Here is a 55,749-nt window from a genome sequence, read left to right on the forward strand (position 1 = left end):
GTGTCGGCGCACAAGCTCGGTGGTCCGCCAGGCATCGGTGCGCTGCTGGTGCGTGACCTTGCGATGCTGGCAGCCTGCGGCGGCCAGGAGCAGGGCTATCGCGGCGGGACGGAAAATCTCCCGGCCATATTGGGTTTCGCGGCCGCGCTGGAGGCGCGTACCGACTGGCTCGATCGTGCGCGCATCCTGCGCGCCCGGCTCGATGCGGCGATCCGCGAGGCGGGTGGCATCGTCGTAGCCGACGGCGCCGAGCGGCTGCCGACTATCGCCAGCTACCGCATGCCGGGTGTCGCCGCGACGGCCCAGCTGATTCGCTTCGATCTTGCCGGCATCGCGGTATCGGCAGGCAGCGCCTGTTCGTCCGGAAGCCTCAAGCCGAGCCACGTCCTAGCCGCCATGGGCTGGGACGAAGCGGCGGCACGCGAAGTGGTGCGGATCAGCTTCGGATCGGATACCATCGAGTCCGATATCGACCGGGTGATCGCCGAATGGAAGGCGATCGAAACTTCGGCACATAGGAGAGCGGCATGATCTATCTCGATTATCAAGCGACGACTCCGCTGGCACCGGAGGTGCGACAGTCGATGCTGCCGTTTCTCGATGACAAGTTCGGCAACCCGCATTCCCCGCACCGCATGGGGCGCGAGGCTGCGGCATCCGTTGAGGTGGCGCGCGAGCAGATCGAGGCGCTTTGCCCGGCTGGCGGGACCATCGGCTTCACCGGCAGCGCGACCGAGGCCCTCAACTGGGCGATCAAGGGCAGCAGCGGGCCGATCGTGACGATCGCCACCGAACATGCCGCGGTGCTGGACAGCGTCCGCGCCGAGGCGCGGCGGGGGCGCGAGATTCGCATCCTGCCGGTCGGGCCGAACGGTGTCGTCGACCTGGACGATGTGCGCGCGGCGATACATCCGGGTACTGGTCTGGTCGCGGCGATGCTCGTCAACAACGAGATCGGCGTGATCCAGCCTGTTGCGGAAATCGCCGATCTGGCGCGGGAAGCGGGGGCGCTGTTCCTGTGCGACGCCGTGCAGGGCTATGGCCGCGTCGACATCCCCGACAATTGCGACATGGTCGCCATCGCCGCTCACAAGATCCACGGACCCAAGGGGATCGGCGCGTTGTGGGTCCGCGACGGCGTTCGCATCGAGCCGCTGCTGCATGGCGGCGGCCAGGAGGCGGTCGGCCGTTCGGGGACGCTGGCGCCGATGCTCTGCGCGGGGTTCGGCGCAGCCGCGGCGCTGATGCAGGATCGCCAGGAGGAGGATGCCGCGCACCTCGACCGGCTGTGGCGGATCGCGACCAGCCGGCTCGGACCCGAGTGGACGATAAACGGCTCGTTCGCGCATCGATATCACGGGAATCTCAACCTGCGCAGCGACGGCGTCGATGCGGCGCGGCTGATCTCCAACGTCCGCGAGCTCGCTTTTTCGGCGGGCTCTGCCTGCGCAAGCGGGTCCGGCCGTCCCAGCCATGTCCTCAAGGCAATCGGCCTTTCCGATGCGGAGGCGCGATCGAGCATCCGGCTCGGCTTCGGCCGTTATACGACCGAGCAGGAGATCGAGCGGGCGACCACATTATTGGTCGACGCCACCGAAAGGCAGCTTATGTGGGCGGTATGACCAGGGTCACGTTCATATCCGCCGATGGCGAGGGCCGCAGCGAAGTCGACGGCGCGCCCGGCACGCGGCTGCTCGAGGTCGCGCAGGCGGACGGCCAGCCGCTCGAAGGCACATGTGAAGGCCAGATGGCCTGCTCGACCTGCCATGTCATCATCGATGCGGCTGATTTCGCCAAGCTGCCGCGCGCGTCGGACATGGAGGAGGATCTGCTCGATCTGGCCAGCCACGTCACCCGAACGTCGCGGCTCGCCTGCCAGATCCACCTGGAAGAGGGGCTCGACCGGCTGACGGTCCGCATGCCTGGCGCGGCGCGGAACATGCAGGGGCGCTGAGGCAGGCGAGCGGCTTGCATCGGCGGCGCGCTTCCCCCATATGCGCCGCGGGAGTCGGGCGGACGATGCCGTCGCCAACCCGGTCAGGTCCGGAAGGAAGCAGCCGCAACGATTTCGTATCGGGTCGTTCCGGCTCCCACCCAGAACCAATGTAAAATTGAAACGACAACCTCAGGGTGACTGGGTAAGCTCTCGCCATGTCCGAATCTCCGCAACCCTATCGCGTTCTCGCGCGCAAATATCGGCCGCAGAATTTCGGTGAGCTGATCGGCCAGGATGCCATGGTGACGACGCTCGGGAACGCGATCCGCCGCGAGCGGCTGGCGCATGCGTTCCTGCTCACCGGCGTGCGCGGTGTCGGCAAGACCTCGACGGCCCGGCTCATCGCCAAGGCGCTAAACTGCATTGGCGCGGATGGGCAGGGTGGCCCGACCATCGACCCCTGCGGCGTCTGCGAGCCATGCATCGCGATCGCCGAGGGACGGCATATCGACGTCGTTGAGATGGATGCGGCCAGCCACACCGGCATCGACGACGTGCGCGAGATCATCGAGGCGGTGCGCTATGCCTCGGTTTCGGCGCGCTACAAGATCTACATCATCGACGAAGTCCATATGCTGTCGAAGCCGGCCTTCAACGGGTTGCTCAAGACGCTCGAGGAACCGCCCGCCCATGTGAAGTTCCTGTTCGCCACGACCGAGGTGAACAAGGTGCCGATCACGGTGTTGTCGCGCTGCCAGCGCTTCGACCTTCGGCGAATCTCCGCGGACAAGCTCGCTGCGCACTTCGCGGCGGTTGTCGAGGCGGAAGGCGTCTCGGCCGAGGCCGAGGCGCTCGCGCTCATCGCCCGCGCCGCCGAAGGCTCGGCGCGCGACGGCCTGTCGATCCTCGACCAGGCGATTGCGCATGGCTCCGGCAAGGTGGAGGCGGCGCAGGTGCGCGACATGCTTGGCCTGTCCGACAGGGGCGCGATCCGGCGGCTGTTCGGCGAGATGCTCAAGGGCGATGCAGCGGCGGTGCTCGCAGGGATTCGCAGCCAGCACGAACTGGGGGTCGAGCCGGCGGCAATGCTGCACGGCCTGCTCGAGACCTGCCACGGCGTCACTCGCGCCAAGGTCGCCGGCACCGATGATCCGGCCCTTTCGGTCGAGGAGCGCGAAGCCTATGCGGAATGGGCCGGCAAGCTCGGCTTTGCGACCTTGCACCGGCTCTGGCAGTTGCTGCTCAAGGGCCATGGCGAGGTGCAGACGGCAACCATGCCGATCGAGGCGGCTGAAATGGCGCTGCTACGCGTCGTCCACGCCAGCCAGCTTCCCGATCCGGGTGAACTCGCGCGAAAGCTCGCCGCCGGCGAGCTGACCATGGGCACCGCCCCTGCGCCACCGGTCGTGCCCGCGCCACAGGCCGCACCCGTTCAGGCGGCGCTGCCGCCGATCATGTTGCCGGCTACGCCCGAGGAATTGCACGCGCTGCTCGAACCCAAGGCTGCGCTGCTCGCGCTTCAGTTCCACGATCATGCCCGGGTGGCCAAGCTTGCCGGCACGGAATTGCTGATCGCTGAAACCGAAAAGCTGAAGCCGGAGTTCTTCACCAATCTGGTCGCCGCGCTGAAGGATCTGACCGGCGAGCGCTGGACGGTCGGCACAGTACGTGAGGGCGGAGCGCCTTCGATGCGCGACCGGGAACTTGCAGAGGAGGATGCCGCGAGGGCAGCCATTCTTGATTCCGCGCTCGTGAGGGCTGCTCGCGAGGCCTTCCCCGATGCCGAGCTGATCGGCTACAGCGCGCGCCAACCACGGAGTCTCGCATCATGAAAAGTCTCGAGGAAATGATCGCCGCCGCCCAGAATGCGGCCCAGACGATCCAGGCGCAGATGGAGGAGGCCCAGGCCGGCCTAGACAAGCTCGAAGTGGAGGGCGCGGCCGGCGGCGGGCTGGTCAAGATCCGCGCCACTGCCAAGGGCCGGATCCTCGGCGTATCGATCGATGATTCGCTGATGGTCGCGTCCGAAAAGCAGATGCTCGAAGACCTGATCGCCGCCGCCCTCAACGACTGCCGCGGCAAAGCCGACGCGGCATCCAATGCAGAGATGCAGAAGATGACCCAGGGCCTGCCGCTGCCGGCCGGATTCAAGCTGCCGTTCAGCTGAGTTCGGCGGCATCGCCGAGGGGCTTGGAGCAACGCGGAATGCCGATGCGGATCAGGGACGGCCCGTCACCTCAGGCAGCTGTCCAGTTCGTAACGCCGCACCTGGCCGAGCCTGCGCTGGATCATATTGCCATAGCGGCGGGTGAAGCCGCTTGGCGCGACCGCCTCGCGCTTCTTCGGAAGCGGCAGCACCGCGGCGATGCGCGCGGCTTCCGCACGGCTGAGCCGCGACGCATCATGATGGAAATAGCGCATCGCTCCAGCATTGGCGCCATAGGTGCCGAGGCCGGTTTCCGCGACGTTGAGATAGACTTCCATGATCCGCTGCTTCGGCCATAGCGTCTCGATCAACAGGGTGAACCAGGCCTCGAGGGCTTTGCGCAGATAGCCGCCATTCTGCCACAGAAAGGCATTTTTTGCGGTCTGCTGGCTGATCGTGGAGCCGCCCCTGATCCGCCGCTCGCCTTGCAGATTGCTTTTGAGAGCGTTCTGCATCGCCTTGAAATCGAAACCGTGATGGCTGCAAAAATTGCCGTCCTCGGCGGCGATTGCGGCGCGCGCCATGTCGGGCGCTATCTCATCCAGCGGCATCCAGTCCTTGGCGATGCCGCGTCCGTCGATCGCATTCGACAGCATCGTGACGGTGACTGGCGGCGGCACGAAGCGATAGAGTCCCACCCAGGCGATCGAACCGATGACGAAGATGAGAAGGGCGCGGAGCAGCCAGCGTGTGGCGCGGCGGGCGAAGGTCTGTCGTGTCATGGCGCCAGCAGATATCAGCGGTCGGCGCGGACGATAAGTCCCGTGCTGGTGCGGATCACGCTCAATCGCGCCGCTTCGAGACCGTTGAGCCCCGTTGACTGCAGAGCGAGCCCGGGCTTGACGGTCTTATGCGGCACCTGCTCGATCCACAGCAGCGTAGGGCAGGGATTCTGTGCAGCCGTGAGGGGTGCGCCGGGGGATAGCAGGATCGGCGTAAAGCCATGCGCGCTGCCGAGGCGCTTGTAGCCCAGCGCGAATACCGGTTCCTCGCGCTGTGCGGCGCGCGAATGGCTGCCATCGTCGAGACGCCAGCCCGATGCGGCATAGACCTTCACCGCAGGGCAGCTGTCGACGATCCGGGCGATTTTCTTCGCTCCGGCCTGCCAGCCGCCATCGATGCCTATGAGCGCCAGGCCGACGAGGCTCGACAGTACCGCCACCCCTGCCAATACCGTCATCCACAAGCGCCGATCGGCGATCCTCGCTCCCGCCGATGCCATCAGGGCAGCTGTGAGAACGGCGATGTCGGCGGTGTTGCTGGCGGTGATGAGCCGACGCTGGGCGTCGATCTGGCTGATGGCGACAAGGGCCGCGGCCAGCGCCGCGCCGGTCAGGATGGCGAAGGCGGAGTCTTCCTTGGTCCAGCCCAGCCGTCCCAGCCAGGCGCCGGCGATCGCGATGGGATTATGGAGGACCGTCCCCGCGATCAGTGCAGCCAGGATCGCGCTGGAGGATCCTTCGCCCATCTCGATCCAGTTCTGGTAGAGATCGAAGCTCTCCTTCCAGGCGGGCGCCTGCCAGGAAATCATATAGACGACCGCAGCGATCGACAGGATGAGGGCGAGCAGCAGCATACGCGCCCAGCGCCGCAGGCCGCGCGCGATCGCGGCAAGCATGGTCGCCATCGCCAGCACGCCGCCGAACAGGGCGCCGCCATAATCGAGGGTGATTGCGGCGATCGTGGCGACGATGCCGAGCACCGCAAGCGGGCCATCGCGCCGGCTGGTATAATCCTGCTGGACGAAAAGGATATGCCGGGTCAGCACGATCTGCACCGCAAAGGCGGCAAGCTGCCAGAAATCGCCGCGGTAGATGCCGAAGGCCCTGATCGTGGCGGGTGCCGAGAGCATCAGGAGCAGGAAGAGCGCGTAGAACGGCGCCTGGTCGGGCAGGCGCTTCGCGAAGCGGCGAGCGGCGTAGCCGAGCAACAGCAGCACCGGCAGGTTCGAGGCGAGCCGGGCAATGGGGACCGAGCTGAAACCGACGGTCGACAACAGGGTGGCCCAGCCATCGAACAGCGGCGGCCGTATGTCCTGAATCCAGCGTTGCTCGATAAGACGGGTCGGGCCGACGGTGGGATCGGACAGGTAGAGCGTCCAATAGTCGTCGAGAGACGGGCCGGTCAGCAATGCCGAGGAGACGAGCGCAAGCATGACGATCGCGAGCGCGATCGTCGCAATATTCCTGATCGCCCGCGTCCCCCGACGCGCTTGCCCATCCCCCATCATGTCGCGCATCGTAACAGCGCGATCCGCCGCTGTCAGTGGTGCTCGTCACAGGATAAGGAATCGCCATGTTGGTACGCATCATCGCCGGATCGGTCTTGCTTTGGCTGTCGGTGCCGGCTGCGGCGGAGCTTCGCGACTATTGTCCCGACCGGCCGGGGCTCGGTACACCAGCCTGCACGATCGACCGCGGGCATGCCTCGATCGAGATCGGCGCGGCGGACTGGACGCTCCAGCGCGATGATGCGCAGAGAAGCGATCGGCTGATATTCGGCGATGTGCTGCTCCGCTACGGCATGGACGACAGGACGGAGATCCAGCTGGGCTGGACCAGCTTCGGGCACGAAGTGGACCGGGATCGGCTGACCGGCCTGCGTGCCCGGCGCAGCGGCATTGGCGATGCAAGCATCGCCCTGCGCCGGAACCTGCACAATCCGGACGGCTCCGGCTTTTCGGCGGCGTTGATGCCTTTTGCGACCTTGCCGACGGGGCGCCAGCCGTTCGGCGCTGGCGACTGGACGGCGGGGCTGCTAGTTCCCGTATCCTATGAGCTGGACGACAGGTTCAGCCTGTCCCTGACTCCCGAGATCGATGCGGCTGCCGACGAAGACGGCGATGGCCGCCATCTCGCTTATGGCGCTGTGGCCGGCATCGCGGCGAAACTCAGCGAGACGATCGGGGCAACCGTCGAATATGAAGCCACGCGAGATCGTGATCCGGGCGGCCATGCGACCGAGCAGCTTGCCGGCCTATCGCTAGGATGGCTGCCGCGCGCCGATGTGCAGCTCGACATCGGTGCCAATGCCGGGCTGCGGCATGCCGCGGACGTCGAGCTATATTTCGGCGTGTCGCGGCGATTCTGAGCCTGGCTCGGGGGCGGGTTCCTCTTCCCCTGCGCTGCCGATCGACTCGTCGATCAGCCCGGCGCGCATCATCAGCCAGAAGAGGGCAATGCCGGGCAGCGCCGCGACGGTGGTGATCAGGTAGAAGTTCACATAGCCTATCGACTCCAGCATCACGCCGGCGGTGGTACCGGTAAGGATCCGACCGACGACGCTCGCCGCGGCGGAGATCAGCGCATATTGCGCCGCAGTGAAGCGCAGGTCGCACAACGCCGAGAAATAGGCGACGACACAAACTCCGCCGATCCCGCTAGCGATATTCTCGAAGCCTATCGCGCCCGCCATCGCCCAGTTGCTGTGTCCTACAGCCGCCAGCGCCGCGAAGCTGAGGTTCGAGACCGCCATAAGCCACAGGCTGACAAGCACCGACCGCTTCATGCCAAGACGAGAATAGAAGATGCCGCCGATGAAGATGCCGATCAGGTAAGCCCAGAAGCCGAAGCCCACATCGTATATGGCGATCTCGTCATTGGTGTAGCCGAGGCTGTCGAACAGCAGCCGGAAGGTAAGGTTCGCCAGCGTGTCCCCGATCTTGTGGAGCAGGATGAACAGCAGCACGAGGGCGGCCCCGCGCCGCCGGAAAAATTCGAGCAGCGGCCCGACGATCGAAGCCAGGACCTCGCTGCGCGTCCGCCGCATCACCGGCTCGCGATGGCGCTTGGGTTCGCCCATGATCAGCGCCGCGATCATCGCCGGCAGCGCGAAGGCGGCACAGGCCATATAGGCGATGTTCCAGCCGGCGCGGTCGGCCAGCACCAAGGCCAGCGCGCCCGCCGCGGTCGAACCGATCCGCCAGCCATATTGCGACATGCCCGCGCCAACGCCGAGCTGGCGTGCTTCGAGCAGCTCGATCCGATAGGCGTCGATGATGATGTCGAAGGTCGCACCCGCCGCACCCACCAAGATCGCGGCGACCACGGTCTGCGACAGGCTGGCCCTGGGATCGACCAGGCCGAGATTCCATACCGCGGCGATCACCAGCGCGCCGATCACCAGCATCCACGAGACGCGCTGCCCCAGCCGGCCGATGACGGGAAGCCGCACGCCATCGACGATCCAGGCCCAGAGGAATTTGAGGTTGTAGACGAGGAAGGCGAGGGTGAAGGCGGTCACCACCTTCTTGTCGATCCCATCCTGCGCGAGCCGCGTCGTCAGCGTCGCGCCGATCATCGCATAGGGGAAGCCCGAGCTGATGCCGAGGAACAGCGCGGCGAGCGGTGCCGGCTCGGTATAGGGCCTGATGGCCGCGATGATGCTCTTTTCCCCAACGGCACCGCCGTCATCCGCTGCTGCACTGTTCATGGGTCGAGCATAGCGTGGCGTTCCCAAGAGAAAAGAGGTGGCGTCTTATCGCCAGATGCACGCGCCACATAAGCGGTGCAGAGCTCGGTCCGGATGTCCGGCTGCAAAAAAGGGCCAGTGCCCGCGCAGACCTGTTGCTGGCTCTTCAAGACGAAGCTCGGCGTCATCCGCTTTACGATCTTGCTGATCGGAATTTCGCAATCGCAGTCATCCGGACTGCAGAAGTCTTTCGGGTCGAGAATGACGGGATCAGGGTGATCCCGGGTTGCTACAAAGATGGCATCATGGGTCTTCCAACAGTTCCTGCTTCCAAAATAAAGGCCTGGGGTGATTTTCTCTAATTGGACCGGCGTAGGGAAATCTCGCTCGTGTAGGTCCATCAGCACGCTTTCATTGGTGTCATTCGGTGCGATCACCGGCATATCATCGCAGCCAGTCAGCAAGAACGGCAGTAGCAGAAGGGCGCGCAGCTTTCTCATTTATGGCTGGCCTTTTCGCGATGTTTCCATTCGCTGAAATCATCGGCCTCCTGTTCATAAGGATTTCGCTCACCTGTCAGACGCTGTCGAACGAGATAGCGAATATAATCTGCAACGAAGGTCGGGTGATAATATTGATAACTATGGCCACTTTCATGCTCCGCCGTGGTCGCGGAAGTATCCTTCTCGTCATAGCGTTTGTTGAGATCGCCCGCCTGACTTCCCGGCCCATGGAGAACAGCATTGCCAAGCGTAAATGCGCGGTTCTTCTCGCCGAGATAGCCGCTTTCAAATTGAATGCCGTTGTCCTGTACCGAAACGCCAGCGCGCTTGTCGCCCATTGCCTTCGCCAGCAAGACATTGCCGCCTCCAACCAGACTGCCGGCTACCGTAAAGGGAGAGGCGTAAACCTTCCCCATAGCATCGGTGAAGCGAGAGCGCAGGCTTCATCGAGGTGACGCGGTTGGCACGATCCGTCCAGTCGGAACGGGGGTCTCTCGGTTCCGTCTTCAGAAGGGAAGGCCCTGCTGCCGGTCTGCGGGATTGACCAAAAAGCGCGTGCAGCATGCGATCGACCGCTGGATCGGGATGTGATCGGGGTGGACTGTCAAATCGCGGGAAGGAATATTTTCCGAGCACCTGTCGATTTCGTGGTGGTGCGGATTTTTGATCGGCCATGCTCAACTTTTCCCTTCTCGAACATCGTGGGGAATTGTTGGTCCGCTAACCGGAAACATGATCCATGGCAAGAACAAAAGCGGAACATTACAGCAATCGCTTCGCCGACCTCTTCACCCGTACAGCGTCAGAACCTTCGGCACGCGCTTGGGCTTGTCGCCGTCGAGATGGGCCGCCACCGCCTCAATCGCGAGCTTGAGGTCTTTCTGCGTATAAGGCTTGGCGATGCAGCCGATCGCGATCTCGCGCGCGTCGATCGGGCAGGTTGCGGTGACGAACAGCAGCGGGATGCCGGCTGCCCGCGCCGTCAGCGCCACGTCGCGGCCGTCGCTGTCGTTGAGTTTCACGTCGCACAGCACCAGGTCGATGCCGCCCTCGGCGATGAGCGCCTGTGCGGCCGGCGCGTTGTCGATGGTCGCGACAACGGTATAACCATGGGTCGTCAGGAAATGTTCGTTGTCGAAAGCGACCAGCGGCTCGTCCTCGACGATCAGCAGCTTTTCGATCCTGCGCTCTCCTCGCCCGAACAGCATCACCTCTCCCCCATCCGCGCGGCCGGCACTTGACCGCGCCCCGCTTTGGCCCGACCACGATCGATATCTTGTTCGGAGACGCCCGTGGCCAAGCGCCTCACCCTCTACATATTGTTCGCGATGATCGCCGGTATCGCGGTGGGCATTACGCTCAACGCGATGATCGCCGATCCCGCTACCCTGACAAACGTCACGGGCTATATTTCGATCCTTACCGATGTGTTCCTGCGACTGATCAAGATGATCATTGCCCCGCTCGTATTCGCCACGCTGGTTTCGGGCATAGCGCATATGGGCGACACGGCCGCTCTCGGCCGCGTTGGCGCTCGCTCGATCGGCTGGTTCCTGGGCGCGAGCCTGTTGTCGCTGACGCTCGGGCTGATCATGGTCAACCTGCTGCAACCGGGCCTCGGCGCCGATCTGGTGCTGCCGCCGGCAAACGCCAGCGCCGGGCTCGCCCAGACCGATTTTTCGCTCAAGGATTTCGTCACCCATCTGGTGCCCAAAAGCTTCTTCGAGGCGATGGCGAACAATGAAATCCTGCAGATCGTGGTCTTCTCAGTCTTTACGGGCGTCGCCATCACCGCGATCGGCGAACGCGGTGCGCCGCTGCTGCGCGGGATCGAGGCGCTGGCGCAGGTGATGCTCCAGATCACCGACTATGTGATGCGCTTCGCCCCCTTCGCGGTGTTCGCGGCGGTCACCACCGCGCTCGCCGAACAGGGCCCGATGATCCTGATCAGCTTCGGTAAGTTCATGGGCAGCTTCTACCTGGCCATGATCACGCTGTGGATCATCCTGCTGGGCCTGTGCTTCCTGTTCGTCGGCGGGCGATCGAAGCTGCTGATCCGCTATATCCGCGAACCGATCCTGCTCGCTTTCAGCACGGCCTCGTCGGAGGCTGCGTTCCCGCGCACGCTGGAGGCGCTCGACCGCTTCGGCGTGCCGCGGCGGATTGCCAGCTTCGTGCTGCCGCTCGGCTATTCGTTCAATCTCGACGGGTCGATGATCTACTGCACCTTCGCGACGATGTTCATCGCCCAGGCTTATGGCATCGAACTCACGATCGGGCACCAGATCACCATGCTGCTGATCCTGATGGTGACGTCGAAAGGCATGGCCGGCGTGCCGCGCGCCAGCCTTGTGGTGATCGCCTCGACGCTCGCCTTCTTCAACATTCCCGAGGGCGGGTTGCTGCTGATCCTGGCGGTCGATCACTTCCTCGACATGGGCCGCTCGGCCACCAACGTCGTGGGTAATGCGGTCGCCAGCGTTATCGTGGCGAAATGGGAAGGCGGACTCGACATGGTGGAGCCCGCCGAGATCGAACCGCCCCACGCACCCTGAACGGTGTGCTTTCAGATATCCTGCGTCAACCGGCCATATAGTTCGGGCCGCCTGTCGCGGAAGAAGCCGAAGGCTGCGCGATGCCGCTTGGCGAGATCGATGTCGAGCGTCGCCACCAACGCGCCGGTCTCCTCGCGGCCATATTCGGCAAGCAGGTCCCCGCGTTCGTCGCAGATGAAGCTGTGGCCGTAAAAGGTCTGTCCGTTCTCGGTGCCGATCCGGTTCGCGGCGACGATGGGCACGACGTTGGACACGGCATGGCCGATCATCGCGCGGCGCCACAGCCGGCTGGTATCGAGATCGGGATCATGCGGTTCGTTGCCGATCGCGGTCGGGTAGAACAGGACCTCGGCGCCCATCAGCATCATCGCGCGTGCGGTTTCCGGATACCATTGGTCCCAGCAGATGCCGATACCCAGCGTCGTGCCCTGCGCCGGCCACACCTTGAAGCCGCTATTGCCGGGGCGGAAATAGAATTTCTCCTCATAGCCCGGGCCATCGGGGATATGGCTCTTGCGATAGACACCCATGATCCGGCCATCAGGATCGATCATCGCCAGGCTGTTATAATGGTGCGGCCCATCGGCTTCGAAAAAGCTCGTCGGGATATGGATCTTCAGTTCCGCCGCCAGCGCCTGCATCGCGATGACCGACTTGTGCCCGGTGGTGGGCCGGGCGCGGGCGAACAGCCCTTCGTCCTCGACCTGGCAGAAATAATGGCCTTCGAACAGTTCGGGCGGCAGCACGACCTTCGCGCCGCGTTTCGCGGCATCGCGGACGAGCTTCGATACCTCGGCGATGTTCGCATCGATGTCGTCGCTCAAGGCGAGCTGCAGCGCGGCGACGGTGATCTCGGTCATCTCATTTCCTTACAAGCGGACGCCGAAGCGCGCCGCGATGACGACGGTCAGCAGATAGAGAAGCATCGTCAGGACGCAACCAGCGGCCAGCGAAAGCCAGAACGAACTGCCATGGCGGAGCATCCATGGCATCAGGAGGAACATCGGCATCGACGGCACTATGTACCAGAAAGTCGCCTTCGCCTGCTCGGCCAAGCGGGACGCGTCATGCGTGTCATGCCAAAGCCATATCATCGCGAACACCGAGATCAGGGGCAGCGAGGCTATCAGCGCGCCCGCTGCGGGATTCCGGCGGGCGACAAGCGCGACCGACGCTATGATCAGCCCCGACAGCGCTGCGCGGATCAGGAGGGTGGTCATGCCGCGGGGATTTGCTGGCTGATGCAATGGAAGCTGCCGCCGCCGGTCAGGATATGATCGGCGCGGAAGCCCACGACGCTGCGCGTCGGAAACAGCCCGGCGATGGCTTCGACCGCGGCATCGTCATTGGCGGCGCCATAGAGCGGCACGACGACCGTCGCATTGCCGATGTAGAAGTTCATGTAGGACGCCGGGATGATCTCGCCGTCGCGCTCGACCGCGCCAGGCGAGGGGATCGCGATCACCCGCAGTCCGAACGCCTCGGCGCGGGTCTTTGCATCGACATAGACGGCGGCATTGGGATCGTCGGCGCCGGCCGGCACGGGAATCGCGACGACGCCCTCGGCGACGAAGCGCGCAAGATTGTCGATATGGCCATCGGTATGGTCATTGGCGAGCCCGTCTCCCAGCCATAGCAGCCGGTCGACGCCGAGCCCTTCTGCAAGCCGCGTCTCGATCGCGGCCTTGTCGAGGCCGGGGTTGCGGTTCGGGTTGAGCAGGCACTGCTCGGTCGTCACGCCCAGGCCGCTGCCGTCGATATCGATCGCGCCACCTTCGAAGATCCAGTCGCCGCGGCGAAGTGCGTGGCCCGATCGCGCTGCGAGCCGGGCGCCGATGCTCTCGTCGCCGGCCAGCTGATATTTGCCCCCCCACCAGTTGAAGCCGAAATCGGTCGCGGCGCGTCCGCGCGGCCCGGTAACGATGATCGGCGCGGTATCGCGCAACCAGATATCGCCGAAAGGCTCGATGATCACATCGGCCGCTTCCCCGACCAGTTCTCGGGCGCGATCGGCCGACGCCGCGTCCGCGGCCACCAGGATGACCCGCTCGCCCCGCCCGCCGGCATGGACGGCGCGGGCAAACTCGATCACCTCGCCCCGCGCAGGCTCGAGATCGTCCTCCCAAAGTTCGGGATGGCTGGGGAAGCCGATCCAGACGGCTTCGTGCGGGGTCCATTCGGCGGGTTGGCGATAGTCGGTCATGCGCGCCAGATAGCTACCGCGCATGACGGATCAAAGGACGATTTGTCGCGAAGCCGCGATATCGCTGGCTGCCGGGGCGAAAACCGGCCTTTGCCGGGCGCCTCAAGGGTCGATGACCAATTCCCGTACTCCGAAAGTTCGGCTACGCCGTGGTCATGACGATGGATCTCCAGCAGGCGCTTGCGTCGCGTTCCGCGCAGTGGCTCGTGACCGGGGCGGCTGGTTTCATTGGGTCTCACCTCGTAGAAACCTTGCTCGGGGCCGGGCAGAAGGTGCGTGCGCTCGATAATTTCGCGACAGGGCATCGCAGCAACCTCCGAGATGTCCAAGACCGGGTCGGCGCAGCGGCATGGACCGATTTCGACTTCATCGAAGGCGACATTCGCGATCGCGCAACTTGCGCGCGCGCTGTCGACGGCGTCGATCATGTCCTCCACCAGGCGGCTCTCGGCTCGGTTCCGCGTTCGCTGGCGGATCCGCTGACCACGCACGACGTCAACGCCACCGGCTTCGTCAACATGCTCGATGCCGCGCGGCTCGGCGGGGTGAAGCGCTTCGTCTATGCCTCGTCGAGTTCGGTCTATGGCGACGAGCCGAACCTTCCCAAGGTGGAGGATCGGCTCGGGCGGGTGCTGTCACCCTATGCGCTGACCAAGCTCAACAACGAACTCCACGCCCAGGTCTATCGGCGGGCTTATGGATTCGGCTCGGTGGGCCTGCGCTATTTCAACGTCTTCGGGCCGCGGCAGGATCCGAATGGCGCCTATGCCGCAGTTATTCCCCGCTGGACCGCCGCGATGATCGCGGGCGACGATGTCGTCATCAACGGCGACGGGGAGACGAGCCGCGATTTCTGCTATGTCGCCAATGCGGTCCAGGCCAATGTGCGAAGCGCATTGTTCGGACCGGTCGGCGAAGCGGCGCTCCTGAACGTCGCGGTCGGAGAGCGGACCAGCCTCAACCAGTTGTTCGGATATTTGCGCGATGGGCTGGCCGAGCGCGGCGTGGGCTATGATCGCGCGCCGGTCCATGCGGCATTTCGGGCCGGCGATGTCCGGCATTCGCTGGCCGATACGAGTGCCGCCCGGGAAATGATCGGCTACCAGCCCAGCCATGGCATCGCCGAAGGTTTAGCCGAGGCATTGCCTTGGTATATGCAGACCGCCACAGTGGGCGCGCCATAGCCGGGCTTGGCGAGCGGGGGACGAAGGCTTGTGAGTAGCGAAGAGCGCGTAAAGGGCGGCAGCCGCGTTGCGGTAATTGGTCTGGGCTATGTCGGCCTGCCGTTGGCGGTGGCGCTGGCTCGCCATTTTTCCGCCGTCGGCATCGACATCGACGATGGTCGGGTCGGCGAATTGCGCAGCGGGCATGATCGCACCAATGAGTTGACCGGCGAACAGCTGGCGGCATCGTCGCTCGAACTGTCGACCGATATCGAGGCAGCGGCGGATGCGGACGTGTTCATCGTCACCGTGCCGACGCCGGTCGACCATGCCAACCGGCCCGATCTCGGCCCGGTGATGTCGGCGACGCGCAGCCTGTCGAAGGTATTGAAGCCGGGCAGGGGCACGATCATCGTCTATGAGAGTACCGTCTATCCAGGCGTGACCGAGGATCTGTGCGGTCCGGAGATCGAGAAGCTGGCGGGGCTCAAGCGCGGTGTCGACTTCTTCCTCGGCTACAGCCCCGAGCGGATCAATCCCGGCGACCGCGAGCATACCGTCGATCGCATCACCAAGGTGGTCGCGGGCGAAAATCCGGAGGTGCTCGACAAGCTCTGCGCAATCTATGGGGCCGTGACCACCGGCGGCACCTTCCGCGCAGCGTCGATCAAGGTCGCCGAGGCGGCCAAGGTGATCGAGAATGCGCAGCGCGACATCAACATCGCCTTCGTCAACGAGATCACCCAGATCTTCGGCAAGATCGACATCTCGATCTGGGATGTGCTCGCCGCGGCCGGCACCAAGTGGAATTTCCTGCGCTTCGTGCCGGGGCTGGTCGGCGGGCACTGCATTGGCGTCGATCCTTATTATCTGAGCTATCTGGCGCAGCAGCTCGGCCATTATCCGCGTGTCATCCTTGCGGGCCGCGGCATCAACGACGGCATGGGCGCCTGGATAGCCGATCAGATCCACGAACGGATCGGCAACGGCTCACGGGTGCTAATGCTGGGCCTGACCTTCAAGGAGAATGTGCCCGACCTGCGCAACTCGCGGGTGATCGACGTGGTGCGCCGGTTGGAATGGCTGCGCCACGAGGTCGTGATCCACGACCCACTCGCCGATCCCGCCGAGGCCGAGCATGAATATGGCGTGACGCTCGCCGGCGATGCGCTTGATGGCCGCTACGATGTGGTTGTCGGGGCGGTATCGCACGCTGCCTATGCCGGCCTGCCGGCGGCGACGCTGGCCGGTCTCGTGAACGACGGCGGGCTGGTTGCGGATCTCAAGGGGATGTGGAGCGGCCTCGACCTTCCCGAGCCCGTGCGGCGCTGGTCGCTCTGATCTTGGCCCGCCGCGCCGAGCTTGGCCTGGCTCTGCTGTTCGGGCTCGCCGCCTTCCTGCTTGTTGTCGGCCCGGCGCCGCTCGATCCCACCAATATCGCCTGGCTGTCCGAGAGCGATGCTGCGACCAACTATCTGGGCTGGGCATTTTATCGGGCAGCCCCGTGGAGTTGGCCACCCGCCGCGAACCCGGCCTATGGGCTCGATATCGCTGGCAGCGTGATGATGGCGGATGCCAACCCGCTGCTGGCGATGCCGTTCAAGCTGCTATCGTCGCTGCTGCCGACGCCGTTCCAATATTTCGGATTGTGGCTGCTTGCCTGCTTTCTGCTTCAGGCGACGTTCGGGCACGCCATTGCCGCGCGGTTCAGCGGATATGTCGAACAAAGGCTTGCGGTTACTGCGCTTTTCCTGTTCGCTCCATGCTTCCTGATCCGCATCGCCACGCCGGCCATGTTTCATATGACATTGTGCGGGCAATGGCAGATACTGGCAGCATTGTGGCTTTATCTGTCGCCTGATTTACCGCGCCGCGCGGTGAAGTGGACAACGCTTCTCACCTTGTCGGTGCTGACCCATCCCTATCTGCTGGCGGCTGTGGCGCTGATCTGGCTGGCCGATCTTTTCCGCCTCTTGCTCGCGCGAGCCCGGCCAACGAGCAGGGGCCTGATTGAAAGCGCGATGGCGTTGTTCGCTATGGTCGCCGCCGCGAAATTGTCCGGAGTCTTCTGGCTGGCGCGGCCGGCGAACGCCGTTGCGCAGACAGCGACCGGGCGGCTCGGCCTGAGGAGCTATGGGGAATGGGGCTTCGGCTATTACAAGGCCAATCTTCTCTCGCCGTTCGATCCCGAGAACTGGTCGTGGTTGCTGCCCGATTTGCCCTCCAATCCCGGCGAAATCGAAGGCTTTGCCTTTCTGGGCCTCGGCGTGCTGCTGCTGCTCGCCACGGCCATCCCCCTTGCGCGGCAGGCATGGCTCGAATCACGGAATGCCCGCGAGCATGTGCCGCTGGTTCTTGTCCTTGCTGGACTGATGCTGTTCGCGGTGACGCCGAATGTCGCGGTCGGCACGCACGTCTTGCATGTGCCGTGGCCGGCACCGCTGCTTGGCATCGGCAATCTGTTCCGCAGCAGCGGGCGTTTTGTCTGGCCGCTGGTTTATTGTGCCATGGCGGTCATCTGCTGGACAGTTGCGCGAGGCTTGGGCCGGCGGGCTGGTTCGGCGCTGCTCCTTGTCGCGGCGCTGCTTCAGATCGCCGATAGCAGCGCCGGCTGGCGCGCTTACGCCACGACCTTCGCGCGTCATGGCCGACATTGGCCCAATGCTCTCACCTCTTCATTCTGGCGCGCTGCAGGCCATCGCTACACATCGGTGAGGCTGATCGTCCCGCGCAACCGCTTTCCGGACTATCGCGAGGTTGATAACTGGGCGCTTGCGAACGGCATGACGACAGACCTTGTTTACCTGGCGCGCTATGACGCCGCGGCGCTGGAAGCGGTTACGCGCCAGCGAGTATCCGAATTGCGCCATGGCAGGCTCTCGCCCGACACTCTGTGGATCACCGACGGTGTCGCTGCCGATGCCCTTGCGCGGATGCCACGGCGGATCGGTGACCGGATAGGCATCATCGACGGCATCCCGATCTTTGCACCTGCATTCGGGGACGAAGCCAGCCTTCAGGACTGAGGCGCGCGCCCTGGGCGATGCCGTCCTCATGTTCTCGCTAAAGGCCCGATCACGTCGCGACAGTAACGACCGGCTACCGCAATTTCGCGGAGCGGGCGCCGCTGGTATTGTTGCAGGATTACGGACTACCCCGTGCGAGCGCTGGCCTCGTGATGTCCAGCGGCTATCCTTTGCCGAAGAGGGGCCGGACAGGCGGAGAGGATATAGTCCACTCGGCCTCTCCCCGATTTTTTGAGGGCGCGCGCTCGGCGGCGGCTGGCGGCCGACACAGGGAGGAATAGCAAATGGCACAGTTCACTGGTGGCACGGTAACCGCGGTGCGCCTCGATCAACTGGCCGTCGGGGACCTTCTCGACGCCGATGTGCTCTCCAGTTCGAGCACGTCGCTGAGGCTCGATATGGGCGATGGCGAAATCGACACATTCACGGGTGTCGGCTTCACCTTTGGTAGCGGCGGAGAACCCACAGGCGGGACGATCACCGGCATCAACGTCTCGGTGAACGGCAGCGCGACCCTGGACATAACCGGCCTCTCCACGAGCGCTACGCAGTTCTATTCATTCTTGCCGAACAACGACAATGCGGGGGTATTGAACCTTGTCCTGTCGGGTAACGACAACATGAATGGCTCGTCTTTCGACGATCTGTTGGTGGGGCTCGGCGGCCACGACAATCTGTACGGCCTGGCAGGATCGGACACGCTATCCGGCGGAGCAGGCAACGACCATCTTTACGGGCAATCGGCCAATGGCGGCAACGACGGCGCCGACAAGATTTCCGGGGACGACGGAAGCGATTATCTGCAAGGCAATGCCGGTAACGATACGCTGGACGGAGGAGAGGGCTCCGACAGGATCAATGGCGGCGCCAATGAGGATGCGATTGTCGGCGGCGGCGGCAACGATACCGTCAACGGCAATCTCGGCAATGATGTTATCGACGGAGGGCTCGGCAACGATTCTCTGCGCGGCGGTCGAGGTAACGACTCGATCGTCGGCGGTGAGGGAAACGATGTGATCAGCGGCGACCTCGGCGTTGATAATCTCACCGGGGGCGCCGGCGTGGACTATTTCATCTTCGGCGGGAACTCTGCCAAATTCGAGAGCGCGTCAGCCGATGTCATCAGCGACTTCCAGGATGGTGCCGATCGACTGCACGTCGGGTATAACCCGGTGGCCATCCTGACCGGATCGGTGCAATCCTCTTTCACCGCTGCGGCCGCCGCGGCACAGCAACTTTTCAACGGGCACGCTGGCGATGGCGAAGTGGCCGCGTTGGCGGTCGGGAACGATACCTTCCTTTTCTATTCGAGTACGGGCAACGGCACGGCAGATTCGGCGATCCAGATCGCCAACCTGGCGCCGGGCGCGGTGACGGCCTCCGATTTCATATAGATCAGGATCGCATGCACGGCCATCTAGTCTCGAATAGACCGGATAGCGATCCCGAAGCTATCTATCTTTAAAATAAATACGGGCGAATAGTGACATAATATAAGGAAGTGTACGATGAGTATTCTTCATATCCGTCAATGGGGACATCATCAATTTTGCGTCATACGAAGTGCGGTCGATCCGTACATGAATACGGGCGCATCCAGATGGACGGGTACTGTCGCACTCCTCATCGTGGTCACGGTGATTTGGGAAATTGCGACGACCCAGGGCTAGCCTGCCTGCGTTCTTGTGATTTAGTTCGGCAACGGTCACGCTTGGAAACTTAGAGTTACACACAGTGCACATGTGAAAACAATCTGAATGGCGCCTACTGCTGGCTCTCTACACCAGCGTCAGGCTCGATCCATGCGGAAGACAATGCAGCCCGTCATCCTGATCGGCCCTGTAGGCCGGTGCGCAAGATCCGTTCCGAGCCTTGCGGCCGGCGCTTGACGTGAAGCGGCCGATCCGCTGGCTGCCCTCCCTCAATGCCCGGGCGGAGGCATTCGCCATCATCGGTGGCATCGCCGCTGTAAATGCTCTGGCCGGCAAGCTGGCGACCGCGTTGCACGGCCAAAGCCTGGCAAGCGCACTGCTCTCGCTAGGCGGGGTGAGTGCGATCATCTGGTTCGCCCTGATCGTCATGCTTGTGATTGCCGGCAAGACCGACAAGGTCGAAGCGCTGGCGCCGCTGGACCGACCGGTGCTCGCGTCGATGGCGATCCTAGCCGCCATTCCGTTCAATTTCGGCGGCGCCATCGCTGTGCTTCTCGGCGGAGCCTACCTCCTCGCCACATCGGCGAGCGCATCGGCGACCCGGCGCGTCGCGGTCGTCATGGTCGCGCTCACGGGGCCGCTGATCTGGGGGCGTCTGCTGCTGGCTTTTTTTGGGCCGATGTTGCTCGGATGGGATGCCCATCTCGCTGCCGCCATCGCAGGCTCGAGCGTACAGGGTAATGTCGTCGACCTGTTCGGCGGCGCCGGTCGCTTATATGTCGCTCTCGGCTGCTCGTCGCTGCACAATATGTCGCTGTCCATATTGCTGTTCGTGGTGGTCACTCAGATGCTGCAGCTGAGGCTTAGCCCGGCACTCCTCTCGGTCTGTGTCGCGTCGGCAGCCGCCATGGCGATCGTGAACATCCTGAGACTGGCGACGATCGCGCGCTTTCCCAGCCACTTCGAATATTTCCATGTGGGGCAGGGCGGGGCTCTGTTCGGCCTGGCGAGCTTCGCGGCGGCAATCGCAGTGACAGGAGTAGGCGTTGTCGCTGTCACGCGCCATCATTAGCCCGGCGGCGATCATGGCGTTGCTGATCGCCACGGTCGCTCCGAAGCTGTGGCTCCAGCAGCGATCGACCCATGTCGACGAGTACCATCTCAGCCGTGACATCGCGGCGACCCTTCGAGCGAGGGGCTTCTCGATCGATATGGAGAGCTTTGCTCCTGGCCCGGCCGTTGCCGCTACGCTGGGCCCATGCCGCCTGTTGATCCGTAACGGCGATCGCGCGCGTGAGTTGGGAACCTTGTTCGAGATGGAAGGTGCCGCCGTCGGTCCCCTGACGATCGGTTATCGGGGAGTCTGGAAGCCTGGCCCTGCCGCTGCCCGGGCGATCGTGGAACGCTTCACGCAAGACAGCGCCGCTCGTCTGGGCTTCTTCTTCGCGCGGCCCGCAGTGCTCGCTGTAGCGCAGAGCCGGCGTTGTCCTGAATTGCGCCACCTGCTGGACTCGATAAGCGCGCATTCCGCGCCGGCTACGCAATAGATCGGAAGTGAGGCTGTCGCCCGGCTGCCTTCGAACGCTGCGGCACAAGTATTACTCCCCATGCGGATGCCCGCCCCTGGAGCGGATGATGTATCCAGGTCACGGCATTGCCCTGCCATGCGGCTGAAAAGCTCCGGCCGCATCGTGCTGACAGGCCGCGCGTTCCCCCCTTTGACCCGCGCGGCCTGTCACACATCCGTCGGGCAGCGGCGCCATGCTCTCGCAGGGGCGACGGTAGGATCGCCAACCGTCGTTGAGCCGATCCCATCCCATCCAAATCGCAGAAGTGAATGGATGAGATGCGAAGCCGCGCCCAAAGCGCAACTGCACCTTACCCCTGGAGATTTCCGCCAGACCGCAAAATATGACCTTTATGGAGGGGCTGTGCGGCAATCCAGGTGGATAGAACTGCCAAATAGATGAATGTTATTTTGTAATTGATGATAGCAAGTAAACTGGAAAGATTGGGGTTGGATCGGTTGTATCGAGTGCAGAATGGTGAGTCGATCAACCCAGAATCGTTAACTAACATAGATTAGGCGTAAAGATATTGGTGGATAGAATGGCGCGTGCTAGATGGCGGTGAGGTTCAGTGTAAGCTTAGCTGTCTAAATCGGGGTATTCCTTTTGGGTCGATACACAGCCGCAGCAGGGATGCGACTAGGCTCGGACGTGCCGGTCAGACGTGAGGGTTCATCGACCTTCCCGGATTCGCTTCCTGGGCAGATCTTCGTATCTGTCTTGAGCAATTCGGAAATGAGACGGGCCAGCCTGGCTCAGATGCTCGGCGCCCACGGTTTCTCGGTCGAGACTGATGCGCTGACGCAAGGAGCGCCACGCGTTGCGCGGAGCGGCAGGGCGGAACATGTCATCCTGATCGATAGTCTTGCTGATGCGTTCGGCCTCGCCTCCGTCGCGGACATTCGTATGCGCGAACCCGACGCGAGGATAGCTCTGTTGAGCGACCACTGTGAGCCGGCCGAGCTGCAGAACGCCTTCGCCGCCGGCGTGGACGCCGTGATCCTGTGGAGCGTCAAGCCCGGCGCGCTGGTCTTGATGATCCCGCTGCTCGCCGGCGGTGAGAAATTCATACCTTCGCCACTGGTAGGGTCGCTGGCAGCGATGCTGGGAACGCGCGGTGGTCAGTCGATGGTGGCCAGCCATGCCGGACTTTCGACGCAGCAACTCGATATCTTGCGGTGCCTGGCTGACGGTGCCTCCAACAAGGTGATTGCGAACCGTCTCAGCATCGGGGTCGCGACGGTGCGCGTTCAGGTGCGGACGATCCTGCGCAAGCTGAACATCCTCAACCGCACGCAGGCGGCGATCTGGGCAACCAGGAACGTCGCGATAGCCGGCTTGGCGACCAGCCTTCTCAGCTGACCAAGAGCGGCGGAGCTATAGCGATTTCCAGTCAGGTGAAATCATCTTGCAACTGGGAACTCCCGATAAAATAGCAACATGGGGCGGCCGACCCGGCGCAATCGGGTTGGCAGCCGCTCTAGGAGTCGAGGGCGGCCACGCGCAGCCTGGGCACCGCCGGCTTGCGATCGAATGCCTCCGCCGAAGCTCGTCCGATGCCGGTGTAGCTCATGCCGGCGCGGCGGACTTCATGATCCGGATAGATATTCCGCAGGTCGACGAGGACAGGGTCGTTCATCAAGGACGCGATGCGTCGCAGGTCGAGTGCACGGAACTCGTCCCATTCGGTGACGATGACTATGGCGTCCGCGTCCTCGGCGGCGGCATAGGGATCGGACAGGAACGCCACGTCTTTCATGAGCGGCCGTGCCTGTTCCGCGCCCTCAGGATCATAGGCTTGCACTATCGCCCCGGCATCCTGAAGCGCCTGAATGAGCGCGATCGACGGAGCATCGCGCATATCGTCGGTATTGGGCTTGAAGGTGAGGCCGAGGATCCCGACCAGCTTGCCGCGCACGTCGCCGCCCATGGCGCGAATGACCTTGCGTCCCATCGCCCGCTTGCGGACGTCGTTCACCTTCACCACCGATTCCACGATCCGGAGCGGGGACCCGAAATCCTCCGACGTCTTCAGCAGCGCCAGCGTATCCTTCGGAAAGCAGGATCCGCCATAGCCGGGGCCGGCGTGCAGGAATTTGGTGCCGATGCGGTTGTCCAGCCCGATGCCACGCGCCACGTCCTGTACGTCTGCACCGACGGCCTCGCTGAGATCCGCCATCTCGTTGATGAAGGTGATCTTGGTGGCGAGGAAGGCATTTGCTGCATATTTGATCAGTTCGGCAGTTCTCCTGCCGGTGAACATCAGCGGCGACTGATTGATGTGCAGTGGCCGATAGAGTTCCTGCATGACCTGGCGAGCTTCGGGGTCGTCGGTTCCCACGACGATCCTGTCCGGGCGCTTGAAGTCCTCTATTGCGGCGCCTTCCCGCAGGAACTCGGGATTGGATACCACCCAGGCCGCTGCCGAAGGCGCTTCTTGCCGAATGATGCGTTCGACGTCATCGCCTGTTCCCACAGGCACGGTCGACTTGGTGACGACCACCGTCCGGCCGACCAGAGCGCGCGCGATTTCGGTGGCGGCGGCGAAGACATAGCTCAGGTCGGCATGGCCGTCCCCCCGACGGGATGGCGTCCCGACCGCGATGAACACTGCATCCGCCTGAGCTACCGCCGGCGCGATGTCCGTCGAGAAGGAAAGCCTGCCCGCCTCGACATTGCTGGCGACGAGCGTCGCGAGACCGGGTTCGTAGATGGGCATGACACCGTTTTTCAGGGCTTCGATCTTGTCGATCGCCTTGTCGACGCAGACGACGATATGGCCGAAGTCCGCCAGGCAGGCGCCAGAAACGAGGCCGACATAACCAGTTCCGATCATCGCGATGCGCATAAGATAACCCCTTGGCTGATCAGGTGGTTCAGATTTGATGATATTCGCGGAACCACGACACGAACTTCGGCGCGCCTTGAGCGAGCGTAGTGGCGGGCCTGAACCCCAGGTCGCGCTCGATCGCGCTGATGTCGGAGAAAGTGTTCTTCATGTCGCCGGCCTGCATCGGCCGCATTTCGCGAATGGCGGGGCGTTCGCAACATTGCTCCAGCACGTCGATGAAATGGCCCAGGCGTTCCGGTCTGCTGTTGCCAATATTGTAGATTGCGTGCGGCGTGCGGCTGCCGCCGGCCTTCTCGAGCCCGTCATCCGCTGGCGGATGATCGAGCGCAGCGATCACGCCGCTGACGATATCGTCGATGAAGGTGAAGTCGCGACCCATGTCGCCATTGTTGAAAACCGAGATGGGTCTCCCGCGCAGGATGGCGTCGGTGAACAGCCAGGGCGCCATGTCGGGGCGGCCCCAGGGTCCATAGACGGTGAAGAAGCGCAGCCCGGTTTGCGGCAGCCTGTAGAGGTGCGCGTAGGTTTCACTCATCAGTTCGTCGGCGCGCTTGGTCGCTGCGTAGAGCGAGAGCGGCTGGTTGACCTGGTCCTGGACACGGAAGGGAAGGGTCGCGTTGCCGCCATAGACCGACGACGACGAGGCGTAGACGAGCTGGCGGGTTTTGCGGCTGCGGGCCAGTTCGAGGATGTTGAGGTGGCCCATCAGGTTGCTCTGTGCATAGGCGCGAGGGTTTTCTAAGGAGAAGCGGACGCCGGCCTGCGCGCCCAGGTGGACGATCCGGTCGAAGTCCTCGCCTGCCAGCGCTTCGTCGAGCGCGGTATGATCGGCAAAGTCGCAGGCCGAGAAGCTGAAGTCTCCACCCGCAACCTCTATGTTGCAAAGCCGATCATGCTTGAGGCCCACGGAATAATAATCGTTGAGATTATCGATGCCGATGACGCGTTCGCCACGTTCCACCAGGCGGATCGCGCAGTGCATGCCGATGAACCCCGCAGCACCTGTCACTAACACCGCCATCGATTACCCCATTTGTGCGAACGCTCGATCAGTGCGCAGCTGCGATGCTTGGGGAGTCCGATGTCTTCCAGCACCGCAAGGCGGATCGGTCGGTTGATGCTGTAGCGCAGAAACAGCGGATATCAGCCTGCCCATCGGCGCAGGTGCACAGCCGAGGAGGAGTAGTGCTTCTGCGGTACGGGCCCTGTCGGAGGCATCTGTTGGCTCGCGCCAGGCATTCGCCGCCCTTTACGATGCGGCAGGGCGGCACAAGACGCTGATCAATATGTTTAACTTATGATGTTCTGTCGCCCATCCGGCCGCAGCAAACCGGTCGCGCCGGCTCAAAGTCCTAGCGTAGGTTAGGCCGATCCTTCCCAGAGATAACCGCCGCCCGCTGCAGGCGGCACTACCACGGGAAGGGGCAGGGCATGGCACTGTACACAGGTACTACAAGCAACGATTCCATTATCGGATCCATCGGCGTCGACACGATCAGCGGCTTGGCGGGCAATGATGTGGTGCGCGCCGGTGGCGGCAATGATTACATCAATGGCGGCGAAGGCAATGACAGCCTGTTTGGCGAAGCGGGCAATGATTTCATAAAGGGCAGCGTCGGAGCCGATCTGGTCGATGGCGGCGACGGCAACGATTCCCTGGATGGGGCGCTGGGAATGGACCACCTTGTCGGCGGCCTGGGGAACGACGTGCTTTCGGGGGGTGACGATGCGGATCTGCTGGAAGGCGGCAGCGGTTACGATCAGATCCTGGGGGATGCGGGTAACGATACGCTTAGCGGCGGCGGGGACCGCGATTATCTCGACGGTGGCTATGGCAATGACCTCATCTATGCGGGGGACGGAGACGACGGCTTCTTCAACGAGATCAATCCGGCAACCGGGAAGCTCACAACCCAGGCGGTCGGCGGCGGCGCGGGCAATGACACGATCTTCGGTGAAGCGGGCAATGATAGCCTGAAAGGACAGGCTGGCGATGACCATGTCCATGGTGGCCTCGGCGCAGACCGGGTGGACGGCGGCGATGGCAACAACCTGATGACGGGCGGAGAAGGCAACGACACCCTCTCGTCCGAATATGGCATGGACACCCTTTCCGGCGATGCTGGCAATGATAACCTCCAGGCCGGTGCCGGCGATGACCGGCTCGATGCCGGCGACGGCAACGACTCGGCGAACGGTGAGGCGGGCAACGACATCATATATGGCGGCGCCGGTACCGACCTGTTGCTCGGCGGGGCGGGCGACGACCAGATTCACGGCGACGGCGGCTTCGACAAAATATTCGGTGAACTCGGTAGCGACCGGCTCTGGGGCGGCAGCGACGCCGACTGGTTCGTGTTCAAGGGGGCGGGGGCTCTCGATGGCGGCGACCATATCGAGGACTTCGAGAACGGCCTGGATCATATCGTCCTCGAGAAGCTCGGTGTCGGGAGCTACCGGGCCGGCGGCGGTGCAGGCACCGTCTACGCCCACGACCTGGCGAGCGGAGCAGTAGGGCTCGACGTCGTCACATCGACCGGCATCAAGATGAGCATCGTCGTCGAGGATCCCGCCGGCACCCTGAATGCCGCGAGCTTCTCGGCTGCGGATTTCATCTTTGCCTGAGCCGGGCGGCGTAACACCTGCCATAGCGTAGCTCGTGGGCAAGGCGCAAAGCACGCCTTTCGAGCGGCCGCGATGCCTCCTCCGAGGCCGAATGATCTCGGAAGAGTGGTGTTTTGCCGAAAAACTGCGCGATATGGTGCTCCCTCGACCGCTCCGAAAGGACGGGTTGGGGGAGCATCTCCATCGTGGCAACGAATGCCGAGCAGAGCGTATCGACGAGGACCATGGTCACCGACGGCCCGGCGAGGCCGGAGGCGCGGACCGGCTCGGCCGAGTTCAACGTCGCTGCCCACGGGCTGCGCGGCGTAGCGTCGGTGCTGGTCCTCGCGGCCCATATCGCCGGCGGCACCGCCCGCCATATCTATGCCGGCAATGCGAACTATGTCTCGCTGGTCGAGCATCCCTGGTATCTCGGCACATTCGGCGTCGAGATTTTCTTCGTGATCAGCGGGTTCGTGATCCTGCCGAGCGTCATGAAATATAGTCTGGGCGAATTCGCGCTGCGCCGGTTCGTGCGCATCTATCCGCTGTTCTTCATATTCTCGCTCTTCTTCGTGGCGCTCAACGCCGTGACGAACGCCTATCCGAATCTCAACGACCTGCGCACGGTCATCGCCGGCCTGCTGTTCGTGAACCTTTTCACGGGCACGGAGCAGCTGACGCCCAATGCATGGAGCCTCAGCTTCGAGATATGCTTCTACGCGCTTACCGCGCTTGTGGTGACATTTGGAGTCAAGCGCCGCACTGCCGTAGCCGGCGCCCTGTCCGTCGGCGCTGCTCTGGCGTTCCTCATCGCCTTCCCGATCACCTGCTATTTCATCATCGGGCTGGCCCTGCGGCTCAGCTTCAGGCCCCATCGACAGGCGACGGCGGTCTCCCGGGTCGCCGAGGCGGCAAGCCTCGCACTGGTCATCTGGTTCGCCAGCCGCGCCCATTTCGACTATACGACATGGTCGCAGTTTCAGGACCCGGTGGTGCTGCCGATCCTCGTTTCGCTCAGCACCTATTTCTACCTTGCCTTGCAGCAAGGCAGCCTTACGGCCGGGGCGCTGGACAGGCCGGTCTTCCGCTATATCGGAACCGTGAGCTACAGCCTCTATCTGGTGCACCCCTTCGCCTATTTCGTGCTTCGCGCGATGTTCGTGCGCTACGGCCTGTTCACCGACAACATTGCGCTCTCGATGGCATTGTTCGCGATCGCGGTGTTCGCGGCGTCCTTCCTGCTGACCCATTTCGCACATGCGCTGTTCGAGCGCTGGCCCTATCAGCGGGTGTTCCATCAGGCGGTCTATCGGGAAAAATCGACCTCATCCGCCGCGGCGGCGGCACGCTGATGCCCTCGAACATGCCCATGGCCTGGCCAGACACCGTCGGCGACGAGCCGATGCCACATGCCGTGATCGCTGCGATCTTCCTGTCCAGCTATCTGACATGGCGTCCCTCCCACGACATCATGTTCACCCTCAGCGACGCGCTGTTCCTGTTGGGGTTCGTGCGGCTGGCCTACCGCGACGGCATCCCTCTCGAGCCGTTCCGATTCCTGACCACCATCTGGATGTGCGGCTTCGTGATGTTGGTCTCCGGCCTGCTGATCGGTTCGATCGATGGGCCGGCGCCGTCGCGGTGGCTGATCGTCTCGTGCCAATATCTCTTCGCCTGGGTTGTCCTGCCCATGATCCTTCTGCGGCGATCGCCCGAGCAGAATGTCGCGATGATCAAGGCGATGATATGGGGCGTCTTTGCCGTCAACCTGTTCGGCGCGCTGGTCTATTTCACCTACACCGGAACCTTCGAGGACGCGCAGAACCTGTTCGGGCAGGATTTCCTGTCCGGCGGCCGGCGTCTGGGCGGGTTCACCGGCGATGCCAACTGGAACGGGGCGGTGCTCGCGATGACGGTTCCTTTCGTCATCTTCCTGCGCGCCAAGGGCTATGTCGGGAATGTTGCAACAATGCTGTGGCTCGCGGTCCTCCTCCTGGGAGTGATGCTCAGCGCCTCGTTCACCGCCTTCGTCAGCTGCGTTGCAGCTCTCGCGATTTTCATGGCGGTCGGCAACATCTGGCCAAGTCCGCGATCGGTCGCCGTGGCCGGGGCGAGCGCCCTGTTGGGCTTGGGAGTGTTTGTCGACCTCGGCCTCAGCCTTCCCGCAACCTTCGTCGCCCGCGTGGGCAGGGCCATTGGTAGGGGCGACATATCCGAAGCCGGCACCTATGAAGGCAGGATGCAGCTGATGCGCGAAGCCTGGGGCCTCGTCGAGCAGCATATGCTGGTAGGCGTCGGCGCGGATCAATATCGGGTCATCAGCGCGCTCGGCGCTCCGGTACACAACATGTACCTGCTGCTCTGGGTCGAGGGCGGGCTGATCTCCCTGGTCGGATGGATGGTGCTGCTGGCGGTGCTGCTCGCCGCGGCCGTCAACGCCTATCCGCGCGACCGGCTCGCGACGGCACTGGCCCTGTCGGTGACGTGCAATTTCATCATCGCGTCGATGGCGAGCCCGCACATGTACGCGCGGCTATGGGCAGTTCCGGTCCTGCTTGCCGTCGCCGTCTCGCTGGAATTGACGGTGTTCCCCGCGCGGGCACGGCGGCGGGCGTCCACCCGGCCTGTCGGGCAATTCGGGCGAACCCGTGTCGAGAGCTGATCTTGCGGTAGTTCATGCCGTCGAACCCGCGCTGATGGTCGGCAAGCCATCGCACATCGCGCTGGTGGTCGCGGGCCTCGGCGCCGGCGGCGCCGAACGGGTGATCAGCCTGCTCACCAGCGACTGGGCCGCGAGAGGTCGAATCATAACGATCGTCGCCTTCGATTCTCCTGATGCTCCGATATTTCACCGTCTTCATCCGGCCGTGCGGGTCGTGCGGCTCGGCATTTCCGCAGGGGGATGCAAGCGGCTGAAGGGACTGCGGGCGGTGGTCAGGCGGTATCGGGCGTTGAAGGAAACGCTCGGCGCGCTGAAGCCGGATGCCACCATATCCTTCCTGACGAAGATCAACGTGCTGACCTTGCTCGCTAGCCTGGGCACCGACCGCCGCGTCGTGGTGTCGGAGCGCAATAATCCTCGTCTGCAGCACGCCAGCCGATTATGGACGATCCTTCTCGCACGGCTCCATTGGCGCGCCGATGCGATCGTCATGCAGACTCGTAAAAGCTGCGAGTGCATCGGCACCAAAGCCCGATGCCGGGCTCGCGTGATTCCGAATCCCATCGAGATCGCCCCGGTTATCGGCCCTGTGCGCTCATCCTTCGTCCTGTCGGCGACTGGCCGGCTGACGTGGCAGAAGGGCTTCGATATGCTGATCGACGCCTTCGCGGCGATTGCCGATCGGCATCCACAATGGACGCTGGCGATCTGGGGGGAAGGCGAGTCCCGAGATGCGCTCGAACGGCAGATCAGCGACTATGGTCTCTCCGAGCGGGTCCAGCTTCGCGGCAACAGCCGATCGCCCGGGCACTGGGTGGGACAATCGGACGCCTTCGTGATGTCGTCGCGATATGAAGGCTTCGGCAACGCCTTGGGCGAAGCCATGGCGGCGGGCCTGCCGGTGGTGTCGTTCGATTGCGACTATGGGCCGTCGGAGATGATCCATCACGAGCATGACGGCCTGCTGGTTCCTCCGGATGATGTCGGCGGCCTGGCCGCGGCGTTGGATCGACTATTGAGCGATGCGGATCTTCGCGCCCGCCTGGGAAAGGCGGCATTGGCGACCGGTACGCGGTTCAAGCCGAGTGCCATCATTGGCCAGTGGGATCGGATGTTGACGGATCTCGGGGTGGCGTGAACGCCATCAGCCTGCTGGATTCTGGCGGAGTATGACCCGGTCCCTGCTGGCTCAGCGCTGCGCGATCAGCGCCGTGCTGCGGGCATCGAGGAATTCGTCGAGATTGGTCCAGCCATCGCCGTTCCTGTCGCCCCAGGCATCGAACCGATGCGGATTGAGTCCGTGGGCGTTTTCCCAGTCATCGGCCATGCCGTCTCCATCCGCATCGGGATAAGGTACGCCCGGATCGAGTTCGGGCAACTGGCCGGCGGCTTTGACAATATGTCCGGTGCGAGCGACGACATCGGCGATGATGCGGCGGTCCAGGCTGTCGCGGGGCATCGCACCGGACCCGGCGAGGACTGTGGCATAGGCTTGTTGCGCGCTGCTGGGCTTGACCGTCAGCGGGCAGGGCGGGTTCGATATACGAACCGAGGCGATCCGCTGATTTTCCTTGGCGAGCCCGTCGAAGAGATTCCCCTCCTCGTAGAGCTGCGCAGCACCCTTCGAGCCGACCGACTGGGAGACGAGGCCATGGGCCTGGCCCGCCACTGTGTCCGGGCCGGCACGGAAGTAGTTTCCGACGATGGTGACCGGGGTGCCGCCATAGCTTTCCCATATCTCCGCAAACTCGAACATGCCATTGTACAGGACGTTGTTGACGACCTCCACGCACGAACCGGGCGGGAAGTTGATGTCGGGATTGCGGTCGCCATTATGCGCGCAAAGGTTGCGAATGAAACTGAGCTTCTGGGGACCGACCGGATCGCTGGCCAGCAAGGCGCATTTGTCATGCCGAGGAATGCCCTCGGCGAAGATCGAGTTGGATATCGTCACCTCGTCATTCGCGGCATAGCCGCCGATATTCTCATCGAGCGACCAGGAGGTGCTGACATGATCGATCATTACGCGGCGGCTTCCCTCGATGATGATCGCGCTGTTCGCTTCGCGCTTCTCGCCGCGAAGATCGGGCCGGACCCGGATATGCTGCACGATGACATCGTGCGTGCTCTTTATCACCAGCGGCGTGTATCCGTCGCGTCCGCCGCCATGGGTGAGGATGATGCCGCCGCCTGGCGCGGTCTGACCGGCGATCGTGATGTAAGGGTTGTGGATGATGGGGCGTTCGGTGGTGAAGCGAATCACCCCGGCAACCCTGAAAACGCAGATCCTGGGCCCCGTCATGTCGATGCAGGCGCGCAGCGAACCGGGCCCGGAATCGTCGAGCGTCGTGACCGCGACGACGCGGCCTCCTCGCCCGCCAACGCTGATCCGGCCATAGCCTTCGGCTCCCGGAAAAGAATCCTTCAGGGGCGTCGTGACGACGGCGAAGGGAGGGGACGCCGGCGTCGCCGGACCGCACGCGACCAGCACAGCGCCCATCATCGCGACAGCAACGGAAATGAAGGATTTCAATGGTGCTCTCTCAATAGACCATGTGCAGGCCGAGTGTAGTACGCCAGCGGGCAAATCGCTCGTCTGGATCGTCTGCCGATCGCCGCGAGTGGGTCGTGCCCAGCGACAAGGCGAAGTGGCGGTCCAGCAGGTAGCGTAGTTCCAGCTCGCCGCTCTTATAGCGTTGGTCCTGGCCGATCGAACCGCGATAGTGGACGTCGCGCAGGCCTGCCGAGGCGTGCAGCAGCAGATTGTGGCGAACCTCCTGCTCGACCGTCAGCGTGAAGCGCGTATCCACCCGACCGACCGCACCGGCGCGAATGGTGGCGACATCGCCGCGGAAGCCGTCGATGGACACCGACGTTCGCCGCTGAGGACGCCAGACGAGGCGCGCATTGGCGCCGACGCCATGAAACGAACGCAGCACCGGCGACTTTGGATTGGACTTGAAGACCCCGATGCCGGCATCGCCCTGCAACTTGTCGGCAAGGTCGAACGATACGCCGGTCAATATGCCGGTAGTGGTGGCGTCGCGGTTGACGCCGCTGCGGTCGACGCGAAGCCGCGCATCGCGGTGATTCACATAGGACTCGGCAAATACCGAAATGCGGTGGGTCACCTTGACAAGGCCACGCGCTGCGACCCGATAGGTCAGCAGGTCGCGATCGGCGTCCCGCAGGGGCAGATAATCGATCTTGGTCGCCTGCAGGTCGACGGCCGCACCGAACCTGCCGCCCTGTACGCGGTAGCCGATCTCTCCGGACGTGATGTTCGTCAATGCCGGCGGCCGGGAGCGATCCGTCGTGGCCTCCGGATCGCTGCGGCGTTCGAAGCCACGGTCGAACCTGAGGCTGGCTGACAGAGTTTGTCGCCGGGTCAGGTTCGTCTTCGAGGCGACGCTGCCGCCGAACAGGTTCACATTTTCCCGGCTGTTGTCGATGTAGCGGATGATGTCGCCATGGGCATCGGCGGTGAGATCAAGCGCGGCTCCCTGTCGCTGGATCTCGACCCGCGGGCTGATCGATACGATCTTGTCGTCGACCTTGGCCCTCCGCGTCGCGTAGATGTTGTCGTCATAGGTCGCGTACAGGTCGAGGGTCGGCCGGACAACGACGGATCCGATGATGATCGTTCTCGGTTCATAGCCGGAGCGTGGCAGGCTGGCGACAGACGGGTCGCGGTCCGCGCTGGCGGCGACGGAAGGTATGCCAACACCGAGCACGCTCGCGAGCAGCAGGTGCCGCATCGCGCGCGTGGAGCGCCGCTGGCAAGGCGTGGCCTGATCCGCCAATTAGAACCAGCCTTCCTTGACGATGATCGCATCCCCCGGGAGGATCGGCGTGTCCTGGGTGGCGACACCCCGCCGCGCGGTGCGGGTAACGGTTGCCTGCTTGGTATCCGCACGGAAAGTATAGCCGCCCGCGATCGACACCGCGGTCATCAGCGACATGCCGGGGACATAAGGATATTGGCCCGGACGTTGTACTTCACCGGCGATGAAGAAGGGCCTGTAGGTCTGGACCTGGGCGGTGACCCGCGGATCGATCACCAGATTGCGTGCGAGGACCTTGTCCGCGATCAGCGCTTCAGCCTCGCGCAGGGTTTTCCCGGCGACCGGCACGGCACCGATGATCGGCAACGCGATCGCGCCGGTGTCGTCGACCGCGTAGCTGTTCGCCATCGCGTCGAGCCCGAAGACGCTGACCCGCAATTCGTCGCCCGGACCTAGCCGATAGGCCTCGGGCGCCGCGAGCTCCAGCCTCGGAAGCCCTCCGTCGGAACTCGAACAGCTCGCAAGGAGGAGCGATGTCGCCAGGCTGGCGATCAATTTCGTGCGTCGGGTCATCTTCTAACTCCCTCACGAAGACATGTTGGGTGCATCATCATCCGTGGACCTGCTCGCTGGTCGGCGACGCGCAGGGCCAGTTTGCGAGATTCCGGCCCAATAACCGGCCGAGTTCGCGAACATCCTCGCGATAATAGTCCTCGAGCATCGATCGCAGTTCGCTCGTCAGCGCCGGATAGCGGACCGGGCGGGCGACCGCTGCCCGAATGCGCGACAGCATGGGATTGGACCGCAGCGGATCCAGCAGCGGCCGGGCCGGGCGCAGCAGGCGCCGGATCGACAGGGGCAGCATCGGGGCGTGACTGTCGTTGCGGCGATCTTCCATGGCGGGTGGCGAGATGTGGGGCTCGACGCCGATATGCTCGCACGTCTCGGTGATCACCGCGTCGGGCGTCGCCACGACATCGTCGTAGAGGAATATCTTGACCCGTTCGATCGGGATATGTGTCAACAACCTATGGATGTGGCGCGCATAAAGCCCCCCTTCGAGGAAGCGCGCCTGGGTCGTGCGCCTGCTGTCGAGGTAATGGCGCGGATCCTCGCCGACCAGTCCGCGGCGATACCACATGCAATAGTCCGAATAGGCCCGCTCCACCGGGTCGCGCAGCTGGATGATCAGCGGTACGCCGGGAAGGGCCGCTGCGATCCGCGCTGCGGCATCGGGATGGGCGAGATAGTCGGCGGATTTCTCACCAACTATCCGATCGGCAGGCGCCTCAGCGAACAGCGAGCGATACCAGTCGAGGCCCCGATCATATTCGGCGCTGAAGAAGTGCGGCTCGGCATTGGGCAGCCACAGGCGCGGATGATGCCGAAGCTGATGGGAAATCCACGTCGTCGCGGCCTTGACCGCCCCGATGACGAGGAAGGAGGGGAGGCGGTCTGCGGCCATGCTCAAAGACTCGCCTCATCCAGGACCGAGCGCAGCACCCGCCCCATGGCGGTGCAGCTGGCTTCGCTCAGTGTCGGGTCGACCGGGAGCATGATGCTGGTCTTGCCGAGTTCATGCGCCACCGGCAGCGATTGCGACGGGCCGAGGCCGGCCGCCGTGAACGCCCGCTCGCGGTAGATTTCGGGGCAGATGCCCGTCTGGCAGGGTATGCCGCTCGTCCAGGCTTCTTCGACGATGCGATTGCGGTGCCAGCCGGAACGCAGCTCTTCCGGCCGGACGAACGCGTAGAATTTGTAATAGGCGTGCCCGATCCCGCTGGTCGGCTCTACAAGGCGAAGTCCGCGGCAGCCCCTGAGTTCCTCGATCAGTGCCGCCGCGTTGCGCCGGCGGATCGCTATCCACCCGTCCAGCTTCGTCAGCTGCACCAAGCCGATCGCGGCCTGCACCTCGGTGAGGCGGTAATTGCTGCCGAAGCCGGTGTGCAGCCAGCGGAAGCCCCGCGCGGCATTGGGGGTGTGGGTGGTGGTCCGATCTTTGCCATGGTCCTTGATCGACCAGGCGCGCAGCGCCACCGCCTCGTCGCGGAAGACCATCATGCCACCTTCGCCGCCGGTCGACATGATCTTGTCGGTGCAGAAGGAAAATGCGGCTGCATCGCCAAAACCGCCGACCGGCCGGCCATGGAGGGTTGCGCCATGCGCTTGCGCGCAATCCTCGATCAGCTTGATGCCATAATGATTGGCCAGCACGGCGATCTCGGCAACGTCGGAAGGGTATCCGCCCAGATGCACGACGATGATCGCCCGCGTGCGCGGGGTGAGCCGGGCGGCTACGAGATTGGCGTTGAGGCCCTGCGTCACGGGATCGATGTCGGCGAATATCGGCTTGGCGCCGCACGCCACGACGCAACTCGCCGAAGCCACGAAACTGCGCGCGGGAACGATGACTTCGTCGCCGGGACCGACCCCCAATGCGCGCAGCGCGACCTCCAGCGCCAAGGTCCCGTTCGCGATGGCGACACCGTGGGGAAGGCCGCACATCGCAGCGAACTGCTGCTCCAGCCGCGCGCAGCGTTCACCATGGTGGAGCGAATTCACCCGACCGGTGCGCAGGACCTCGGTGACGGCGGCAATCTCGTCTTCGGCGTAAACCGGCCAATGCGACACGATCCGGGGTGCCTCTTCGGTGGCGTGGAGCAAATCTTGCGGCATGCGCATGATGGGAGAAGTCCTCATTGCTATCCTTACACCTGCTGGGAGTCGGTGGTCTCGCCAGGCCATGATCGCGTCGCGGCGACGTTCATGCTCAGCTTGTGGGTGACGCAGGGAGCGTCGGCGCGGGCGGGATCGAGCAGCCGGAAAAGCAGCGCCCTGGCCTTGTCCTCATTGTGGTTGCGAACCGCTTCGGCGAGGTCGTTGATGCCCCGCCGCAGCGTGTGCATGGCAACCGGCGTCGGCGCCGCCTCGAACACCCCGGGAAGCTTCGACGGCAGGCGCTCCTCGCGCTCGTCGAACAGCTCCTCGTAAAGCTTTTCACCGGGCCGCAGTCCAACGATGTCGATGGGTACGTCGCGGTCGGGTTCCAGTCCCGACAGGCGGATCATGCGGCGGGCGATGTCGATGATCTTCACCGGTTCGCCCATGTCGAGGACGACGATCCGCCCGCGCTGGACGTCATGCTCCATCGCACAGGCCGTGCTGTGCAGGATCAACTGCACCGCTTCGTGGACCGTCATGAAATAACGGGTGATGTCGACATGGGTGACGGTGAGCGGCACGCGCCGTTTGAGCTGACGCTGGAACAGCGGGATCAGCGATCCGCTCGAACCGAGCACATTGCCGAACCGAACCGTCATGAACCGCGGTGCCGAAGGCGAGCCGGCGCCCTCGAGGTCCAAGGCCTGGCAATAAAGTTCGCCAAGGCGCTTGGTGGCGCCCATCACCCCGACCGGATTGACCGCCTTGTCCGTAGACACCTGCACCATGGCTCGCGCGCCGTAGCGGTGGGCCGCATCGGCGACGTTGCGGGTGCCGAGCACATTGGTCTGGATGCCCGAGCAGATGTTGGTTTCCACCAGCGGCACATGCTTGAGGGCGGCGGCATGGAACACGAACTCGGGCCGGTGCCGCGCAAACGCCGCCATGACATGCTGCCGCTGCCGGATCGAGCACAGCGTGGCCACACAGCGCACGTTCGGGAAATGCTCCCGAAGTTCGAGCTCGATCGAATAAAGGTTGAACTCGCCCGCATCGATCAGGATCAGTTCGGCCGGGCCGATCGCGGCGATCTGCCGCACCAGTTCCTGGCCGATGGTGCCGCCGGCACCGGTCACCAGCACCCGGCTGCCGACCAGCAGCCGGGACACCACGGCTTCGTCGAGCGCCGCCTGCGGCCGATCCAGCAGGTCGGCGAGGTTGACCACCTCAAGGTCGAGCGACTTGCCGATCGCGGTGGGCGGCGGCGCCCGCAGCACGGACAGGCCGAGCGTTTCCGCGGCCGTCACCAGTTTCAACTTGCTCGAACCCTGGAGCGGCTTCGGCCCTTCCGCGATGATCAGGCAGGTTGGCCGCTGGTTCTGCGCGGCAAGCTTGCCGACGACATGCTCGATCGCCTCGATGCCGCCCAGGATGGGCACGCGGCGCAGCTTCATCGCGATATCCTGGTTGCCCGCGTCGAGTATTCCAACCGCAACATGCTCGCGGTCGGGGGCCGACTCCAGCTGTCGCAGGACGATCTCGACATGCTCAGGCAGTCCCGCAATCAGGGTACGTGCCGGCTTTTTCGGTGCATGGACGTCTTCGCGCGCGCCGAGCGAGAAGCCGTAGTCGCGCAACCGCTCGCTGAAGATCCTGCGCCAGAGTCTGCCGCCGGCCAGGATCGGCATCAGCACGAGCCATTGGATGATCGGTACCGAAGAGGGCAGCCAGCCCGCCCTTGACGTAATCACCAGCGCAAACACCGGGATGATGATCGAGATCGTGGCGGCCTCGGCGAGCGCGACAAGATCGTTCAGCGATCCGAGCCGCCACATCCGGTCATAAACGCCGCACAGATGGAAGACGACCAGTCCGCTAACCAGGAAGACTGGTAGGTTGATCGTCATTCCGTGCAGCATGGCCGGTGGGATGTGGCCATTCATCCGCAGCATGAACGCCACGCCAAGCGCCGCGCAGATCGCGCTCGCATCGTATAGCATGAAGGTTAGCTTGCGCCATTTCCTGCGCTGTACTGCGGGAACAACCATGGTCGTCATCGGAGTCTTCCCCCGTTTGATGTGGCGACGAACTGTCTCGCTATCTCCGATGCGGACGCGAACTAGGCACCCCTTGCCTGTTCGCTAACGATAGCCCTGCAGCGCGGGGCGGGAAGGCGAGCATCGGGAGGAATCGCGGAGGGGTAGCGCGGCTTCCATTGGGAGGGGCGGTAGCTGCGTGGAGGATATTTTCAGCTCAAATGGAGTGCTCCCCAACCCTGCCAATTGGCACGGGGGATCGTTGGGATAGTCACCAGAATCGATCTGAATAGCGCGGCGCTTTTGGCTAGTCTCGCACTCGTCAGATGCATCGGCGGGGGATTGCTGATCATGCGCAATCGAACACGACAACTATAAGATGAAAGTTCTCCATATCATCACTGGCCTCAATGTGGGGGGTGCCGAGACTATGCTTGCCCGCCTGCTTGAGCATCGCGTTCAGTCGCCCGACATCCTTCCAGAGGTCATCTCCTTGATGGCGCCAGGACAGGTCGGCCGACGGATCGCTCTCACGGGAACGCCGATCCACAGCCTTGGCATGCGCGGTGGCGTGCCGACGCTCGCCGCGGCCATGCGCCTTGTGAAGTTCACCGAAAGTATAGCGCCGGACCTGATCATCGGCTGGATGCATCACGGCCAGATCGCCGCCACCTTGGCTGCAACGGTATCGAAGGTGCCGATGCTGTGGAACGTCCGGCACTCTCTCAGCGGCTATCGCGAAGAAAAGCCGATGACCCGCGCACTGCTGAGACTGGGCGCCTGGTTGTCGCGCAGGCCTGCCGCGATCATCTACAATTCGCGCGTTGCATCACGGCAATATACCGCGTTCGGATATTGCGCGCGTCGCGCCATGGTAATCCCGAACGGCTTCGACAGGAGCGGTTTCGCAGCCCGGGCCGAAGGCAGGGCAGCCCTTCGCTTGCGGTTGCGGGTGCCGGGGGATGCGCTTGTGATCGGCACCGTCGCGCGCAACCACCCCATGAAGGACGTGCCCAATCTTCTCGCCGCCTTCGCCGAAGTCCGGCGGGTGCGCAACGACGCTCACCTGCTGGTGGTGGGGGATGCGATGGACCAGCCATCGCCGGCTGCGGAGCGGATCCTGGCGACGCTGCCGCCGGCGAGCTGGACGCTTGCGGAGCACCGCAGCGACGTATCCGCCTGGCTCGCCGGCCTCGATATCCTGGCGCTGCCCTCGGCATGGGGAGAAGGCTTTCCGAACATCGTGGGTGAAGCGATGGCTTGCGGCGTCCCCTGCGTGGGCACCGACGTCGGCGATACGGGCTGGGTAATCGGCTCGACCGGTGTCGTCGTTCCGCCATGCGATGCCCCAGCTCTGGCCGCCGCACTGATCGAACTGGCGGAGCTGGGCGAGGACGGGCGGCGCGCACTCGGTCGGGCTGCGCAGGATCGGGTCGACCGCCATTTCGCGCTGCCGGCCGTCGTCGGGGATTACACCGCCCTATTCCGGAAGTATGCCCGGCCATCCTGGCCTGCGCCGGCGGTGCGCGGTCCGGCCGCAGGAGCCGATGTCCCATGAAGATCATCGTGGTGGCGAGCCTCGCTTTCTCGCTTGTCAATTTCCGAGGCCGCCTGCTCAAGGATATGGTCGCCAACGGTCACGAGGTATTGGCCTGCGCCCCGGACGACGATCGTGTGGTTGCGGCGCAGTTGGCCGCAATGGGTATAGGCTTTCGGGTGATGCCGATGGCGCGTGCCGGCCTGAATCCCCTCGCGGACATCCGGACGCTGGCCTGGCTCGTCAGCTTGTTCCGCAAACAGCGTCCCGATCTTGTGCTGGCCTACACACAGAAGCCAATCGTCTATGCTGGCATCGCCAGCCGGATTGCCGGTGGCATCCGTTACTTCGCGATGTGCAGCGGTCTGGGCCACGCCTTTGCGGATAACGGCGCGCGCTGGCTGCGCTGGCTGGTCGCCGCATTGTACCGGGTGGCGCTCAAGCGCGCCGAGGGCGTTTTTGTTTTCAATGCCGACGATCGCGGCGAGATGCTGCGGCACCAGATGATCCGGCCCGACATGCTGGTCGTACAGGTGCCCGGGACGGGCGTGGATCTCCAATATTATACCGCGGTGCCGATACAGCCTGGCCCGCCGCGCTTCCTGATGATCAGCCGCCTGCTGAGCAGCAAGGGCCTGTCCGAATATGTCGAAGCCGCACGGCGCATCCGCAAGCGGCACCCGCATGTGCGTTTCCGGTTGCTGGGTCCGCTGGACCCCAATCCCGCCGGGATCGGGATGGCACAGATCGAGGCGTGGGCGGCGGAAGGCGTGATCGAATATCTCGGCGAGGTGCGGGATGTGCGGCCGAGCCTTGCCGCGGCGAGCGTCTTTGTCCTGCCGAGCTGGTATCGCGAGGGGCTGCCTCGCTCGATCCTCGAGGCCATGGCGATGGGACGCCCGGTCATCACCACCGACATGCCCGGCTGCCGCGAGCCCATCGACGAGGGTTCCAATGGCCTGCTGGTCGCGCCGCGCAATGTCGAATTGCTGGAGGCCGCGATGATGCGGTTCGTGCGGCAGCCTGGCCTTGCCGCCACAATGGGCGCCAGCGCACGGCGCACCGCAATCGGCCGCTTCTCCGTGCAGCGTGTCAACGAGATATTGCTGTCGACAATGCAGTTGTTCGCGCCGGTCGGTGCTGTGCCGCTGCCGCCAAAGTTGAGCGGCCGCGCGCCGCACCTGGCCGCATGACTGTCGCCCGCCTCCGCGATATCGCTGTCGCCGCCTTCGGCCTGTGCTTCCTGGCGCCGCTGTTGGGGATCGTCGCAGCGTCGATCATGGCATTGGACGGGCGTCCGTTATTCTTCCTGCAGGTCCGCGGCGGACTGCACGGCCGCAATTTCGTGCTGTTCAAATTCCGGACGATGGACGCAGCGCGCGACGATGCGGGAGCGTTGCTGCCCGACGAGCAACGCATCACCAGGAGCGGGCGTTTCCTGCGTGCGACGAGGCTCGACGAACTGCCCCAGCTTTGGAACGTCCTCGTTGGGGACATGAGCCTCGTCGGGCCGCGGCCGCTGCTGGCGGCCACGGTTGCCGAGGCGGCGCGGACAGGATCGCCGAGGAACTCCGTGCGACCGGGCCTGACCGGATGGGCGCAGGTCAATGGCAACACATTGCTGAGCGACCAGGACAAGATCGCGCTCGATGACTGGTATGTTGCCAACAGATCGGCCGCGCTGGACCTTCTGATCCTAGGGCGGACATTGGCGGTCGTCTTCTTCGGCGAGCGTCTGAACTCTATAGCAATAGGAAAAGCGCATGCGCGCAGTGATCATCGGGGCGGTTGAGAGCAGCCGCATAGCGGCGGAGTGCCTGCACAAGGCTCCGGGTTGGGATGTTGCGGGAATCGTTTCGCTGCCGCCCGAATTGGCAAGCCGCCATTCCGATTTTGTCGATCTTGCTCCTACTGCCGAACGCGCCGGATGCCCGCTCATCTGTGTCGAGAATGCCAATTCCGACGACGCGATTTCACGGATTGCGGCACTGGCGCCCGATTATCTCTTCGTCATCGGTTGGTCGCAGCTGTGCGGCGAGCGGCTTATGGAGATGACCCCTGGACAGGTGATCGGGTTCCATCCGGCACCGCTTCCTCGTTTGCGTGGCCGTGGCGTGATCCCGTGGACGATCCTCCTCGACGAGCCGATCACCGCGAGCACGATCTTCATGATCGATGGCGGCACCGATAGCGGGCCGATCCTCGCGCAACGCTTCTTCCATGTCGCACCAGACGAGACCGCCGCCACGCTCTACGCCAAGCATATGACGGCGCTCACCGAGATACTCCCGGGCCTCCTTGCGGACCTGGTCGAGGGCACCGCCGCCCCTGCGCCGCAGGATCCGCGCCTTGCCACCTGGGCGGCGCGTCGCCGGCCGGAAGACGGCGAGATAGACTGGAGCGGCAGCGCCGAAGCGGCCTGGCGGCAGGTTCGCGCCTGCGGCGATCCCTACCCAGGCGCGCGAGCGACATATCGCGATGAACCCATCGTCATCAAACGCGCGCGGATCGTCAGCCTGGCCGGGCATCGCGCCGGCTTGGTGGGGCAGATCGTGGAGCGAGGGAGCGAGGGCTTCACCGTACGATGTGGTGACGGGAGGGGCCTGTTGGTTCATGACTGGCAATGGAGCCGGCCGGGGCCGCCGCCGCTGCATTCGAAGCTCGCCGTGCGCGCGGGGGGCTGCGGATGTCGCTGATATCGCGCATATCGCGTGCGCTGGTGCTGGCGCCGCATCCGGATGACGAGATCCTCGGCTGCGGTGGAACCATTTCCAGGATCGCAAGCGGGGAGGGCAGCGTGACGGTCGCGGTCGTCACGCGCGGCCAGCCGCCGCACTTCGACAGCGCACAGGCCGACCATGTGCGCCTCGAAGCGGAGCGGGCGCATAGCCTGCTGGGCGTTTCGAGCACTCGCTTCCTCGATCTTCCCGCCGCGGCCCTCGACCAGATGCCGCTGGCGGATCTCAACCGTGCGATCGGCGAAGTCGTGTCCGACGTTCGCCCCGACACGCTCTTCGTTCCTTTCGTGGGCGATCTGCACTTCGACCACCGGCTGGTGTTCGAGGCAGCCATGGTTGCGGCAAGGCCGCGGGGCAACGACTATCCGGTGCGCATCCTTGCCTATGAAACGGTGTCGGAAACCAACTGGTCGGCGCCGATGCTGTCGCAGTCGTTTCAGCCGAACGTCTTCATCGACATCTCGGATCACCTTGAGGCGAAGCTCGATGCCTTCGCCTGCTTCGCGTCGCAGCTACGCCCCTTTCCCGACGAGCGTTCGCTCGAGACGCTGCGGGCGTTGGGCCTCGTGCGGGGTTCCACCGTCACGCGCTCGGCAGCGGAGGCCTTCATGCTCATCAGAGAGGTCAGTTGATATGGGCATCCCGGTAACATCAGATATTTTCGTAGGAGCCGGCATTCCTCGCAAACCACGGATCGGCCGAGGCAAGCGGCCCAAGCTGCGCATGTTGCTGAGCTCCGCCGGGCGCCGAGTGGGATTGCTGCGCGCGTTCCGGTCGTCCGCAGGCGCGCTTGGGATCGATCTCGAGGTGTTCGCCTGCGACCTGCAGCCGGAGTGGAGTTCTGCCTGCATGGAGGCGGATTATGCCTTCGCGGTGCCCCCGGCGGAAGGCGAGGGCTTCATAAGGACGGTGCTTGGCTTTTGCGAGCGGCATGCCATCGGGCTCGTCGTGCCGACCATCGACACCGAACTTCTGTGTTTCGCGAAGGCGCGCGACAGTTTCGCGATGATCGGTACGCAGGTCGCGGTCGGGAGCTCCAGTCTGGTGGAAATGGCCCGCGACAAATTGGCGACCGCGATATTCCTCGCTGAAAACGATATCCCGTCACCGAAAACGCAGAGCATCGAGGACTTCCTTTCGACCGATGGACCCTGCACCTGGCCGATGATCGCCAAGCCGCGCCATGGCAGCTCCAGTCGCGGCATCCACATCGTCCATGATCGGCGCGCGGTTGAGAATATGGAGTGCGATGAACCCTATATCGTCCAGGAAATGCTGCATGGCCGCGAGTTCACCGTGAATCTCTTCTTCGACGAATTTGGTGAGCTGCGGTGCACCGTACCGCATCAGCGGCTGAAGGTTCGTGCCGGGGAAGTCGAGAAGGGCGTGACCACGCGCGAACCGGCGTTGTCCGAGCTGGCGAGGAAGCTTGCCAGGGCGCTCGAAGCCCGGCCCTTTGGCGCGCTGTGCTTCCAGGCAATCATGAGCGACGACGGAAGGGCATCGATGTTCGAGATCAATGCGCGCTTCGGCGGCGGCTATCCGCTGGCCCACCGGGCCGGTGCGACCTTCACCCGCTGGCTGATCGAGCAACGGCTCAACTTGCCTCGTACGATGAGCGATGATTGGCAGGCCGACGTGGTAATGCTTCGGTTCGACGACGCAGTATTCGTCTGATGCGTTCAGGCCGAAGATCGGACGGCTATGACGCCGTGATGGTCTTCGACCTCGACGATACCATGTACCTGGAGCGCGACTATGTGGAGAGCGGCCTCCGCGCGGTCGGCTCATGGGCCGAGCAGCAGCTTGGGATTGCGGGCCTCTCAAACCGCATGCTTCGGTTGTTCAGGGCTGGATCCCGCGGGCACATCTTCGACGAAGCGCTGGCGGAGGCAGGCGAACTTCATGCGCCCGAACTGATTTCGCGCATGCTCAGCGTCTATCGCCAGCATCGTCCCAAAATAGCACTCGCGGCCGATGTGTCCCGGTTTTTGGCACGCCGTCCTCCGCGAACCGCGTTCGCCATCATCACCGACGGTTTTCTGGATGCGCAGAAGCGCAAGCTCCGGGCACTGGGCCTCACGACTGGTCAGGTAGATCTTGCGGTCTGCACCGATCGTTGGGGGCGGTCACATTGGAAACCGTCACCGCGGGCATTCGAACATGTTCAATCATTTTTTGGAATGCCGGCTGAATCCTGCACCTATGTAGCTGACAATGAAGAAAAAGACTTCGTTGCTCCCATTTGGTTAGGTTGGCGTACCGTTCACATCAAGCGTTCAGAGCGCTTGGCACAGAAACGACCGCTCCCTGCGCCGAAAGTTTGTCGTGAGATCGAAACGTTCGATCAGCTTTGAAAAAATCGACCAATAATTAACCTATCATAGTGCTGCTTCAGTTGTACGGACTAGCCTGTTTAGAACTAACATAGGTTGTTTGGTCTATGGTCCATAACACTGTTTATATTACCTATTTTGGATATGGCGCGAACAAAATGAGCTATCCGATATCGACGTTGCCGTAACCTTGGTTCGTGTTACACATACAAGTGGTCAGATGCTTTCGTAAGAAATCTGATGCGTGATCGAGGTGGCCTGCACTGCCTCATCCATAAGAGCCGATAAATACTCGGACGTTCCGAATATCTACAGTCGCTGACTGGAGAGGGAGGAAACTGAGACCTGTCACTAATATCACGGACTTCAACTCAACAATGGGGGTCTTCTGTGTACAAACAGCTTCACATCGCTATCGTTAGCCAGAACGAGATAGAGCGCGAAGGTCTTCGCCGTATCTTGATCGAACAATCCTTCGAGATCATCGGTGTCCATCGCGATCACCATAGCCTCGACCTGGAGCCGTTCATGATGCGGCCCGATATCGTCCCGATCGTGATCGTCGACGCGGTGACGGAGGAGGAAAGCCTCGAAACCTGCCGCTTCCTCAACGCGAACTGGCCGGACTGCAAGATCGTCATCTTTGCAGCCAATTGTCAGAGCCAGAGAGTGGCAGACGCCTTCCAGGTTGGTATCGACGGCTATGTCGGCAAGCACACGTCCTGCGAGAGCTTGGGCGAGATGCTCAAGCTCGTCGCCCTCGGGGAGAAGATGATCCCCTCGCAGGTGCTCTTTGACCTTGCGCTGCTCAAGTCAGAAAACATGTCCGGCGAGATGAGGGTTTCGCTCGGTGAAGCCAATCTTTCGGATCGCGAGCTCGAGATATTGCAGGGGCTCATTCGCGGTGAACCGAACAAGGTCATATCGCGGCGGCTGACGATCACCGAAGCGACGGTCAAGGTTCACGTAAAGTCCATCCTCCGCAAGGTCGGGGTGATGAACCGGACCCAGGCTGCGATCTGGGGAATGAGCAGAGGTCTTGTGAACGTCCCCGAGGCCATTCCATCGACATCCATGCCGGTGGTCAGCGCAGCGCTCCTCAATGGCAGCTCCTGCCTTCACCAATAGCCCGGGCCGAACATTGTCGAGCGGCCGGCAGACCGCTTCAGTAGCGAGGGTACGCACATGCCGAATGCACATGCGCTGAGCATTCCGGAGCAGGGACGCATCAACCCGGATCTCACGATATCCGCCATCCACCGCCAGCCCGGAACGCGAACCGGCTATATCGGCCTGGCAGATGCGCTCCGCGTCATTCGCCGCCGGATCGGCGTGATTCTGCTGGTGGTCGCGCTCGCCTTTGTTGCTGCGCTGCTGTTCCTGGCGACGACGCCGCCGACATTCAAGGCGACCACGACCGTGATGGTCTTGCCCGCCGACCAGGGCCTGTCGTCCTCGGTGCCCAACATGGTGCCGACGGCCACCGACGACGCAGCGATCCAGACAAAGGTCGAACTGCTGCAGTCCCGCGCGCTGATGAAGCAGACCGCCCAATCCCTCCGGCTAGCGGACGACAAGGAGTTTTCTCCACCGGTGCAGGACCGGTCGTGGACCGATAGCCTCTTCGCATTTCTCACGCCCGATGCTCCCGCACCGCGTGATTCGAGCGACCTGGCGGAAATGGCCGAGCGCGCCCGCAGCGAGGCGATCACCGACCGCCTGATCGACCATATCAGCGTTGCGCGCATCGCACGCTCGAATGTCATCGCCATCACGGCCTCGTCGATGGATCCGGCGAAGGCCGCACTGATCGCCAATCGCCTGGTGGAAACCTACATACATAATCAGATCGACGAGGCGAACGACAGCCAGCGCCGGCAGATAAAGGCGCTCTCCAAGCGTGTTGCGGAGGTCCGCTCCTATCTGGAGCGCGCCGAACTCGCGGCTGCAGCCTATCGGCGCCAGCACGGCCTGTTGAGTTCTCAGCCCGAAGGCACGGCCAGTAACGAGGTCAGCCAATTGTCCGGGCTGCGCGTCCAGGCGATGTCGGACAGCGCGAACGACGGGCGCAGGGCAGCGGCCGTCCTGCCGGGTGGCGCGCCGGTCGCGACATCTCCCCTGCTGACTGATCTGTTGCAACAGGAAACGATGTTGTCGCGAAAGGTCGCCGAACTGACGACCTTCTATGGCCCCGGCTATCCGCAACTGATCCAGGCCGGGGCCGAACTGACGGCACTGCGATCCAGGATAAGGCAGGAGAGCACGCGGATCCAGGCTGAGCTTCGCGCACAGGCGGCCGCCAGCCAGGCCAGGACCGCGGCCGTTGCAGCCGCGATATCCGGTCTCAGAAACAGGTCGTTCGGCGATGGGCAGGCGGCCGTGCCGCTGAGGGCACTCGAGCGAAATGTCGGCGCCGTGAACGCGCAATATTCGGCGCTGTTGAACGAACTGAATGCCAAACTCGGCGCCCCGGCCGACAATAATCCGGACATATCGCGCGTTTCGCGCGCTCCCATGCCCGACGCGCCGGCCTATCCGATGCCCAAGCGCGTGCTGGCCATTGCCCTTCTCGCTGCGCTCGCCATCGGCATTCTGCTGGCCTTCATCATCGATACGATGGACACCAAGTTGCGCACCGGCGAACAGGTGCGCCGCCTGCTGGGCATCCCGACCCTGGCGATGGTGCCTGAGCTGAACGCCGAGGAGGGCAAGGTTCACGCCGCCGTGGCCGGTCGGCCGCGTTCTCGCTTCGCGGAAGCGATGCGCAACCTGCTGATCGAGCTAGAAGTCCGCATTCCGGCCAATCGCGGCCGCGTGGTCGTGATCACCTCGCCGCTCGAAGGGGAAGGCAAGAATACCGTGGCGGTAAGCCTGGCCGCAGCCGCAGCCGTGCTGGGCCGGCGTGCGGTTGTCGTCGATTTCGATCTTCGCCGGCCCGATCCGGCGATGAACGAGGGCAACAGCGAGGGGAAGAGCGCCGGCGTCGTTGCCTTCCTCGCAAAGCGCGCGTTGGTCGACGACCTTGTCACGGTTGAAGAGGAGGGTCATTTCGCGGTGATCGGCGTCGGCGAGACCGCGCGCGACCCCGGGGCGCTGATCGGGTCGCCACAGCTGCCCCAGTTGATTTCCGAACTGCGCGACAGATTCGAGCTGGTGATCCTCAACGGCCCGCCCATCCTGCCGGTACGCGACGCCAAGACGCTCGCGGATCAGGCGGATGCGACGCTGCTGGTGTTGCGCTGGGGCCGGACAAGCCCCGAGGCGGCGATGGCGGCGATGGAGATATTCGGTGGGCAAATTGCCGGCGCGGTCATCAACCGAGTCGATTATGAGGCGCATGCCGGCCGTCGCTACGGCGATGCCATCCATCATGTCTCGCTCTCGACCGCCTATTATGAGGCGGAACCGGAGCGCGCCGGGTCGCGCTTCAGAGCTCGTCGCTGGGCTCGCAGCCTGGCCGGCCGGGTATCCGAGTCCCTGCACCTTACCTAGGCGGCGCTGATCCGGCACCGGCTGGCGCATTGTGAGACCATAGGGCTGATGCATGTGATTTCGTCCGAATCATATGCTGCTATGTCCTTCATCAGCAAGGGATTGTGTGCGCCGCGTCAGGTTGGCGAAGGCGGTGATTGATCGAACCGGATCGGCGTCCGCGCGTCGTATGTCCGCATCTGCCGCCCTCGGCGAAGTTCGCTCGCTGGTGGGTACGATAAGGACATTCCTGCGTGACGGAATGGCTGGCGCGCCGGCGACATCAATGCATGCGATCCAGGCGAGATGAATGTTTTTGACAGCGATTCCAGGGTGAAAATCTAACATGACCGATTCAGACTATAATCTGCGCCGCGCCGAAGCGGAGTTGGCGCTGGCGCAATCCGCCACGCATTTCGCAGCCGTCAAAGCGCATTATGTCCTCGCCTGTCTTTATCTCGATCGTGCCTATGGCGAATGCATCGCCAAGGCGCCTTCACCACTCGATGTGGCTTTCAGGACGAGCGGTTGCGCGCAGGGCGCGTGAGCGACGCAAGGGACATGCTTACGGCGGCGGCCGGTCGACGAGCATGCGGCGTTCGACCCATTGACGGAGGCATCCGCCCAAAAATGACCATCGGGGCGTCAGCATCAGCGCCCGGACGAGCGCCAGCAACCAATAGAGTGGCGACAGGCTAACTGGTCGGCAGTTCGAACATTCAGGACAATCCAGTCATCGGCCTTTGATCCTGAATATCGAAGGGCCGCGCCATCTCTGACGCGGCCCTTCCATTGTCAGCCTCATCCGGCCAGCGGGCATTCCGTTCGGCCGTGGCGGACCTCGCACACGGGTCCGTGACCCATGCGCCGTCAGGCCGAATTTACTCCTGAGGAGCAGATCGAACCCGCAAGGCGAGCCGCGTAAGGCGTTGGACAATGAGACATTCGATCACCTCCTTTCATCTGTTGAAGATGCAGCCGATATGGTGAGTGCTGCAGGTAAGTGAAAGGATATGTGCGATATTTTTATATTGCTCGCCGCCGGATGTGTACGGCGAAAAGCCCGCCAATCCTGGGATCGACGGGCTCCTCATGCCGAGCCGGCAGGTGCCTCCTTCAGGCTCGGCGCAATGACAGTGCCGGCTAGCGGACTGTGCCGCGCCGCACGAGATTGACGATCGCGAGCAAAACGATCGCGCCCAGCAGCGAGATGATGAGGGTGGAGGCGGTGATCGCACCGCTGGTAATCGGCGGGACACCGAGTAGCGGCGACAGCAAGAATGCGGCCAGGAAAGATCCGATGATCCCGACCACGACATTAAGCACGATGCCCTGTTGAGCATCGGTGCGCATTATCATGCTGGCAATCCAGCCAATAACACCCCCGACTACAAGAAGAATAAGGAGACCCATCGATCTACTCCTCGGTACGGAGCCGGAAGTGGCTCGGTCAATATAACGTCGCTTGATCTTTACCGTTCCCCCGCTATCCCTCGATCTGTCTCATGGCCGTCACGACAGCATTGCTCCCTGGCGGGTAAAAGCGCCATGGTCCGGCGGAGGCGCGTCATCGCCCGGTGATAAATCGACCGTTACGGACATAAAATCGTCTGGTAATATGCTACCAATCTGCGCTATCCGCTTCGAATTCTAGGGTATTTGGTCGAGCAAAGATAAGATCAAGCCGTTTCGACAGCAGGAAAGGTTGAGCATGCGACATGTTTTCAAGATAATCACGGCGGCCGGCTTGGCCGCGCTCGGCGCTGCAGGCGCGTCCGCGCAGGATTTGAGCACAGGTTCCGCGAGCTGGACCGGTTTCTACATTGGCGGGCAGCTCGGTTATAGCTGGCAACCGCGCGACGGCGACGAAGCGATCAGCTTCGATCGTAATCGCGACGGCAATTTCGGCGATGCTTTCCCCAACTTCTCGCCCGGTTTCTGCGGCGGTGCACCGACCACCCGGTCGCCTGCCACCGGCTGCACGAAGGACAATGACGCGACGATCTGGAAGGTCCATCTCGGCTACGATCTCCAGTTCGGCGAAACCAGCGGACCTGTCGTCGGCGCTGTCGTGGAAGCCGGCCGAGCCTATCTCTACGATAGCGTGACCGCATTCAGCACCACGCCAGCGGCCTATCGTTTCAAGGCAAAGCTCAAGGAAAATGCTTCGATCCGCGGCCGCGCCGGCTATGCGCTCAGCACCGGCACGCTGGTCTACGGCACCGGTGGCGTCACTTATGGCAAGATCGAGAACAGCTTCACGACCACCAATGCCGTCAACACTTTCACGCCTAACGATCCGACCAAGAACGCCTATGGCTATACCTATGGCGGCGGCATCGAACAGAAGGTCGGGCCGTTCTCGATCGGCGCCCTTTATCTGTTCACGGCGCTTAAGAACAACGACTATCGAATCGCTGTGACGGGCGGCCCGGTCGGCGGACCTTTCACGGTGGTGAGCGGTACCGGCACCGATTTCCGCCGCGGCTTCTCGAAGTTCGCCTATCATTCGGTCGTCACGACCGTCAGCTATCGCTTCTGATCAACCGGCAAACTGCGTGGCCGCCCGGCCACGCAGTTTGCTGATCGCTCGCGGTCACACCGCGGTGCTGGAAACTCTGGCGTGGCTGCCTTCTTCGTCGGCGCGAATCTTGCCGCCGAACAGCATCTTCAGCTTGCCGCTGAGGGACATATCCGATTCCCATAGCTCGGCCTCGTCGATGTCGAATCGCGCCAGCGCCAGGTTGGGATCAGATTTCCCGCCGGGAAACCATGCCCCGGCCTGATTCGACCAGAGCTTCTCGATCATGGCAGGATCGTTGTCGACGGTGATCCGGCCGGACAGGCACGCGAAGAAGTCCTGACCCTTGGACACGAACTGCGCCATCGCCGGTCCACCGGGAGCGATGCGATTGTCCCTGCCGACAAAGAAGTAAATCCGGTCGAGCTGATCCTTGTCGAGCTGCACGGTCAGCGGTTCTGCATGGGTGCGCGGTTCCGAAAGACCGACCATCATGAACGGGCCGTGGCTCAGTTTGGCCCAAAGATGTTCCTTGAGTTTGGTCGCGTCCGACATCTTCAGTCTCCTTATTGGAAATCCCAGAACGAAGTAGTTCGCAAAGGTTTCCGTGCACACCACGGGTCGCCAGTCGCCGCGACAAGAGAGCCGCGAGGTGCGAAACACAAGGAGCAGGGCGGCATGACCGACCTGCTCCTCATTGGTCCGGGTGAGAGGCGTCAGATGCGGTTGATCGCGCCCTTTACTTCGCCCTTCGCCTTTTGAAGATCGCCCTTGCCTTCCTGGGCGTCGCCATCGGCGCGAATATCGGGGCGATCGAGTGCGTCGCCGACCGCGCGCTTGGCCTTGCCGCCGGCTTCATTGGCAAAGCCTTTTGTCTTGTCGAGCATTTCGCCCATTGGGAATCTCCTTGACTACAGGAACGCCGCCACAACGTATTGGGAAGGATAGATGTTCCTATGGTATTGATTTATATTGATTTGTTCCCGAAACGAGCGGGGTCATGCGAGCGCGGCCTGGTGGAAGAACAGCGCCTGACTAATCGCCGTCTTGATGGTGGAGCGCTGGAAGGGCTTGGTGATGAGGAAGGCGGGCTCGGGGCGCTCTCCCGTGAGCAGCCGTTCTGGAAAAGCCGTTATGAAGATCACCGGGACGGAAAAATCCGCTAGGATCTCCTGCACGGCGTCGACGCCGGAACTGTCGTCGGCAAGCTGGATATCGGCGAGGACCAAGCCGGGCCGGTGAGCGCGCGCACTCGCCACCGCTTCGTCGTGCGTGACGGCGATCCTGGATATGCCATGGCCCAGATCGCGCACGATGCTTTCGATGTCCATCGCGATGATCGGCTCGTCCTCGATGATCAGGACATTGGTGCGCGCCTGTCGTTCGATCTCGGCAAGCGCCTCGTCGGCAAGCGCTTCGACTTCAGCCCGGTCGCACCGCATCAGATAACCGGCATCCTCCGGCGTGAAACCCTCCATTGCAGTGAGCAGCAGCGCCTGGCGCGTCCGTGGGGTGATCCTGCCAAGTCGCGCTTCGACGACCCCGGCCGCCTCCCACTGGCCGATCAGGACACGATAAATCGCCAGCCGGGGATCGACGTCACGAGGAAAGTCGCCGGGCGCAGCAACGATGCCCTCCAGGGCGGCACGGACAAAGCGGTCGCCCTCCTGCTGTGAACCGGTGAGCGCCCGAGCATAGCGTCGCAGGAAGGGCAGATGGGGGGCAAGTTCACGGCCAAGCGGCATTCTCGATACTCCTACGAATTCGAATGAAGGATCGCGGCGCCGCTGCCTTGGCTACACCGGCGCCATCCGATCGGGTCGACAGACTTAGTCGCCGCTGCTGGGTTCCGGTGACTTGCCGCTCGACTTGGCGGTGCTGCCAGCCGCGGTCGCCGCACCGCTATTGGTGGCAACCGGGGCGTCAGGACGGGGCTTGCGGATCGCTCGCTTGACGTCACCAACGGCACTTGGAGCCGTGTCGGCGGCCGCATCACTTCGCGACGCTGCACCGACTTCGGCGCGGACCGAACCGGCTGCGCTGGTGGCCGCAGCCGGACTGGCGACTCGAACATCTCCGCCGGAAGACGCGTTCACTCCTCCGGCGACCTGAGCGGATGCCGAGGCCGCTGTCAGGCCGAGCGCGATCGTCGCGATCACTTTACATATCCTGTTCAATCCTACCTCCGCTTCGGTTGGCCTTCGTCCGTCCCGGACCCGGTGACTTATGGCGCCCTCGATCGAGCTGTGCGGCTTACGCGGCGACTGAGTCGGGTTCGCGCGGATAGACACCGGCAAGAACCAAGTCGAAATGGTCACGCACGCGATGGTTGCAGTCGCAGGCGATTGCTTCCAGCCTGTCGGCGTCGAGGATCACGATCCGCCGACGGCGCGATCCGAGTATGCCCATCATGCCCAAGTGGCGCAGCGAGCGGTTGATGAAGCTGCGGCCGACGCCGAGCATCTCACCGAGTTGCTCCTGCGTGATGATGATCTCGTTGCAGTCGATCCGGTCGCGGGTGGCGATTAGCCAGCGGGCAAGGCGCTGTGCGATAGTGTGCGAGGCGTTGCAGGCGGCCGATTGAAACAGCTGGGCCACGAGGCAATCTGAATAGCGGGCAACCCAGTCGGCTATGCTGGGCGATTGAGCCTTGGCCTGGTTCAGCGCACTGAGTGGCAGCCGCAGGAACTTGCCTGGGAACTGGACATGAGCTCGCGCATAGGCAGGGTAGTTCCCTGTGGAGATGATCCCGCCAACGGCACCCTCGCGGCCAACTAGCGCGGCATCGACCATATGATTGGCATCGGCGGCGACCACGAACGAGGCGGCGGCTGCCTCCAGCGGAAACCAAGCATAGCGAACTTCGCTGCCTGCCTCCTGTAATATCTTTCCAGTAGGAAATTCGAGGGCCGTGAGCGAGGGCAGCAGCAGCATCAGGTCGTCGGGTTTAAGCGCGGCAAGCAAGCGATTTTGTAAGGCAGTGTGCGTGTCGATCATACTCAACTCCAACAGCTGAGTTGCAAACGTTGCACCCCCGTACATGTTCACGAAGATACAGAGGAAAAAAGAAAAAAATTATGGCGAGACGAGAAAATCGAGATCTTGTCGTGGATTAGTGGCGAGGGCTTGATTTCGGTTGCAGCTTGTGCGGCGGCGGGCTCAGGCCGCCTCGTCGGCGCGAACCAATGCGACCGCGCGCAGGATTGGGGTGCGATCGAACGGCTTTGATGAACTTCGCCGATATGGATAGCATCGCCGATCTGTTCGGGATTGGCGGTGACCAACAAGATCTTGGCGCCGTGGCGATTGATGTCCACGAGCGCCAGCATGCGCCTCGCCGCATTATGTCATTCCGGTGACACTTGTTTTCAGCCAGCCGGCTACGGCCTCGATCCGGGCGAGGCGGCGCAGGTCGCTATGGGTGACCAGCCAGAAGCTGCGGCGGATCTCGATCAGATCGGCAAGCAGCGGTGTAAGCGAAGGGTCGCGGTCGCCGATGAAGGCTGGCAAGATGCCGATGCCGGCGGCGCTGGCGATCAGCCTGTGCTGCACGTTGATGCTGGTGCTGCGCGCGACCGCCGACAGGCCGGCGCCGACCTCGCTGAGATAATCGAGTTCGGGGGCATAGATGAACTCGGGAACATAACCGACCAGCGGGTGCTGCCTCAGGTCCTCGATCCGCTTCGGTTTGCTGGTCGCGGCCAGATAGTCGGCGGCGCCATATAGCCGCAGGCTGTAATTGCCGAGCTTGGCTGCGGCGAGCCGGCCCGTGCGCGGGCGTGCGAGCATGACCGCCATATCCGCCTCGCGTTTGGACGGGTTGAGGAAGCCCGACGCGGTGACGAGATCGAGCCGGATATCGGGGTGATCACGCTGGAAGGCGGGAAGGGCGGGGGCCAGCACCCAGGTCGCGAAGCCTTCAGCCACGCTCAGCCGCACCTGACCTGACAGGCTGGACGAGTCGCCTGTCACGTCGCCGATCGCTGCCAGCGTTGCGCTTTCCATCTCCTCGGCATGGGCGAACAGCGCTTCGCCACGCTCGGTCAGTCGCCGCTCCCCCCCGATCGTCTCGAACAGGCTGGCGTTCAGGCTGGTCTGTAGCCGCGCTATCCGCCGGCTCAGCGTCGTCACGTCTATTCCCAGTGCCCGCGCGGCCGGCGCCGCCTTTCGCATGCGTGCCAGCACCAGGAAAATCCGCAGGTCGTCCCAATCGAACATTCTCGATCCATACTGTAAAAATGCACACTTAACATGCAAATATACCGCCTTGCATGCGGGAACTCACAGGTTCATTGAGCCGGAAAATTGGCATCCGCGGCGTTCGGTGACGGTTGCCGAAGCATTTTCACAGGAGTGGATCGATGGCCCAAGCTAATCTGACATTGGTTGATGCCGATCCGGCTGCCGCTGAGATTGCGGAACTGGTCGGCCGGGCGCGCGCAGCCCAGGCGCAGATCGAGGATTATACGCAGGAGCAGGTCGACAAGTTGATCACCGCGATGGTGTGGGCGGTCGCGAAGCCAGGCGTGGCCGAGAAGGTCGCCCAATTCACGGTCGATGAAACCCAGCTCGGCAATTATGAGGGCAAGTTTCTCAAGATCTTCCGCAAGACCCGCGCGACCCTGTACGACATCATCAACGACAAGTCGGTTGGCATCCTGGAAGAGGATCCGGTTCGCAACATCGTCAAGATCGCGAAGCCGGTCGGCGTGATCGGTGCGCTTGCGCCGACGACCAACCCCGAAGCGACGCCGGTCATCAAGGCGATCTCCGCGGTCAAGGGGCGTAACGCGATCATCGTCGCGCCGCATCCGCGCGCCAAGCTCACCAACAAGATGATCTGCGACCTGATGCGGGAGGCGATCGTCAAGATGGGCGCCCCTGCAGATCTCGTGATCAGCATCGATACGCCATCGCTCGAAAAGACCAATGAACTGATGAAGCAGTGCGACCGCATCCTCGCGACCGGCGGTGCGGCGATGGTCACGGCGGCCTATTCCAGCGGCACGCCGGCGCTTGGCGTGGGTGCGGGTAACGCGGTGGTGACTGTCGACGACACCGCCGATCTGGACGATGCCGCTGAAAAGATCCGGATCTCCAAGACTCTTGACCTCGCGGCGAGCTGCTCCTCGGACAACAGTGTGATCCTCGTGGATGCGATCTATGACAAGATGCTCGCCAAGCTGCAGGAGAAAGGCGGCTACATCCTGAACGATGCCGCCAAGGCCAAGCTGCAGGCCGCGATCTGGGTCGATGGACATATTAACGCGAAAGTCGTCGCACAAACTCCTAAGTTCATTGCCGACTACGCCGGTTTCGAAA

55 protein-coding genes and 1 other RNA gene (2 of these 56 only partly in view) are annotated in these 55,749 nt (G+C 63.3%); 31 read left to right on the forward strand and 25 right to left on the reverse strand.

What is annotated here, in order from left to right:
- The 6 genes from AC1DQK_RS11995 to AC1DQK_RS12020 all read left to right on the forward strand — a co-directional run.
- Positions 1-531, forward strand: partial view of a cysteine desulfurase family protein gene (locus AC1DQK_RS11995; RefSeq protein WP_477870703.1) — the 3' portion only. It extends 528 nt beyond the left edge of the window; only the last 531 of its 1,059 coding nucleotides appear in the window; its start codon lies beyond the left edge, outside the window; its stop codon occupies positions 529-531.
- Positions 528-1,622 (forward strand): cysteine desulfurase family protein, encoded by a 1,095-nt coding sequence (locus AC1DQK_RS12000; RefSeq protein WP_477870705.1) that lies wholly within the window; start codon positions 528-530, stop codon positions 1,620-1,622. The genes AC1DQK_RS11995 and AC1DQK_RS12000 overlap by 4 nt, the downstream gene beginning before the upstream one ends.
- The gene (locus tag AC1DQK_RS12005; RefSeq protein WP_477870707.1) at positions 1,619-1,954 is read left to right on the forward strand and encodes a 2Fe-2S iron-sulfur cluster-binding protein; all 336 of its coding nucleotides are present in this window, start codon (positions 1,619-1,621) and stop codon (positions 1,952-1,954) included. The genes AC1DQK_RS12000 and AC1DQK_RS12005 overlap by 4 nt, the downstream gene beginning before the upstream one ends.
- A 46-nt stretch (positions 1,955-2,000) precedes the next feature.
- Positions 2,001-2,098, forward strand: an RNA gene (gene ffs, locus AC1DQK_RS12010) — signal recognition particle sRNA small type.
- A 53-nt stretch (positions 2,099-2,151) separates the two neighbouring features.
- Positions 2,152-3,768 carry a DNA polymerase III subunit gamma/tau gene (locus AC1DQK_RS12015; protein ID WP_477870709.1) on the forward strand — a complete coding sequence of 539 codons (1,617 nt, stop codon included), beginning with the start codon at positions 2,152-2,154 and terminating at the stop codon, positions 3,766-3,768.
- Positions 3,765-4,103, forward strand: coding sequence for a YbaB/EbfC family nucleoid-associated protein (locus AC1DQK_RS12020; protein WP_477870711.1), 339 nt, complete (start codon positions 3,765-3,767; stop codon positions 4,101-4,103). Before AC1DQK_RS12015 ends, AC1DQK_RS12020 begins: the two co-directional genes overlap by 4 nt.
- Positions 4,104-4,168: 65 nt before the next feature.
- On the opposite strand, the gene mtgA is transcribed toward AC1DQK_RS12020, so the two are convergent.
- Together mtgA and AC1DQK_RS12030 are read right to left on the reverse strand one after the other, a co-directional pair.
- Positions 4,169-4,864, reverse strand: coding sequence for a monofunctional biosynthetic peptidoglycan transglycosylase (gene mtgA / locus AC1DQK_RS12025; protein ID WP_477870713.1), 696 nt, complete (start codon positions 4,862-4,864; stop codon positions 4,169-4,171).
- 14 nt (positions 4,865-4,878) lie between these two features.
- Positions 4,879-6,381 carry a hypothetical protein gene (locus AC1DQK_RS12030; RefSeq protein ID WP_477870715.1) on the reverse strand — a complete coding sequence of 501 codons (1,503 nt, stop codon included), beginning with the start codon at positions 6,379-6,381 and terminating at the stop codon, positions 4,879-4,881.
- A gap of 56 nt (positions 6,382-6,437) precedes the next feature.
- On the opposite strand from AC1DQK_RS12030, the gene AC1DQK_RS12035 reads away from it, so the two are divergent.
- Complete coding sequence (locus AC1DQK_RS12035; protein WP_477870717.1) at positions 6,438-7,232, forward strand: transporter; 795 nt, start codon at positions 6,438-6,440, stop codon at positions 7,230-7,232.
- On the opposite strand, the gene AC1DQK_RS12040 is transcribed toward AC1DQK_RS12035, so the two are convergent.
- From AC1DQK_RS12040 to AC1DQK_RS12055, 4 genes are all read right to left on the reverse strand, one after another.
- Positions 7,203-8,573 carry an AmpG family muropeptide MFS transporter gene (locus tag AC1DQK_RS12040; RefSeq protein WP_477870719.1) on the reverse strand — a complete coding sequence of 457 codons (1,371 nt, stop codon included), beginning with the start codon at positions 8,571-8,573 and terminating at the stop codon, positions 7,203-7,205. The two genes, AC1DQK_RS12035 and AC1DQK_RS12040, sit on opposite strands and share 30 nt — an antisense overlap.
- Positions 8,570-9,052, reverse strand: coding sequence for a hypothetical protein (locus AC1DQK_RS12045; protein WP_477870721.1), 483 nt, complete (start codon positions 9,050-9,052; stop codon positions 8,570-8,572). The genes AC1DQK_RS12040 and AC1DQK_RS12045 overlap by 4 nt, the downstream gene beginning before the upstream one ends.
- Positions 9,049-9,471 carry a hypothetical protein gene (locus tag AC1DQK_RS12050; RefSeq protein ID WP_477870723.1) on the reverse strand — a complete coding sequence of 141 codons (423 nt, stop codon included), beginning with the start codon at positions 9,469-9,471 and terminating at the stop codon, positions 9,049-9,051. Before AC1DQK_RS12050 ends, AC1DQK_RS12045 begins: the two co-directional genes overlap by 4 nt.
- Before the next feature lie 372 nt (positions 9,472-9,843).
- Positions 9,844-10,263, reverse strand: a complete 420-nt coding sequence (locus AC1DQK_RS12055) for a response regulator (protein WP_477870725.1) — start codon at positions 10,261-10,263, stop codon at positions 9,844-9,846.
- A gap of 84 nt (positions 10,264-10,347) precedes the next feature.
- Here AC1DQK_RS12055 and AC1DQK_RS12060 point away from each other — a divergent pair, with 84 nt between their 5' ends.
- Positions 10,348-11,610 carry a dicarboxylate/amino acid:cation symporter gene (locus AC1DQK_RS12060; protein WP_477870727.1) on the forward strand — a complete coding sequence of 421 codons (1,263 nt, stop codon included), beginning with the start codon at positions 10,348-10,350 and terminating at the stop codon, positions 11,608-11,610.
- Between the two features lie 11 nt (positions 11,611-11,621).
- Here the strand turns inward: AC1DQK_RS12060 and aguB are convergent, their stop codons facing one another.
- The 3 genes from aguB to AC1DQK_RS12075 are packed head-to-tail and all read right to left on the reverse strand — an operon-like array spanning position 11,622 to position 13,813.
- Positions 11,622-12,470: an N-carbamoylputrescine amidase gene (gene aguB, locus AC1DQK_RS12065; RefSeq protein ID WP_477870729.1), complete on the reverse strand. Its 849-nt coding sequence runs from the start codon at positions 12,468-12,470 to the stop codon at positions 11,622-11,624.
- A gap of 9 nt (positions 12,471-12,479) precedes the next feature.
- Positions 12,480-12,830 carry a DUF3147 family protein gene (locus AC1DQK_RS12070; protein ID WP_477870731.1) on the reverse strand — a complete coding sequence of 117 codons (351 nt, stop codon included), beginning with the start codon at positions 12,828-12,830 and terminating at the stop codon, positions 12,480-12,482.
- The gene (locus AC1DQK_RS12075; RefSeq protein ID WP_477870872.1) at positions 12,827-13,813 is read right to left on the reverse strand and encodes an agmatine deiminase family protein; all 987 of its coding nucleotides are present in this window, start codon (positions 13,811-13,813) and stop codon (positions 12,827-12,829) included. The genes AC1DQK_RS12070 and AC1DQK_RS12075 overlap by 4 nt, the downstream gene beginning before the upstream one ends.
- A 155-nt stretch (positions 13,814-13,968) precedes the next feature.
- On the opposite strand from AC1DQK_RS12075, the gene AC1DQK_RS12080 reads away from it, so the two are divergent.
- From AC1DQK_RS12080 to AC1DQK_RS12110, 7 genes are all read left to right on the forward strand, one after another.
- Positions 13,969-14,997, forward strand: a complete 1,029-nt coding sequence (locus tag AC1DQK_RS12080) for an SDR family oxidoreductase (protein WP_477870733.1) — start codon at positions 13,969-13,971, stop codon at positions 14,995-14,997.
- A 30-nt stretch (positions 14,998-15,027) separates the two neighbouring features.
- Positions 15,028-16,317, forward strand: coding sequence for a nucleotide sugar dehydrogenase (locus AC1DQK_RS12085; protein WP_477870735.1), 1,290 nt, complete (start codon positions 15,028-15,030; stop codon positions 16,315-16,317).
- Between the two features lie 2 nt (positions 16,318-16,319).
- The gene (locus AC1DQK_RS12090; protein WP_477870737.1) at positions 16,320-18,002 is read left to right on the forward strand and encodes a DUF6311 domain-containing protein; all 1,683 of its coding nucleotides are present in this window, start codon (positions 16,320-16,322) and stop codon (positions 18,000-18,002) included.
- Between the two features lie 398 nt (positions 18,003-18,400).
- Positions 18,401-19,396 (forward strand): calcium-binding protein, encoded by a 996-nt coding sequence (locus AC1DQK_RS12095; protein ID WP_477870739.1) that lies wholly within the window; start codon positions 18,401-18,403, stop codon positions 19,394-19,396.
- A gap of 496 nt (positions 19,397-19,892) precedes the next feature.
- Positions 19,893-20,726 carry a hypothetical protein gene (locus AC1DQK_RS12100; protein WP_477870741.1) on the forward strand — a complete coding sequence of 278 codons (834 nt, stop codon included), beginning with the start codon at positions 19,893-19,895 and terminating at the stop codon, positions 20,724-20,726.
- Positions 20,701-21,201 (forward strand): hypothetical protein, encoded by a 501-nt coding sequence (locus tag AC1DQK_RS12105; RefSeq protein WP_477870743.1) that lies wholly within the window; start codon positions 20,701-20,703, stop codon positions 21,199-21,201. The genes AC1DQK_RS12100 and AC1DQK_RS12105 overlap by 26 nt, the downstream gene beginning before the upstream one ends.
- 957 nt (positions 21,202-22,158) lie before the next feature.
- A complete protein-coding gene (locus AC1DQK_RS12110; RefSeq protein WP_477870745.1) occupies positions 22,159-22,584 on the forward strand; it encodes a LuxR C-terminal-related transcriptional regulator in 426 nt (141 codons plus the stop codon).
- 118 nt (positions 22,585-22,702) lie between these two features.
- Here AC1DQK_RS12110 and AC1DQK_RS12115 read toward each other — a convergent pair whose 3' ends face one another.
- Positions 22,703-24,070 carry a UDP-glucose dehydrogenase family protein gene (locus AC1DQK_RS12115; protein WP_477870747.1) on the reverse strand — a complete coding sequence of 456 codons (1,368 nt, stop codon included), beginning with the start codon at positions 24,068-24,070 and terminating at the stop codon, positions 22,703-22,705.
- Between the two features lie 28 nt (positions 24,071-24,098).
- A complete protein-coding gene (locus tag AC1DQK_RS12120; RefSeq protein WP_477870749.1) occupies positions 24,099-25,094 on the reverse strand; it encodes an NAD-dependent epimerase/dehydratase family protein in 996 nt (331 codons plus the stop codon).
- Between the two features lie 410 nt (positions 25,095-25,504).
- Between AC1DQK_RS12120 and AC1DQK_RS12125 the strand changes: the two genes are divergently transcribed.
- The 4 genes from AC1DQK_RS12125 (at position 25,505) to AC1DQK_RS12140 (ending at position 30,480) form a co-directional block, all read left to right on the forward strand.
- A complete protein-coding gene (locus tag AC1DQK_RS12125) occupies positions 25,505-26,698 on the forward strand; it encodes a calcium-binding protein (protein WP_477870751.1) in 1,194 nt (397 codons plus the stop codon).
- A 185-nt stretch (positions 26,699-26,883) separates the two neighbouring features.
- On the forward strand, positions 26,884-28,032 hold the full coding sequence (locus AC1DQK_RS12130) for an acyltransferase family protein (protein WP_477870753.1): 1,149 nt from the start codon (positions 26,884-26,886) through the stop codon (positions 28,030-28,032).
- 17 nt (positions 28,033-28,049) lie between these two features.
- Positions 28,050-29,342, forward strand: a complete 1,293-nt coding sequence (locus AC1DQK_RS12135; RefSeq protein WP_477870755.1) for an O-antigen ligase family protein — start codon at positions 28,050-28,052, stop codon at positions 29,340-29,342.
- Positions 29,329-30,480, forward strand: a complete 1,152-nt coding sequence (locus AC1DQK_RS12140) for a glycosyltransferase family 4 protein (protein ID WP_477870757.1) — start codon at positions 29,329-29,331, stop codon at positions 30,478-30,480. The genes AC1DQK_RS12135 and AC1DQK_RS12140 overlap by 14 nt, the downstream gene beginning before the upstream one ends.
- 51 nt (positions 30,481-30,531) lie before the next feature.
- Here the strand turns inward: AC1DQK_RS12140 and AC1DQK_RS12145 are convergent, their stop codons facing one another.
- Genes AC1DQK_RS12145 through AC1DQK_RS12170 form a run of 6 tightly spaced genes read right to left on the reverse strand, consistent with a single transcriptional unit; the run spans position 30,532 to position 37,845 of the window.
- Entirely contained in the window at positions 30,532-31,845 is a 1,314-nt protein-coding gene (locus AC1DQK_RS12145) for a pectate lyase family protein (RefSeq protein WP_477870759.1), read from the reverse strand.
- 40 nt (positions 31,846-31,885) lie between these two features.
- Positions 31,886-33,145 carry an outer membrane beta-barrel protein gene (locus AC1DQK_RS12150; protein WP_477870761.1) on the reverse strand — a complete coding sequence of 420 codons (1,260 nt, stop codon included), beginning with the start codon at positions 33,143-33,145 and terminating at the stop codon, positions 31,886-31,888.
- Positions 33,146-33,700 (reverse strand): polysaccharide biosynthesis/export family protein, encoded by a 555-nt coding sequence (locus AC1DQK_RS12155; RefSeq protein WP_477870763.1) that lies wholly within the window; start codon positions 33,698-33,700, stop codon positions 33,146-33,148.
- A 37-nt stretch (positions 33,701-33,737) separates the two neighbouring features.
- Positions 33,738-34,592 carry a sulfotransferase gene (locus AC1DQK_RS12160; RefSeq protein ID WP_477870765.1) on the reverse strand — a complete coding sequence of 285 codons (855 nt, stop codon included), beginning with the start codon at positions 34,590-34,592 and terminating at the stop codon, positions 33,738-33,740.
- Positions 34,593-34,594: 2 nt separating this feature from the next.
- On the reverse strand, positions 34,595-35,803 hold the full coding sequence (locus tag AC1DQK_RS12165; protein ID WP_477870767.1) for a DegT/DnrJ/EryC1/StrS family aminotransferase: 1,209 nt from the start codon (positions 35,801-35,803) through the stop codon (positions 34,595-34,597).
- Between the two features lie 32 nt (positions 35,804-35,835).
- Positions 35,836-37,845 (reverse strand): polysaccharide biosynthesis protein, encoded by a 2,010-nt coding sequence (locus tag AC1DQK_RS12170; RefSeq protein WP_477870769.1) that lies wholly within the window; start codon positions 37,843-37,845, stop codon positions 35,836-35,838.
- A gap of 358 nt (positions 37,846-38,203) precedes the next feature.
- Here AC1DQK_RS12170 and AC1DQK_RS12175 point away from each other — a divergent pair, with 358 nt between their 5' ends.
- The 10 genes from AC1DQK_RS12175 (at position 38,204) to AC1DQK_RS12220 (ending at position 48,453) form a co-directional block, all read left to right on the forward strand.
- Positions 38,204-39,382, forward strand: a complete 1,179-nt coding sequence (locus AC1DQK_RS12175; protein ID WP_477870771.1) for a glycosyltransferase — start codon at positions 38,204-38,206, stop codon at positions 39,380-39,382.
- Entirely contained in the window at positions 39,379-40,554 is a 1,176-nt protein-coding gene (locus AC1DQK_RS12180) for a glycosyltransferase family 4 protein (protein WP_477870773.1), read from the forward strand. Before AC1DQK_RS12175 ends, AC1DQK_RS12180 begins: the two co-directional genes overlap by 4 nt.
- On the forward strand, positions 40,551-41,153 hold the full coding sequence (locus AC1DQK_RS12185; RefSeq protein ID WP_477870775.1) for a sugar transferase: 603 nt from the start codon (positions 40,551-40,553) through the stop codon (positions 41,151-41,153). The genes AC1DQK_RS12180 and AC1DQK_RS12185 overlap by 4 nt, the downstream gene beginning before the upstream one ends.
- Entirely contained in the window at positions 41,125-42,057 is a 933-nt protein-coding gene (locus AC1DQK_RS12190; protein ID WP_477870777.1) for a methionyl-tRNA formyltransferase, read from the forward strand. The genes AC1DQK_RS12185 and AC1DQK_RS12190 overlap by 29 nt, the downstream gene beginning before the upstream one ends.
- Positions 42,048-42,731, forward strand: a complete 684-nt coding sequence (locus tag AC1DQK_RS12195) for a PIG-L deacetylase family protein (protein WP_477870778.1) — start codon at positions 42,048-42,050, stop codon at positions 42,729-42,731. The genes AC1DQK_RS12190 and AC1DQK_RS12195 overlap by 10 nt, the downstream gene beginning before the upstream one ends.
- A gap of 91 nt (positions 42,732-42,822) precedes the next feature.
- On the forward strand, positions 42,823-43,776 hold the full coding sequence (locus AC1DQK_RS12200; protein WP_477870780.1) for an ATP-grasp domain-containing protein: 954 nt from the start codon (positions 42,823-42,825) through the stop codon (positions 43,774-43,776).
- A gap of 38 nt (positions 43,777-43,814) precedes the next feature.
- Positions 43,815-44,456: an HAD family hydrolase gene (locus AC1DQK_RS12205; protein WP_477870782.1), complete on the forward strand. Its 642-nt coding sequence runs from the start codon at positions 43,815-43,817 to the stop codon at positions 44,454-44,456.
- 438 nt (positions 44,457-44,894) lie between these two features.
- Entirely contained in the window at positions 44,895-45,563 is a 669-nt protein-coding gene (locus tag AC1DQK_RS12210) for a LuxR C-terminal-related transcriptional regulator (RefSeq protein WP_477870784.1), read from the forward strand.
- A gap of 57 nt (positions 45,564-45,620) precedes the next feature.
- Positions 45,621-47,927: a GumC family protein gene (locus tag AC1DQK_RS12215; RefSeq protein WP_477870786.1), complete on the forward strand. Its 2,307-nt coding sequence runs from the start codon at positions 45,621-45,623 to the stop codon at positions 47,925-47,927.
- Between the two features lie 325 nt (positions 47,928-48,252).
- Positions 48,253-48,453, forward strand: a complete 201-nt coding sequence (locus tag AC1DQK_RS12220) for a hypothetical protein (RefSeq protein WP_477870788.1) — start codon at positions 48,253-48,255, stop codon at positions 48,451-48,453.
- A 596-nt stretch (positions 48,454-49,049) separates the two neighbouring features.
- Here the strand turns inward: AC1DQK_RS12220 and AC1DQK_RS12225 are convergent.
- The gene (locus tag AC1DQK_RS12225; protein ID WP_477870790.1) at positions 49,050-49,319 is read right to left on the reverse strand and encodes a GlsB/YeaQ/YmgE family stress response membrane protein; all 270 of its coding nucleotides are present in this window, start codon (positions 49,317-49,319) and stop codon (positions 49,050-49,052) included.
- A gap of 373 nt (positions 49,320-49,692) precedes the next feature.
- On the opposite strand from AC1DQK_RS12225, the gene AC1DQK_RS12230 reads away from it, so the two are divergent.
- Positions 49,693-50,448, forward strand: a complete 756-nt coding sequence (locus AC1DQK_RS12230) for an outer membrane protein (protein ID WP_477870792.1) — start codon at positions 49,693-49,695, stop codon at positions 50,446-50,448.
- Positions 50,449-50,502: 54 nt separating this feature from the next.
- On the opposite strand, the gene AC1DQK_RS12235 is transcribed toward AC1DQK_RS12230, so the two are convergent.
- From AC1DQK_RS12235 to AC1DQK_RS12265, 7 genes are all read right to left on the reverse strand, one after another.
- Positions 50,503-50,982, reverse strand: coding sequence for a pyridoxamine 5'-phosphate oxidase family protein (locus AC1DQK_RS12235; RefSeq protein WP_477870793.1), 480 nt, complete (start codon positions 50,980-50,982; stop codon positions 50,503-50,505).
- A gap of 161 nt (positions 50,983-51,143) precedes the next feature.
- Complete coding sequence (locus AC1DQK_RS12240; RefSeq protein WP_477870795.1) at positions 51,144-51,323, reverse strand: CsbD family protein; 180 nt, start codon at positions 51,321-51,323, stop codon at positions 51,144-51,146.
- Positions 51,324-51,425: 102 nt separating this feature from the next.
- Positions 51,426-52,172, reverse strand: a complete 747-nt coding sequence (locus AC1DQK_RS12245) for a response regulator (protein WP_477870797.1) — start codon at positions 52,170-52,172, stop codon at positions 51,426-51,428.
- An 84-nt stretch (positions 52,173-52,256) separates the two neighbouring features.
- Entirely contained in the window at positions 52,257-52,586 is a 330-nt protein-coding gene (locus tag AC1DQK_RS12250) for a hypothetical protein (RefSeq protein ID WP_477870799.1), read from the reverse strand.
- Between the two features lie 94 nt (positions 52,587-52,680).
- Positions 52,681-53,469: a Crp/Fnr family transcriptional regulator gene (locus AC1DQK_RS12255; RefSeq protein ID WP_477870874.1), complete on the reverse strand. Its 789-nt coding sequence runs from the start codon at positions 53,467-53,469 to the stop codon at positions 52,681-52,683.
- A 2-nt stretch (positions 53,470-53,471) separates the two neighbouring features.
- Entirely contained in the window at positions 53,472-53,756 is a 285-nt protein-coding gene (locus AC1DQK_RS12260) for a hypothetical protein (protein WP_477870800.1), read from the reverse strand.
- Between the two features lie 13 nt (positions 53,757-53,769).
- Positions 53,770-54,645 (reverse strand): LysR family transcriptional regulator, encoded by an 876-nt coding sequence (locus tag AC1DQK_RS12265; protein ID WP_477870802.1) that lies wholly within the window; start codon positions 54,643-54,645, stop codon positions 53,770-53,772.
- A gap of 143 nt (positions 54,646-54,788) precedes the next feature.
- Here AC1DQK_RS12265 and AC1DQK_RS12270 point away from each other — a divergent pair, with 143 nt between their 5' ends.
- Positions 54,789-55,749, forward strand: partial view of an aldehyde dehydrogenase family protein gene (locus tag AC1DQK_RS12270; RefSeq protein WP_477870804.1) — the 5' portion only. The gene runs 464 nt beyond the window's last position; only the first 961 of its 1,425 coding nucleotides appear in the window; its start codon is at positions 54,789-54,791; its stop codon lies beyond the right edge, outside the window.

The organism is Rhizorhabdus sp. P4_G5 (assembly GCF_056401065.1).

Excerpts from the sequence above, each read along its gene's own strand:
- AC1DQK_RS12000 (WP_477870705.1), top strand. The coding sequence starts at position 528 with ATGATCTATCTCGATTATCAAGCGACGACTCCGCTGGCACCGGAGGTG.
- AC1DQK_RS12125 (WP_477870751.1), top strand. The coding sequence starts at position 25,505 with ATGGCACTGTACACAGGTACTACAAGCAACGATTCCATTATCGGATCC.
- AC1DQK_RS12265 (WP_477870802.1), bottom strand. The coding sequence starts at position 54,645 with ATGTTCGATTGGGACGACCTGCGGATTTTCCTGGTGCTGGCACGCATG.
- AC1DQK_RS12185 (WP_477870775.1), top strand. The coding sequence starts at position 40,551 with ATGACTGTCGCCCGCCTCCGCGATATCGCTGTCGCCGCCTTCGGCCTG.
- AC1DQK_RS12260 (WP_477870800.1), bottom strand. The coding sequence starts at position 53,756 with ATGCTGGCGCTCGTGGACATCAATCGCCACGGCGCCAAGATCTTGTTG.
- AC1DQK_RS12015 (WP_477870709.1), top strand. The coding sequence starts at position 2,152 with ATGTCCGAATCTCCGCAACCCTATCGCGTTCTCGCGCGCAAATATCGG.
- AC1DQK_RS12115 (WP_477870747.1), bottom strand. The coding sequence starts at position 24,070 with ATGCGCATCGCGATGATCGGAACTGGTTATGTCGGCCTCGTTTCTGGC.
- AC1DQK_RS12020 (WP_477870711.1), top strand. The coding sequence starts at position 3,765 with ATGAAAAGTCTCGAGGAAATGATCGCCGCCGCCCAGAATGCGGCCCAG.
- AC1DQK_RS12070 (WP_477870731.1), bottom strand. The coding sequence starts at position 12,830 with ATGACCACCCTCCTGATCCGCGCAGCGCTGTCGGGGCTGATCATAGCG.
- AC1DQK_RS12045 (WP_477870721.1), bottom strand. The coding sequence starts at position 9,052 with ATGAGAAAGCTGCGCGCCCTTCTGCTACTGCCGTTCTTGCTGACTGGC.
- AC1DQK_RS12190 (WP_477870777.1), top strand. The coding sequence starts at position 41,125 with ATGCGCGCAGTGATCATCGGGGCGGTTGAGAGCAGCCGCATAGCGGCG.
- AC1DQK_RS12235 (WP_477870793.1), bottom strand. The coding sequence starts at position 50,982 with ATGTCGGACGCGACCAAACTCAAGGAACATCTTTGGGCCAAACTGAGC.
- AC1DQK_RS12005 (WP_477870707.1), top strand. The coding sequence starts at position 1,619 with ATGACCAGGGTCACGTTCATATCCGCCGATGGCGAGGGCCGCAGCGAA.
- AC1DQK_RS12155 (WP_477870763.1), bottom strand. The coding sequence starts at position 33,700 with ATGACCCGACGCACGAAATTGATCGCCAGCCTGGCGACATCGCTCCTC.
- mtgA (WP_477870713.1), bottom strand. The coding sequence starts at position 4,864 with ATGACACGACAGACCTTCGCCCGCCGCGCCACACGCTGGCTGCTCCGC.
- AC1DQK_RS12180 (WP_477870773.1), top strand. The coding sequence starts at position 39,379 with ATGAAGATCATCGTGGTGGCGAGCCTCGCTTTCTCGCTTGTCAATTTC.
- AC1DQK_RS12170 (WP_477870769.1), bottom strand. The coding sequence starts at position 37,845 with ATGACGACCATGGTTGTTCCCGCAGTACAGCGCAGGAAATGGCGCAAG.
- AC1DQK_RS12075 (WP_477870872.1), bottom strand. The coding sequence starts at position 13,813 with ATGACCGACTATCGCCAACCCGCCGAATGGACCCCGCACGAAGCCGTC.
- AC1DQK_RS12035 (WP_477870717.1), top strand. The coding sequence starts at position 6,438 with ATGTTGGTACGCATCATCGCCGGATCGGTCTTGCTTTGGCTGTCGGTG.
- AC1DQK_RS12255 (WP_477870874.1), bottom strand. The coding sequence starts at position 53,469 with ATGTACGGGGGTGCAACGTTTGCAACTCAGCTGTTGGAGTTGAGTATG.
- AC1DQK_RS12195 (WP_477870778.1), top strand. The coding sequence starts at position 42,048 with ATGTCGCTGATATCGCGCATATCGCGTGCGCTGGTGCTGGCGCCGCAT.
- AC1DQK_RS12165 (WP_477870767.1), bottom strand. The coding sequence starts at position 35,803 with ATGCCGCAAGATTTGCTCCACGCCACCGAAGAGGCACCCCGGATCGTG.
- AC1DQK_RS12145 (WP_477870759.1), bottom strand. The coding sequence starts at position 31,845 with ATGATGGGCGCTGTGCTGGTCGCGTGCGGTCCGGCGACGCCGGCGTCC.
- AC1DQK_RS12135 (WP_477870755.1), top strand. The coding sequence starts at position 28,050 with ATGGCCTGGCCAGACACCGTCGGCGACGAGCCGATGCCACATGCCGTG.
- AC1DQK_RS12225 (WP_477870790.1), bottom strand. The coding sequence starts at position 49,319 with ATGGGTCTCCTTATTCTTCTTGTAGTCGGGGGTGTTATTGGCTGGATT.
- AC1DQK_RS12215 (WP_477870786.1), top strand. The coding sequence starts at position 45,621 with ATGCCGAATGCACATGCGCTGAGCATTCCGGAGCAGGGACGCATCAAC.
- AC1DQK_RS12050 (WP_477870723.1), bottom strand. The coding sequence starts at position 9,471 with ATGGGGAAGGTTTACGCCTCTCCCTTTACGGTAGCCGGCAGTCTGGTT.
- AC1DQK_RS12160 (WP_477870765.1), bottom strand. The coding sequence starts at position 34,592 with ATGGCCGCAGACCGCCTCCCCTCCTTCCTCGTCATCGGGGCGGTCAAG.
- AC1DQK_RS12030 (WP_477870715.1), bottom strand. The coding sequence starts at position 6,381 with ATGCGCGACATGATGGGGGATGGGCAAGCGCGTCGGGGGACGCGGGCG.
- AC1DQK_RS12200 (WP_477870780.1), top strand. The coding sequence starts at position 42,823 with ATGTTGCTGAGCTCCGCCGGGCGCCGAGTGGGATTGCTGCGCGCGTTC.
- AC1DQK_RS12095 (WP_477870739.1), top strand. The coding sequence starts at position 18,401 with ATGGGCGATGGCGAAATCGACACATTCACGGGTGTCGGCTTCACCTTT.
- AC1DQK_RS12120 (WP_477870749.1), bottom strand. The coding sequence starts at position 25,094 with ATGGCGGTGTTAGTGACAGGTGCTGCGGGGTTCATCGGCATGCACTGC.
- AC1DQK_RS12080 (WP_477870733.1), top strand. The coding sequence starts at position 13,969 with ATGACGATGGATCTCCAGCAGGCGCTTGCGTCGCGTTCCGCGCAGTGG.
- AC1DQK_RS12240 (WP_477870795.1), bottom strand. The coding sequence starts at position 51,323 with ATGGGCGAAATGCTCGACAAGACAAAAGGCTTTGCCAATGAAGCCGGC.
- AC1DQK_RS12175 (WP_477870771.1), top strand. The coding sequence starts at position 38,204 with ATGAAAGTTCTCCATATCATCACTGGCCTCAATGTGGGGGGTGCCGAG.
- aguB (WP_477870729.1), bottom strand. The coding sequence starts at position 12,470 with ATGACCGAGATCACCGTCGCCGCGCTGCAGCTCGCCTTGAGCGACGAC.
- AC1DQK_RS12205 (WP_477870782.1), top strand. The coding sequence starts at position 43,815 with ATGGTCTTCGACCTCGACGATACCATGTACCTGGAGCGCGACTATGTG.
- AC1DQK_RS12245 (WP_477870797.1), bottom strand. The coding sequence starts at position 52,172 with ATGCCGCTTGGCCGTGAACTTGCCCCCCATCTGCCCTTCCTGCGACGC.
- AC1DQK_RS12220 (WP_477870788.1), top strand. The coding sequence starts at position 48,253 with ATGACCGATTCAGACTATAATCTGCGCCGCGCCGAAGCGGAGTTGGCG.
- AC1DQK_RS12040 (WP_477870719.1), bottom strand. The coding sequence starts at position 8,573 with ATGAACAGTGCAGCAGCGGATGACGGCGGTGCCGTTGGGGAAAAGAGC.
- AC1DQK_RS12055 (WP_477870725.1), bottom strand. The coding sequence starts at position 10,263 with ATGCTGTTCGGGCGAGGAGAGCGCAGGATCGAAAAGCTGCTGATCGTC.